Raw genomic sequence first — 45,683 nt, forward strand, 5'->3', positions numbered from 1 at the left:
ACGGCTCGATGCGATGGCCCGGCGCAATGACCAGAGCGTCGCAGCCGGCGTGCTGCTGGCGGGCGACGGCCTGAAGTCGACCGCCAAGGGCGCCCGCCTGAAGTTCGGCGGCGGCAAGCCGCGCGTGGTCGACGGCCCTTTCGCCGAAGCGAAGGAGCTGATCGCGGGCTTCTGGCTGATCCGTGCCCGGTCGATGGACGAAGCGATCGAATGGGCGAGTCGCTACCCCTACGCGCCGGCGCACCCCGTGGTCGAGATCCGCCCCGTGCGCGAGCCAGCGCGATAGGCGCTTCCGGATGAACGTCGCCGAGACGCATCGCGCGGTCAACGCGGTCTGGCGCATCGAGTCGGCGCGGATCATCGGCGCGCTGGCCCGGATGGTGCGCGATGTCGGCGTGGCCGAGGAACTGGCGCAGGACGCGCTGGTCGCGGCCCTCGAGCAATGGCCGCGCGAGGGCATCCCGGAGAATCCGGGCGCCTGGCTCACCGCCACGGCCAAGCGCCGCGCGATCGACCTGCTGCGCAAGCGCACGCTGCATGCGAACAAGGAAGGAGAAATCGGCCGCGAACTCGATGCCCGGCATGCGATCGCCGCCGCCGACTTCGCCGAAGCGGTGGACGCCGCGCTCGACGACGAGGTGGGCGACGACCTGCTGCGCCTGGTGTTCACCGCCTGCCACCCGGTGCTCTCGCCCGAGGCCCGGGTCGCCCTGACGCTGCGCCTGCTGGGCGGCCTGACCACCGACGAGATCGCACGCTCCTTCCTGGTGCCGGAAGCGACGATCGCTCAGCGCATCGTGCGCGCCAAGCGGACGCTGGCCGCCGCGCGGGTGCCCTTCGAGGCGCCGCGCGCGCACGAGCTGGCCGCCCGCCTCGCGTCCGTGCTCGAGGTCATCTACCTGGTGTTCAACGAGGGCTATTCGGCCACCGCCGGCGAAGACTGGATGCGTCCGGCGCTGTGCGATGAAGCGCTGCGGCTCGGGCGCATCCTGGCCGAGCTGGTCGCCGAGGAGCCGGAGGTCCACGGCCTGGTCGCGCTGATGGAGATCCAGGCCTCGCGCGCGGCCGCACGCATCGACGCCAACGGAGAGCCGGTGCTGCTGCTCGAGCAGAACCGCGCGCGCTGGGACCAGTTGCTGATCCGGCGCGGCCTCGCCGCACTGGAGCGAGCCGAGAAGCTGGGCGGCACCCTCGGTCCCTATGCCCTGCAGGCCGCCATCGCGGCCTGTCACGCACGCGCGCGCAGCGCGGCGCAGACCGACTGGACGCGCATCGCCGCGCTCTACGAGGCACTGGCCCAGCTCGCGCCCTCGCCGATCGTCGAACTGAACCGGGCCGTGGCGCTGTCGATGGCCTTCGGCCCGGCGGTGGGCCTCGAACTCGTCGATGCACTGCGCTCGGAGCCGCAGCTGCAGGGCTACCACCTGCTGCCGAGCGTGCGCGGCGACCTGCTCGCCAAGCTGGGCCGAAAGGGCGAGGCCCGCGAGGAGTTCAAGCGGGCCGCGGAACTCACGCGCAACGCACGCGAGCGCAAGCTGCTGCTGATGCGGGCGCTGGCCTGTTCCAGCGGCCCCGCGAGCGCCGGCTGACCGGCCAGCCGGCTATTTCTTCGCCACCGCGCCGGTCGCGAGCTGGACCCGCAGCTCCTTCAGCCTGGACTTCAGCCGGCGCTCGTTGACCGGTCCCATGCGCACCAGCATCTTCTGTCCGGCGGAGAGCGCCTCCAGTTTCGGGTCGACGAACTCGTAGCTGATCCAGGGATGCTGCGAGGCCATCTCGCCCTTCACTTCGGTGAGCTTCACCTGCACCGGTCCGGCGGGTTCGGGCGCCTGCAGCAGATGGTCGATCACGGCCACCAGCCGGTCGTTGAAATACTTGCCCGGGTAGCCCAGCTCCTCGTAGGCCTGCTGGAACAGCGGATAGAACCTGGCATAGAGCGCCACCGCCCGGGCCGTGTCCACCGACTCGGCGAACAGCACGAACGGCGTGTAGCGGCTGGCATTGTCCGCGCCGATGGTCTTCAGCTCGCCGGCGCCCTGCACCTCGAAGGACTTGGGCGCCCGTTGCGCCGGCCACATGCGCGCAGGCGCCTGCGCCCGCGGCAGGTTGTCGACGGTGGCGACGAAGCGGCGCACGAAGCCACCGGTCTCGAGGAAGGCGCCGACCGACTTCTTCCCGAGCAGCTCGTTGAGCGCCGCGGTGACGCGGCCGTCGGCGTCGTTGAGCGCGGGCAGCGCGGCCTCGGGCTCGGCCAGCGCGTCGACCGGATTCTGCGGGCCGACCGCCACCGGAGGGGGCGTGTCGGCCGGCGCGGCCGCTGGCGGTGGCGCGCTGGCGACGGGTGGTGCCGGCGGCGCCTCCTTCTGCAGCGACCAGCGCCACCAGCCGAAGGCGGCCGCGAGGATCACGGCAACGACAATCACCAGGGTCCACACCGAAGACTCGCGTGCTGGCCTGAATTCTGCTGGGTCCCGTTCGGGCATGGTGGAATCCTCTCTTTCAAATGCGGGCAATGCGTGGAGTCCATTGGAAACCACGCCGGTGCTTCCTGCCGTAACGCCCTGTGAGCGTCAAGGAATCCGAATGAACATCGACTTCTCCACCCTGACCGAGTACCAGCGCTACAAGCTCATGGCGAGCCTGATCGTGCCACGGCCGATCGCGCTGGTCACCACGCTCGGCGAGGACGGCATCGTCAATGCCGCGCCCTTCAGCATGTTCAACATGCTCGGCGAGGAACCGCCGATCGTGATGATCAGCGTCAACCGGCTGCAGGACGGCGTGCTCAAGGACACTGCGGCCAACATCGCACGCACCGGCGAGTTCGTGATCCACCTGGCCGACGAGGACATCGCCGAGCGGATGCACCGCTGCGGCGAGCGCCACCCGCCGCACGTGAGCGAGCTCGACGTGGTCGGCTTCACCACGCTGCCCAGCGAAGCGGTCAAGCCGCCGCGCATCGCCGAGGCCCCGGTCGCCTTCGAATGCACGCTCTGGGAGACGCTCGAAACCGAAAGCCGGCAGATCTTCATCGGCCAGGTGCGCTGGATGCACGCGCGCGACGAACTGATCGACACCGAGACCTGGCGCGTGCGCCTGCAGCACTACTTTCCGGTCGGCCGCTTCGGCGCGAGCTTCTACGTGAAGACGCGCGAGCGCTATGCCCTGGCGGCCCAGGACGAGGTGCGGAGCACGCAGATCGACGAGATGTAGCGCGGCTCAGGCCAGCTGGACGACGTGCGCCTGCTGCGCGTCGACACGTCCGCCATGCAGATCGGCGATGACCTGCTGCGCGGCTTCGAAGCCCTGGCTTTGCGCCAGCGCCATCCAGCGATTGCCCGGGCGGCTGAGTTCGGCGATGAAGCGGGCCTGCGCCTCGTTGAAGCGCCGGTTCACTTCCTGCGGCCCCCAGTCGGCATTGCGCTTGCGAATCTGCACCGGCGCGAAGTAGAGCAAGGGCTTGGGTCCCGGCAGCGGCGTTTCGGCGAGGAAGGCGGTCTTCTGCGCCGAGCCGGCGTAGCAGTCGTAGACCAGCGCCGCGCCGAAATGGCGATGGATGGTCGCGCGCAGCTCGTCGTCACCCGAGAAGTCGACGTACAGCGTCGGCACGTCGGCAGGCAGCACGCTCGCGCCGGCGTAGGGCAGCACCTGGTCGTAGCAGCGCAGGTTCTCGACGAAGCCACGGTTGCGCTCCGAGGTCAGCGCAATCAGGCTCAGGCCCTTGCGCTGGCCGAGGCAGAAGGCGGTGCCGTAGGCCGTCTTGCTCGAGGCACTGGAGACGACCACCTGGCTGGCACCGAAGAAGGCGTTGTCCTCCAGGAAGTCCGCCAGCATGAACGAGGTGATGAAGAGCGGACGCACCAGCATCTGGTAGTTCTCGAGGGCCTGCGCATAGCCGGCGTCGCGGCTGCAGCGCATGTACTGGTTGTAGGCCGAGACCAGTTCGCTGCGGTGCGGCACCCCGTCATAGAAGCCGCGCTCGGTCACGCGCACCGGCGTCATGCGCAGGTGGCTGGCGATCGGGAAGTAGCCGTAGAAGCGTTCGCCGACCTCGACGCCTTCGACGGTCGACGCAACCACATCGGCGAAGCCCCAGGCCGGCATGTGGCCCCAGTCCTCGTCGCCGGTCGGAAAGAAGGACCAGTACTTCATCATCGCGTCGCCGAAGGCCGCGTAAGTGATGTTGTTGGTGGTCAGGGCAAAGCGGTCGATGCGCATCAGCACCTCGCCGTCGGCCAGCGCGCCAGCGTCTTGCGCGCTGCGAAGGCGCGTGGTGCCCAGCGCGTCCTTGCGAGTCTCGAGACGGGTTAAAGTGAAAGCGTCGCTCATGTCTTGTCCCAGGTGATTCGGGGGTCGACCCCCTTGCCAAAAAATGTACCGCCGCCCATCCACCAGCGGGTTCGGAAAAACGACGGAGACCACTCCGGCTCGCTCCAAGCCGCTGAAACGCCCGACGCAGGCCCGCGCCAAGTTCACCGTGCAGGCCATCTACGACGCGTTTGTTCGGATTTGGAATGCCGAGGGCTGGGACGGCGTGACGACCCGCGCCGTGGCGCTCGAAACCGGCATCGCCGTCGGCACGCTGTATGACTACTTCCCGGACAAGGAAGCGCTGTTGTCGGGCTACGTGCGCCATTGCATCGAGGCCTTGCTGCGGCGGCTCGACACCGACGCCGTCGCGCCGCCGGCCGCGGAACTGCCCGCACGCGAGCGTCTGGGGCGGCTGGTGCGCATCACCTGCGACAGCGGACTCGAAGGACTGCCGGCCTTCGACCGCGGCATGCTGCTGCTGGTGCACCGCGTGGCCGAGCCCAAGCACCATCAACGCGTGTACGACGAACTGGCAATCCGGTGGCACCAGGCCTTCGCCGCCTGCACCGACCTGCCCCGGCCAGCGCGACCCGCGACGATCCAGGCCTTGCTGACCGCAGCCTGGGGCGGGCGGCGCTATCGCCTTCTCTTGCGGCCCGATCCGGCGGACGACGCCGGCTGGGTCGCCGAGATGGAGTCGCTCGTGCTGCACCGCGTCGCGCTGTCGGAGCCCGCGCACGGTTGACGAGTTCGTCGACGTGCGGGTGGTCGGTGCGGGCCTGTCCGGGCTCAGTGGGCGTGCCAGAGCGCCGCGAAGAAATGGCAGACACTGCCGGCCAGCACGAACAGGTGCCAGACGAAATGCGCGAAGCGCACCTTGGAGTCGAACAGGAAGACGACGGCGCCGGCCGTGTAGGCAAGGCCTCCGACGACCAGCCACATGAGGCCGGTGGCCGACATGCGTTCGTACAGCGGCACGGCCGCGATGACGGCCATCCAGCCCATCGCCACATACAAGCCGGTCGACCACAGCGGATGCCGCAGGCGATTGAACAGCTTGGCAGCAACGCCCAGCGCGGCGGCACACCAGACGGCGCCGAACAAGGCCCAGCCCGACGGGCCGCGCAAAATCCCGAGCAGGAACGGCATGTAGCTGCCGGCGATGAACAGATAGATCGCCGCGTGGTCCACCCGGTTGAGCCAGAGCTTCGCGCGCCCGACCGGCAGCGCGTGGTACAGGGTGGAGATCAGGTACATGAGGATCATCGTCCCCGCAAACAGGCTGGCGCCGACCACCGCTGCCGCGCTGCCTTGCCGCGAGGCGCTGTAGACCAGGATCGGCAGCGAGGCGATGGCAAGCATCAGCCCGAGGCCATGGCTCAGCGCGTTCATTAGTTCCTCTATGGGCGTCTGGTCGCGATCGGCTAGCGCTCGGGCGGGTCGTCTGCGGGAAAGCGAGGCGGATGCGTGGGTCATTCGGGTCCCTTCGATGGGTCCGATGTCGACCTGACGGACCCCGTGCTGATTTCAAGGCATGGAGCGCCGAATATGCCTGCAAGAAAAGCTCGGGCTTGGGCGAAGTCGCCGAGATTTCGGTGGGACGTTTCCGATTTCCGACAGACGCCGGAAGCAAAAGAAAGGCCAAAAAAAAAAGAGGCCGAAGCCTCTTTTTTCTGGGTGCGCATGGACTTCGCTGAAAAATCCAGGTCACCCCAATTGGAGCGGGAGAAGAGTCTCGAACTCTCGACCTCAACCTTGGCAAGGTTGCGCTCTACCAACTGAGCTACTCCCGCGAAGCCTTCGATTATAGAGCATTTTTTTCGACTTCTTCGCCGGCCGGCAAATGAATGAGTCCGGTGCGCAGATCGAACTCGAACACCTCGCCATAGCGCCCCCATTCGATCGCGGTCCGCAGCACCCGCTCGGCGGTCGCCCGGTCCAGGCTCTCCTCGAGCAGATCGAGGAACGGTTCCTGCGGCAACTCGCCCGCCGGCGCCTGCTCCAGGCTATGGCGGATGTGCGCCGCGAGCGGCACGTGCGCCAGCAGTTGCTGGCCCAGCAGCTGCTGGCGCAGCGTGTGCGCGCCGGCCACATAGTGGCGCCCCAGCTCCGACAGATGCAGGTCGGCGTCCGCCAGTTGGGCGAAGCCCAGCATCGACAGGGCCTGCGCCAGCGGCAGCAGTTCGTGGTCGGTGAGCTCGGCCTCCTCCGCGAGCTGCGGCAGGTCGGCGCGGCCGTCTTCCACCAGCATCTCGAGCAAGGCCTCCATGCGGCCGATGTCGGCATCGGGCAGGCGATCGCCCAGGTGCATGCGCACCGGCTCCTCGGGCGCACGGCCGGCCATCGGCGCGCCGGCGGTCATCAGCGCGTAGGCCTCGTCGATCAGCGCCCTCACCTCCAGGCTGTCGGCATCGCGCGGTCGCGCAAGCCGGATCGGCAGCTCGGCGCGCACACGCCCCGGGTCGGCCGCGAAGATCAGTACGCGGTCGGCCATCAGCACGGCCTCCTCGATGTTGTGCGAGACGATCAGCATCGCCTTGGTCGGCATCTCGCCGCTGCCCCAGAGTCGCAGGATGTCGTCGCGCAGGCGTTCGCCAGTGAGCACGTCCAGCGCCGAGAAAGCCTCGTCCATCAGCAGCACCTCGGGCTCGACCACCAGCGCGCGCGCGATGCCCACGCGCTGTCGCATGCCGCCCGACAGTTCGCGCGGCAAGGCACCCTCGAAACCCGCCAGGCCGATCAGCTCGATCGCGGCATTCGCGCGCCGGGCCCGCTCCGCCGGCGCAACGCCGCGCGCCTCCAGTCCCAGCTCGACGTTCTGCTGCACCGTGAGCCAGGGAAAGAGCGCGAAGGACTGGAACACCATCGCAATGCCGCGCGCCGGCCCATAGAGCGGCTGGCCGCGGTAGCGCACGCTGCCGGCGTCGACGCCGATCAGGCCCGCAAGGATGCGCAGCAGCGTCGACTTGCCCGAGCCCGACTGGCCCAGCAGCGCCACGATCTCGCCTTCGGCCAGGCGGAAGTCGACGCCTTCGAGCACCGAACGCGCGGCGCCGTCGGCCGAGCGAAAGGACTTGCCCACGCCCTTCAATTCAACGATGGCTTCGGCCATGGGCCCTCCTGGCAGGTTCGTCATCAAAAATGCATCCTGTTCTCGGCCAGTTCGTAGAGGCGGCGCCACACGAAGTGGTTCATGCCCATCACGAACACGCACATCACGCCGATGCCCAGCGCGATGCGCGGAAAGTCGCCGATGGCGGTCATGTGGGCGATGTAGCTGCCCAGCCCCGCGGCCTGCAGCGTGGTGTCGCCCCAGGTCACGTACTCGGCCACGATGCTCGCGTTCCAGGAGCCGCCGCTGGCCGTGATGGCCCCCGTGACGAAGCTCGGGAACACGGCCGGCAGCAGGTAGCGCCGCCAGCGCAGCCACCCGCCGAGCCCGAGGTTGCTCGCCGCGTAGCGCAGCTCGGTCGGCACGGTCGACGCGCCGGCGATCACGTTGAAGAGCAGGTACCACTGCGTGCCCAGCACCATCAGCGGCGCCAGCCAGATGTTCGGATTGAGCTGCCAGCGCACGATGAACAGCACCGCCACCGGGAACATCAGGTTGGCCGGAAACGCCGCCATGAACTGGGCCACGCCCTGCAGCCGCCCGGCCCAGCGCGGGTTCATGCCGATCCAGATGCCGATCGGCACCCAGACCAGCGCGGCCAGCGCGATCAGCACCACCACGCGGATCATCGTGTAGAGGCCCAGCACGAACACATGGCGGACCTCGGACCAGCCGACCTCGGTGTGGATGAAGCGCACCAGCCACACCACGGCGAGCAGGACCGCCGCCGCGAGCGCGGCGTCCCACGCGCGCGCCATGGCCGGGTTCGGCGAGCGTGGCCGGGCCTTGATCGAGGTGCCGTCATGGTCGCGCCGGAACAGCACCAGCGTGCGCTCGAGCAGCCGCGCCGCGCCGGTCATGGCCAGCTTGATGCGCTCGGTGCGGCGCAGCCAGGTGAGCAGCCAGGAGCGCGGCGCGTCCTCGCTGCTGCCCTCCTCGAAGCGGAACTTGTCGGCCCAGGCGATCAGGGGGCGGAAGAACAATTGGTCGTAGAGCGTGATGCCGATCAGCATGCCGCCGATGGCCCAGCCGATGGCGCCGAGGTCGCGCGCCTGGATCGCCATCGCGATGTAGGAGCCCACGCCGGGCAGCATGATGCTCTGGTTGGAGACCGAGATCGCCTCGGAGGCGACCACGAAGAACCAGCCGCCGGACATCGACATCATCATGTTCCACAGCAGCCCGGGCATCGCGAACGGCAGCTCGAGCCGCCAGAAGCGATGCCAGGCCGAGAGCTGGAACACCGAGGCTGCCTCGCGCAGCTCCGACGGCACGGTACGCAGCGACTGGTAGAGGCTGAACGCCATGTTCCAGGCCTGCGAGGTGAAGATGGCGAAGATCGCGGCGCACTCGACGCCGAGCAGGTTGCCCGGGAACAGCGCGATGAAGCCGGTCACCGTGATCGACAGGAAGCCCAGGATCGGGATCGACTGCAGGATGTCGAGCATCGGCACCAGCACCTTCTCGGCGGCGCGGTAGCGGGTCGCCAGCACCGCGAAGACGCAGCTGAACAGCAGCGACGCCGCGAGTGCCAGGAACATGCGCAGCGTGGTGCGCAGCAGGTAGTACGGCAGCATCCACGGATCGAGGCTGATCGGCAGCGGTTGCCCGAGCTCGTAGGGCCGCGCCATCTGGGCGCCGCCGAAGGCCAGCGCGAACAGCGCCGCCAGCACCAGCGGCAGCAGCGCCCAGTCCCAGCGATTGCCGCCGGACGCGACGGCCTGGCGCGGGAAGAAGCGTTTGTCGAGCATGGGCGGAGGCGATGGGTTCGATGCACGGACCCGGTCCGCGGCGCGGGCGCCATTGTGCCTTTCCAACCGGACGCTGGGCTGACTCACGCAGCCCCACGCGCCGTCTTCGCGTACTACAGTGGAAAGGCGTCCAGCCCGCGCTGCCCCTCGGCACCCTGCACCGGCGTGTGGGCCACGTTCATGATCCAGCAGACCATCGTGAAATAGCCCACCAGGGCGCTGAGCTCGACCACCGTCGCCTTGCCGAAGAGCGCCTCGGCCGCTGCATAGGTCGGCTCGCTGACGCCGTGGTGCTGCAGCAGTTCGAGCGCGAAGTCGAGCGCGAGCTGCTCATCCTGCGCCAACGGCTGGGCCCGACGTCCGAGCCGCAAGGCCTCGACGGCCTCGGCGCTGACTCCGGCCTTGACCGCCGCCGCCGCATGCAGGACCCATTCGAACTGGTTGCCGACGTGGCGCGCGACCGCGCAGGTCACCAGCTCGCGCACGCGGGCGTCCAGCGCACTGTCGAAGCGCAGGTACTCGCCGAGGCTGCCGATGCGCTCCATCAGCACCGGGCTCTGCAGCAGCGGCACGAAGGGGCCGAAGACGGCCTTGCGAGGCCCGTCGATCAGGGCCTGGGCGGCGGCGCGCTGCGCGTGCGTCATCGCGTCGGCGGCGGGCATCGGGAGGCGTTCGGCCCAGGGATCGGTATGGCCTTGCTGGAACATGATGGGTCTCTTTCGGTTAGTTCAGATCGGTTTTTACCAGCCACGCCGCGCTGACCAGCAAGGCCACCGCGCCGACGGCCAGCGCGACAAACAAGCCGCCGAAGCCCTGCGACGTCCCGCTCAGGGTCGAGGACAGCATCGGGCCGGCCATCTGGCCGATCGCGAAGGCGGCCGTCATGCGGCCGAGCGCGCGCGTCGGGTCGCCGACAGTGCGCGCCCTGGCCTCCTGCATGCCGGCCATGGTCGCGACCATGAAGGTGCCGCCCACCAGCACCGCGGCCGCCAGGACGGTGATCGCCGACAGATGCAGCAGCGGCAGCAGGCAGCCGGCGGCCATGAGCACGTGGCTGCCGGCCAGCACCCGCCGCCGCGACACGCGGCCCAGCGCCATGCTCGCGAACCACGTGGACGCGGCGGCCGCAGCGCCGAACACCGGCCAGGCGGCGCCGAACACCGAAGGGTCGTCGACCACGGCGCGCGCGAGCACCGGAAGGAAGGTGGCCGGCAGGATGTAGCCGAAGCCGAGGGCGCCGTAGCAGATCACGAGGCCCCATGGGGTGCCCGCGGCGCCTGGCGACGCGGCTGCGGCCGTCGATACCGGCAACGCAATCGCGCCGGGTGCAGCCTCGCGCGGCATCAGCAGCGCGACGACGAACAGGCCCGCCAATGCGAGCGCACCCAACTGCAGCCAGAGCCCGTCGGCCGCGACGCCGCCAGCGCCGGCGCGCCAGCAATGGAGGCCCGCGATCGCGATGCCCACGCCGACGCCCGCATAGAGAAGGCCCGCCCCGGACGGCCGCTCGAAGCGGGCGAGCCAGGCCAGGCACCAGACGCTGGTGCTCACCAGCGCCCAGGCGCTGGCCGCGCCGGCGACGAAGCGCAGCACCAGCCAGATCGGCAACGACGCCGTCAGGCCCATGGCGGCCGTCGACAGGACGATCGCCGCGAGCGCCACGAGCCCGATTCGCTGCGGCGTCAACGGGATGCGCACGGTCGTCAGTGCGCCGAGCAGATAGCCCGCATAGTTGGCCGCTGCGAGCCAGCCGCCGGCCGCCACATCGACGCTGCCGGCGCGGATCATCAGGGGCAGCATCGGCGTGAAGGCAAAGCGCCCGATGCCCATCGCGACGGCCAATGCCAGCAGCCCCGCGATGCAGGTGGCGACAAAGGAGGGCCGGGCGACGGCGATGGAAGGGTTCGACATGAGCCCCGATTGGACGCAGAATTCGCCAACGCCACAAATGAATTATTCAGAACATTCATTCTTCAAATGAGAACCATCGATCTCGACTCCCTGGAGATCTTCCGCACCGTCGTTGCCGAGGGCGGCGTGATCCGTGCGGCCGACAAGCTCCATCGCGTGCAGTCGAATGTCACGACCCGCATCCAGCAGCTCGAAGGCCGGCTGGGCCAGAAGCTGTTCCATCGCCAGGGCCGCACGCTTGCGCTCGCGCCCGCGGGCGCCAAGCTGTTGCCCTACGCCGAGCGCCTGCTGCGCCTGGCCGACGAAGCCGAGAGCGAGCTGCGCAGCGCAATGCCCGTCGGAACCTTCAGGCTCGGCTCGCTCGAAAGCACGGCCGGCAGCCGGCTCGCGCCGCTACTGTCGCGCTTCCACAAGCTCTATCCCGGCGTCGTGGTCGAGCTGGTCACGGGAACGACGGGCGCATTGCTGAAGCGGGTGAATGCCTTCGAGGTCGAGGCCGCGTTCGTGTCCCAGCCCTTCTCGGCACCGGGGCTCGAAACGATGGCGGTCTTCGAGGAAGAACTGGTGCTGGTCACGGCGCGCAGCGTGGCCTCGGTCTCCGGGCCCGGCGATCTGGCCGACGCCACGCTGATCGCGTTCGCCCAGGGCTGCTCCTATCGGCGGCTGCTCGAGCAATGGCTCGGCAAGGGCGGCGCGGCGCCCGTGCGTTCGCTGGAGTTCTCTTCCTACCAGGCGATGATCGCCTGCGTGGCCGCGGGCACGGGCTTCGCCATCGTGCCGGTGTCGGTGCTCAAGGCGCTGCGCGCGACCGCCGATGTTCGCCAGCACGCGCTGCCGGAGCGCATCCGCAGCAATCGCACGCATCTCGTGTGGCACGGCACGCCGTCGGTGGCGCTGGCGCGGCTGATCGAGATGTTGGGCAAGCCCTGACGGACGGTCGCGACCTCAACCCGCGAAAGCCCCTGCATCGTAGGCGGCGCAGAACACCTTCCAGTCGCCGTCGACCTCGGCCGCGCAATGGCGCGCGACCTCCATGAGCTGGCGGCGCCATTTGCGGCCCTGTGCGAAATCGATCAGCTCGTCGGCGTTGGCCGAACCGCTGCGCCCGCTGCTGCGCAACTGCGCCCATGCCAGGCACTGCGCCATCACGGTCACCAGGTGTTCCAGTCGCGCCTGCGGATGCCGGATGCCTGTGCCGGCGAGCGTCACCCGGTCTTCGCTGGGCTGCAGGGCGCGCAGCACGTAGGGGATCCCGCCCATGTGCACCGGATGCAGGAAGGCCATCGCGATCGCCTGCATCCGCCGCTGCACCGTCACCACGCGCTGCGCCTCGTCGGTCCAGGCCGGCTGCTTCAGGGGCACGCGCGGCAACGGCGATGCGGGCAGGGCCTGCTTCAGGTCGAGCAGGTAGTTGCCGTCGGGCGAGCCCTTGCCGTGCACCAGGACGATGTAGCGATCCACGCCCAGGCTGCCGTTGCCGGCGATCCGGCGCGCCACGTCCAGCACCTCGAAGAAGCGCGGCACCGGCTGCTGCGCGGCGAAGTCGGCAACGAAGGTCTTCACCGCTGCATGCTGCTCCGGTGCGGCGGCCAGGGCCTTGCGACCGTCGATGCGGATCCGGCGGCGACGGCCTTGCAGCACGGTGCGGGTGTCGAGAAAGGTGGGCCGGCTGCGCTGACGCACCGCCTGCAGCAGGTCGCTGACCGGCGGCATGGCGGTCTCGCGCTCGACCCATCGCGGCTTGCCGTCGACCAGCGTGCGTGCATAGACGTCCAGGAACAAGTCGCACAGGTGCGGCGGCACGGCCGGGTCGCGATGCAGCGAGCTGCCCGCGACGAGGATGCTGGTCAGGCCGCGCACCGGGTCCCAGGTGAGCGGCGCCAGCAGCGCCTCGTCGAAGTCGTTGAGGTCGAAGTACACCTGCCGGTTGTCGCCCTTGTAGCTGCCGAAGTTCTCCAGGTGCAGGTCGCCGCAGGCCCAGGCGGCCGGCGCCTTGCGCATCACCGGCGCCAGCGGCAGCCGGGCATAGAAAAGATGGCAGGTGGCCCGCAGGAACACGAAAGGATCGCTGCGCATCCTGCGGTACTTGAGCGCCAACCGTTCGGGCTCGCGGTCCGCATTGAAGTTGCGAATCTGCTTGACGATGTTCATCGAGCACCTCGGCTGCACCGAGGCCGGTGCACATCGGCAATATCCTAAGCGCACCGGTCGACCGGCAGGGCGCGCGGGTCAGCGTCCGGTCAGACCAGGCCCAGTTCCTTCGCCGCCACGCCCCCGAACACCCGATCGAGCTGGGCCGCCGTGAGCCCGTACATGCGCGCGAACATGCCGCCGAACACCGCGCGGTATTCGTTGAGCACCGGGTAGTCGCGGTTCTGGAAAAGACGCGCTTGCGAGACCTCCACCTGCTCCCCGACGATGCGCCCGCCGGCCTGCGCGGCCAGTCCGCCGCCGAGCACCCAGTAGACGGTGCCGTGCCCATGGTCGGTGCCGCGGCTGCCGTTCTCGCGGAAGGTGCGGCCGAACTCGCTGATGACCACCACCACGGTGTCGCGCCAGGCGTCGTCGCCCATTTCGGTGGCGAAGCCCGCCAAGCCGCGGCCCAGTTCCTCGAGCCGGTTCGCGAGGTAGCCGGTGGCACCGCCCTGCCCCACGTGCGTGTCCCAGCCGCCGACGTCGACGAAGCCCAGGTCGAAGCGCTCGCGCATCAGTCGCGCCATGCGGCGGGCGACGAGTTCGAAGCCCCTGGCGGTCATCGCGTTGCGGCTCGCGGCGTCCAGCTCGGCCTGCACAGCGCGCCGCACCTCGTCGCGCACTTCGAAGCCTTCTCTCACCGGCTGCGCGAGCGCGGTGTTGCGGTACATCGCCTGGATCACCTGGCTCTGGCGCTCGTCGATGCCCTGCCGGGCGACGGCAGCCAGCGCCATGTTGGCGGCCTTGGCGTCGCCGCGCAGCGAGAGCGGCAACCGGTCGGTGAAGGCGATCGGCGCCACATCGGCCAGCGGACCGGCGCCGAGCACGAGGGCCAGCCGATTGAGGAAGCCCGAGCGGTAGTCGCGGCGCTGGTCGAGCGCCTGGCCCAGTTCGATCGAATCCTGGGTCTCGAAGTGGCTGCGCGTGAGGTCGTCGGTGCCCGCGAACGGGATGAAGGCGAGCTGCTTTCTTTGGACCATCGGCATCAGGCTCGCGGCCAACGCCGGATGCAGGGACCAGTGGGCGTCGAGGGCCAGCGCGCCGTTGGGCTCGCCAGGCCGTGCGATGGCGATGTTGGGGCGCGCGGCGTAATAGAAGTCGCTCGCGGTCGGCACCAGCACACTGGCGCAGTCGTAGGCACCGCGCAGAAACACCACCAGCAGTTTCGCGCTGCCGGCCGCCGGCGCGGCGAGCAGCCGGCCGGCCGCGCCGGCGAGCGGCGCGGCAGCCAGCAGTCTGACGAGGTCACGGCGTTGCATGGACGGTCCTTCTTCAACGGTGCATGAGTTCGGGCGAAGCCAGCAGGAAGGTGTTCCAGTCCTGCGGCGACCTGGCCTGGGCCAATGCGTCGCGCGTGTCGACGCCGAAACCCGGCAGGCTCGCGCGCACGGTGCGCGAATCGGCCAGCTGCGGAAACGCGGGTTGCTCCAGCGCGGCGCGGTCGTCGGTCCGGAGCAGCACCGCGCCGTTGGCGCCGATGGCGCGCGCGATCTCGAAGCGTGTGCTCATCTGGCCCGCGCTGGCCCAGGCATCCTGCGTCAGCGGATAGCCGTCGGGCGTCTCGTGGCCATAGAGCGGCTCGCCCATGCGATTCATCCAGCCGAGCATCGGATTCACATTGCCGACCACGCGAGCGTCGTAGGCCAGCCGCACGCTGGCGATCACGTAGTGCACCGGGTCACGGAACTTGTGGCCGAGCGAGGCCGCGAACTCGGGCGATTCGAACATCGTCTGCAGCGTCGCGGCGATATCGCCGTCGGTGCGGCCGAAGGTGTCGGCCATGCGCGCCACCAGCGCCGGCGACGGTTCGTCGGCGACGAAATAGACCGCCAGCTTGCCCGAGATGAAGCGCGCCGCCGCGGGCGAACGCGCCAGCCGGTCGAGGGCCTCGTCGACCTCGGCCAGGCCGTGCTGCGTCATGGGCCGCCCCAGGAGGGTCTTGGCACCGTAGTCGTGCCGGTTCGGATTGAATTCGAACAGGCCCTGCTGCACGTAGTCGCCGCGCAAGGCCGGCCGGACGGCGAGCGGCGGCGCATCGGGCGCGCGCACCCGGATGCCGACGCCGGTCAGCACCCGGGCGAGCTCCTGAACGTCGCCCTGCGAATAGCCGCTGCCGACGCCCAGCGTGTGGAGCTCCATCAGCTCCCGCGCATAGTTCTCGTTGATGCGGTTGGCCGCGTTCCGGGCATTGTCCAGGTAGCTCAGCATCGCAGGGTGGTGCAGCGTGGCGCCGAGCAAGTCACGGAACTTGCCGAGCGCATGCGGCCGGATCGCCGTCTCCTCATAGTCGCCCACCAGCGCGCGCAGGTTGTTCTTGCGCGCATCGACGTTGAAGTGGTTGACCCAGAACCAGGTCATCTGCTCCTGCAACTGGTTCGGCGAATAGAGCGCACGCAGCACGAAGCGCTGGCGCGCCTCCTGTGCAAGCTGCGTGAGCTGCTGCTGGTAGGCCTTTCGCGCTTCCTTCTTCTGTTCTTCGTCGGCCAGGGCATCGGCGGCGCGCCGCTGCGCATCGAGCGTCACGACCAGCTGCTCGACCGGCGTCCGGGAGATCGCCATGGCGTCGATCCGAGCCTGCGCCTCGGCCGGCAGCACCGCCGGCTGCGGGTGCAGCTGCGTTTGCAGCCATGCGGGCAAGCCTTCGCGCGCCAGCTGCTGGGCGCTGCTTGCATTGGCGCCCCAGCTCACGCGCTCCAGCCAGCGCAGCTGCGTGGCTTCATCGAGGGCAGACACCTTGGGCGGCGGCCTCCAGCCGCCCGGTGCCGCGCACGAGCCCAGCAACAAGACGCCCGACAGCAGGAGCGCGGATGCGGCGGCGGATCGGGCGGATCGGTGGGTCGTCATCCAGGCTCCTTGCCTTCGAGTGGGTGGGGCTGCTCCACTCAATCGCCCGGCCCGCCCGGCGGTTGACGTACTTTACTTCCGCCTCAAGCGAGGGAGGTCGCGGCCGGCGCCGCACCGGCGATCTGCCGCAGCGCGCGCTCGAAGACCTCCACCGGCTGGCCGCCCGAGATCAGGTGCTTGTTGTCGATGATGATGGCCGGCACCGAATGGATGCCCGCATCGGTGTACAAGCGCTCGCGTTCGCGGGTTTCGGCCGCGTACTCGTCGCTCGCCAGGATGGCGCGCGCGCGCTGCGCATCGAGTCCGGATTCGGCGGCCAGGCGCACCAGCACGTCGGGGTCCGACGGGTTCTCGCCGTCGGTGTGGCAGGCCTTGAGCAGCGCCTTCTTGAGCGCCGCCTGCTTCGCCAGGTCTTCAAGCTCGGCCCAGTGCAGCAGCCGGTGCGCATCGAAGGTGTTGTAGACGCGCGAGCGCCCCCCTTCGCTGAAGGCGAATCCCACCGCCGCGCCGCGGGCGCGGATCGCGGCGCGGCCTTGCGCCTGCTGCTCGCGGGTCGAGCCGTACTTCTGGTTCAGGTGCTCGAACGCGTCCTGGCCTTCAGGCGGCATCTGCGGATTGAGCTCGAAGGGCTGGAAGTGCAGCTCGGCCGTGACGTCGGGCGCCACGTTCTTCAGGGCGGCTTCGAGGGCGCCGAGGCCGACGGCGCACCAGGGGCAGGAGACGTCTGAAACGAAATCGATCTTGAGCCGGGAGGTCATGGTGGAGGGTCCGAGGGATGAAGCAGCACCGGATGATGGGGTCGGCGGGGCATCTTTCAACCGCACCGCCCCCAATTCCCCCACTTCCGTTGCAGTCGTCAGAGGCTGCGCCAGAAATCGAGCAGCAACTGCGTGAATTCCACCGGCCGCTCGACCGCGCTCAGATGCGCCGCGTCGATGGTCGCCAGGCGCGCGCCCGGAATGGCCGCCACCATCGCCTCGGACATCAAAGGCGGCGTGGCCTCGTCGCGGCTGCCCGCGATCACCAGCGTGGGTACCGCGATGCGGCGGTTGCTGTCGCGGAAGTCGATGCCCGCCACGGCGTCGCAGCTCGCGATGTAGCCGGCCGCGTCGGTGCGCACCAGCGTCTCCTGCAACTGCCGCGCCGCAACGGCGCCCTCGGGCGTGGAAACGAATTCGGGCGTCAGCCAGCGCGCCATCGCACCCGGCGCGATCGCCGCCACGCCCTCCGCCTGCACGGTCTGCACGCGGGCCCGCCACGGTGCGGCATCGGGATAGTGGGCGGCCGAGTTGGCGATCACCAGCGTTTTCAGGAGCTCCGGCCGCCTCGACGCCAGCGCCTGCGCGGTCATGCCGCCCATCGAAATGCCGACGAAATGCACCGGCTCGCCCTCCGCCTCGCGCTCGATCAGCGCGGCCGCATCGTCGGCCAGGACCTGCAGCGTGAGCGGCCCGGCGACCACTTCGGAGCTGCCGTGGTTGCGGTGGTCGTAGCGCAGCACCGTGTGGGCACGGGCAAGCAGCGAGGCGACGCCGTCCCACATGTGCAGGTCGCAGCCCAGCGCATGGCTCAGCACGACGATCGGGCCACCGCCCTCGCGAACGACATTCAAACGGGTCATGGTGTTTCCTTTCCTGGATGGGACGGCGGCAGGCGCGGCAGCCAGACGAACGCGATCAGCACCAGCGCGACGCCGGCCAACGCCATCGGCAGCACCATCGGCCAGGCACCGTGGCTGAATTCGGGGTCGACGAAGCCGGCCGCGATCTGCCCGAGGGTGAACGCAGCCGCCATCATCGCAAAACCCGACCACGACACCGCCCGCCCGGCCAGATGTGGCAGGTCGCCGACCGCCCCGGCCTGGCCGCAAGGCTGGTGGATGCCATGGCCGACGCAATAGATGGCATGGCCCAGCAGCAGCGGCCAGGCCGACATCGGCGCCAGCCAGCAACCCAGCGCCTGCACCAGCGGCCCGGCCAGGCTCAGCTGGGAGCCGAGTTGCACCGCGCGCACCGCACCCCTGCGCTTCAGCAGGCGGCGGCACAGCGTGGTGCTGAAGATGTAGACCAGCGAGCCGCCGGCCGGAATCCAGCCGTACATGGCCGGCGAGAGCCCGAGATAGCTGATGTAGACCATCGGCGACAGCAGCAGGAAGCAGAACAGCCCGCCGTAGGTGGCCGCGGCCAGGGAAGCCCAGGCCCTGAAACTGCGGCTCGCGAAGACCTCGCGCAGGCTGCCTGCAGGTGCCGCCGGGTCGGTCGCGCGCACCCGGGTTTCATCGAAGCCGCGCAGGCACAGCAGCCACAGCACCAGCGCATAGGCCGCCATGCCGGCCAGCACCCAGCGCCAGCCCGCCGACTGCACCGTGTAGGCGCCCAGCACGGGTGCGAGCAACCCGACCACGCCGAGCCCGGTCAGGCCGCGCGCCATGACGTGGGGGCCCTCGTGCGCCGGAAAGAGATCGCGCACCGCGGCCCGGGCACAGACCAGGATGGCGGCCATCGAGAATCCCTGCAGCGCCCGGCAGGCCACCAGCATCGGAATGCCGGTCGAGAGCGCGCAGCCCAGGGCCGCCAGCGCATAGCACGCGAGACCGGTGAGCAGCACCGGCCGGCGCCCGAAACGGTCCGACAGCGGACCGCACGGCAATTGCCCGAAGCCGAAGGCGAGCACGAAGACCGTGAGGCTGGCGCTGGCCGACCCCAGTTCGCGCGCGATGGCGGGCAGCGCCGGAAGATAGCTGTCGGTGGCGACCGGCTGCGCGGCCAGCAGCAAGGGCAGCAGCAGCACGAAGGAGATGCCGCGGCGCGCGGCAACCCCGCTCACTGGAGCGCGCCCGGGTTGGTGAGGAATCCTTCGAAGAGGCTCATGAGGAGGGTTCGATCAGTAGGCCAGCGTCGCCACGGCCCGCAGGTCCTCCGGCGTGGCGGTGCCGAAACCGAAGAATTCCAGATAGGCCGGGATCATCTCGAACAACATGTCGGTGCCGACCTGCACCGCGCAGCCCTTGTCGCGCACCGCGCGCAGCAGCGGCGTGTATTCGCTCTTCATCACCACCTCGCCGACGAAGGTGGACGGCGCGATGCGCTCGACGTCGAAGGGCAGCGGATCGCCCTCCTTCATGCCGAGCGGCGTCGCATTGACCACCAGGTCGCGGCCGGCCGGGTCGTTGGAGCCGGTGGTCACGGCAAGCCGGGGATAGTGCGCGCGCAAGCGCCCCGCGAGCGCCTCCGACGATGCGGCGTGGCTGTCGTAGAGCGCGATCTCGGCCACGCCGGCCGCCGCCAGCGAGGCCGCGATCGCGGAACCGACGCCGCCGCTGCCCGACACCAGCACCCGCGCACCTTCGAGCGCGCGGCCCTTGCGCTGCACGCCGCGCACGAAGCCGGCGCCGTCGAACTGGTCGCCCAGCAGCGTGCCGTCGGGGCGCTTGAGGATCGCATTGCAGGCGCCGGCGATCTTCGCGGTCGGCGTCGCCTCGTCGACCAGCGACAGGGTCGTGATCTTGTGCGGCATCGTGACCAGGGCGCCGCGGATGTTCGTCAGCTTGAACAGCGAGGCCAGCACGCCCGCGTAGCCCTCGGCCTGGACGCCCATCGGCATCACGACGGCGTCGATGCCCTGCTGGTCGAACCAGGGGTTGTAGATCATCGGGGCCTTGAAGCTCTCGGTCGGGTAGCCCAGGTGGGCGATCAGGATGGTCTTGCCGGAAATCATGGGGGAGTCGTCCTTGGAAAGGCCGGCTGGGTGCCGGCCACATGCGATTCGCTGATCCAGCGCGCGCTCTTCATCGCGCGCTGGCCGACCACCATCGGGTCGGAATTGACGTAGTCGTCGTTGAACACCTCGAAGGTGTAGTGGCCGCGGTAGCCCTTGTCCTCGAGCAGTTGCACGAGGTCGCGCACGTCGTGCAGGCCCTCTCCCGGGAACAGGCGCTGGTGGCGCGCCAGCTCGATCATGTCGGCCTGGCGGTCGCTGTACTCGAAGAAGTAGTCGGCCAGCTGCACGAGGAATATCTTCTCGATCGGGACCTCGGCGAGCTGCGCCAGGGTCTCGCCGGTGTCGTCGCCATGCACCGACATGTGGAAGAAGTCGAGGTTGAGGCCGACGTTCTCGCGGTCGCAGCGGCGCACGATGTCCCAGGCCTGGTGCCAGCGGTTCACATGGCGCCCCCAGGAGAGCGCCTCGTAGCAGATGCGGATGCCCATCGGCGTGGCCAGCGTGGCGAGTGTGCGCAGGTCTTCGGCGGCGCGCTCGGGGTCGTCGATCGCGAGCGGCGAAGTGGTCGAGCAGCACAGCAGGAGGTCGCTGCCGACCAGCGCCATCTGGCGCAGTTGCTCGCGCGCCATCTCGAGCCGGTGCGGGCGCATGGCGTCGGGCGCGCATTCGAAATCGCGCAGCGGCTGGAAGTCGGTGACCTTGAGGCCGCTGTGCTTCACCAGCTGCGCCGCCTTCTCGACGCCGGCCGGATGGTTGATCAGGTCGCGCGCCCACAGCTCCACGCCCGCGAAGCCGGCCGCCTTCATGCACTCGAGCTTGTGGCCGAGCTCGCCGCCCATGGTGACGGTGTTGAAGCCGAAGCGGTCGAGGGCGATGGCCATGGGGATCCCGAGGGGTGAGGAAAGGAAGGCCCGGCGCTCAGGCCACGTTCGCGGACTGGTAGCGCAAGGGGTTGCGGATCTCGCCGGCCATCGCCGCGGGATAGATCAGCTCGCGCAGGAAGTCGGCGTCCTCGCGCAGCCCGTCGGCCGCATCGCGGTGGCCGAAGAAATCGAGGTAGTGCGGCATCTGCTGCACCAGCATCTCGAAGCCGGCCTGCGCATGGAGTCCCCGCGCGCGCGCGGCGCGCACCAGCGGCGTGGGCTGGTTGCGCAGCAGGATGTCGAACAGCGCCGCGTGCGGCTCCATGCGGGCCACGTCGACCGGCAGCGCATCGTCGGGCTTCAGCCCGAGCGAGGTGGCGTTGATCACCAGGTCGTAGCCGGCCGGGTCGCTGCTGTCGACCGCCACCGTGGTGGCGTCGAAGAAGGCGTCGAGCTGGGCCGCGACGCCGGCCGCCTTGCCGGCCACGATGTCATGGAAGGCAATGTGTTCGGCACCGTTGACCGTGCCGCCTTCGGCCAGCGCGACGCCGATCGCCGCCGCGCTGACGCCGGCGCCGAGGATCAGCACCCGCTTGCCGCGGAACGGGATGTTGCAGCGGTCGAGCGCGCCCAGCAGGCCCTCGCCGTCGAACAGGTCGCCCTCGAGCTCGCCGTTGTCGATGCGGCGCACCACGTTCACCGACCCGGCCACGCGGCCGAACAGGCCGCAGCCGTCGAGCAGGTCGACCAGCAGCGGCTTGTGCGGCGGCGCGATCGCCATGCCGCGCACGTTCTTCGCGAGGAAGGCGGCCTTGACGAACACCGCGAGGTCGCGCTTGGCCACCTGCACCGGCACCATCACGGCATCGATGCCGAAACGCTCGAACACCGCGTTGAACATGCGCGGCAGGCGCACGTTCGTGACCGGGTCTCCGGGGAGCAGGTAGACGGAGGTGCTGCCGACGATGGAAGGGAACATGGCTCTGGATCCTCGCTTCGGATGACTCGACTATCGCGCGATTCCGCCGAAGTGTCATCGCTGTGGAGAGGCACTTAGGCCGGCGCCGGGCCGCCCCAAGGCGGCCTGCGGCCCCCTCGGGGGGCAGCGACCCACACGCAGTGGGGGAGCGTGGGGGCACTCAAGCCGCCGCCCTCGCGATCTTCGCATCCGCCAGCGTCTTGGCGCGCATCCGCTCGTAGTCCGGCTTCGGCACCGGCACCGCATCGGGATTGCCCAGGTCGTTCATGTGGACCCGATAGGTCTCCCGTGCGCTCAGCACCGCCAGCGCCGAGATGATCGTGATGCCGAAGGTCAGCGCGCCGATGGTCAGCGGGATGTTGGTCGAGCCGGGAGGCGCCACGGCGACGAACAGCGCGGGCAGCAGCGCCGTGATGGTGGTGCCGATGTTCTGCGAGATCGCCATCGCCGAGCAGCGCGTGCGGGTCGGGAACAGCTCCGGGTAGAAGCTCGGGAAGACCGCGTTGTAGCCCTGGTAGACGATGCCCCACATCAGCAGCGACATGCCGATCGCCAGCGGCACGTTGTGGATGCTGATCGCGTAGAGGTAACCGAAGGACAGCAGCCCGGCGCCGAGCGCGCCGATCACGATCGGCGGCTTGCGCCCGACCTTGTCCGACAGGTTGCCGACGAAGGGAATCACGACCACGGCCAGGATGTTGCCGAGCACCGGAATCCACAGGTAGACGTCCTTCTGGAAGCCGATGCCGTAGGCCGGCTGCACCGCGTAGGCAGCGCCGAACACCGTGGCCACCACCGGGATCACGTTCATGAGCGCCGCGCAGACCACGCGCAGCATGTCGCGCCAGCTGTTGGTGAAGGCCTGGATGATCGGCGCCTTCGGCAGCGCCTGCTGCTGGTCGACCTGGGCGAAGGCCGGCGTCTCGTCGACCTCGCGGCGGATGATGTAGCCGGCGACGATCACGATGAAGCTCAGCAGGAACGGGATGCGCCAGCCCCACGACAGGAAGGCTTCCTCCGGCATGAAGTGCGCGAGCGGGAGAAACACCGCGGCGGCCATGATCTGGCCGGCCTGCACGCCCTGCAGGCTGAAGCTCGCGAAGAAGCCGCGGCGCCCGAAGGGCGCGTGCTCGAGGATCATCGAGCTGGCCCCGGCGATCTCGCCGGCCACCGCGAAGCCCTGGATCAGGCGCAGCACCACCAGCAGCGCCGGCGCCCACAGGCCGACCTGCGCGTAGGTCGGCAGCAGACCGACCGCAATGGTCGAGAAGCCCATCAGGAACATGCAAAGCAGCAGCACGTGCTTGCGCCCGCGGGTGTCGCCCCAGTGGCCGAGCACGAAGGCGCCGATCGGCCGCGCCACGTAGCCCACGCCGTAGGTCGCGAGCGAGGCGATGATCGCGATCCGCGGATTGCCCGAGGGGAAGAAGATCTGCGGGAAGATCAGCGACGCCGCCGTGGCGTAGATGAAGAAGTCGTAGTACTCCAGCGCCGAACCGATCCAGCCGCTGGCCGCGGCCTTTCTCGACTGGTGCCTGCCTTGCGGCTCGTGGTCCTTGGGATTGCTCATTTGTCTCTCCTGTGGGTAGGGTTCAGTAGTGGTGGATGTGCATGCCGCCGTCGACCGGAAGCGCGGCGCCGGTGGTGAATGGCAGGTCGCCCGAGGCCAGCGTGGCCACGGCCCGTCCGACGTCCTGCGGCTGGCCCCAGCGATTGATCGGCGTGAAGCCCTCGGCGAGCAGCCCGTCGAAGCGCGCCTGCGCCACCCGGGTCATCGCGGTCCGGATCAGGCCCGGGCGGACCTCGTACACCGCGATGCCGTGCGGCGCGAGGCGCAGCGCGAACAGCTGGTTCATCATCGACACCGCCGCCTTCGACATCGCGTACTCGCCGCGCTCGGGCGCCGCGATGGCCGCGTTCGACGACGAGACGAAGACCACGGATCGCTGGCTTTCCCCGAGGGCGATGCCGTCGGCCAGCATCCGGCGGCAGACCGCCTGCGTCAGGAAGAAGGCGGCGCGCGTGTTGACCGCGAAGTTGAGGTCGTAGCTCTCGGGCGTGACGTCGAGCAGGTCGCCCCGGGACTTGACCGACACGCCGGCGTTGTTGACCAGGCAGTCGACGCGGCCGAAGGCGGCATGGATCGCGTGCACCAGCGCGGGGTGGCCGGCCAGGTCGGCGAGATCGCCTTCGACGAAGGCCAGCCGGGCCGGCGGCGCCACCTGCGTGCCCAGGGCGTCCTTCGCGGCCGCGCCGATCGCCAGGTCGCAGACCACCACGTCGAAGCCCCGTTCGGCCAGGGCCGCGACGATGCCGCCGCCGATACCCCCGGCGCCACCGGTCACGACCGCCACGCGGCGGGGCTCCGGATCTTTCGTTTTCATGCCGTGTCTCCTGAAGTCGCGCGGCCTTTGTCGACCGCAGATGGCGACTGTGATCCGGCTCAGGGTTCTCCACAACGCCGCCGAGGCAGGTCGCGAGCGATCATTGATCGCATCCGTTTATTCATCGCACGAAAACCGGGTTTTCCCCAGCCATGACGCCTGACGCCGAGCCTGTTCCGATCGACCGCAAGCTCCTCATCGAAGGCCTCGGAAAGGGCCTGCGCGTGATCGAGGCCTTTGCGGACGACCGCCCTCGCCTGACGGCCACCGAGGCCGGTGAACGCGCCGCGCTGACGCGCACGGCGGCGCGGCGCTACCTGCTGAGCCTGGTGCACTACGGCTATGCCGCCACCGACGGCAAGTACTACTGGCTGCTGCCGCGCGTGCTGCGGCTCGGCCAGGCCTTCATGGAGGGCGCGCGGGTGCCGCGCATCGCCCAGCCCTTCATCCAGCGGGCCTCGATGCAGTGCGGCGAGACGCTGAACGTCGGCACGCTGGACGGGCACGAGGTGGTGTACCTGTCGCGCAGCAATTCGCCGCGGGTGGTGTCGATCGGCTTCCATCCCGGCGCGCGGGTGCCGGCGCACGTCGTGTCGCAGGGCCTGGCGATCCTCTCGACCTACGACGATGCCCGGCTGGACGCCTGGCTCGCGGCACACGACTTCGCGAGCTTCACCGGCTTCACGGTGGTCGATCCGGCCGAGTTCCGCGACAACGTGCTGACGGCGCGCCGGCTGGGCTACTGGCAAGCCGACCAGTACCTCAACTTCGGCCTCTGCGGCCTCGCCCTGCCGCTGAAGGACCGCAAGGGCCAGTGCCAGTACGCGTTGAGCGTGACGGTCCAGCGCCAGGTGTACCCGGGAGAACAGATGACCGAGAAGCTGCTGCCGGTGCTGCGCGAAGTGGCCGAGTCGCTGCGGCCGATCATCTAGGAAACACCCCCGCCGCGCCTGCGGCGCCGCCCCCTCAAACTCACTCCTCGACGAAGGCTTCCTCGCGCTTGGCCTTGACCGCCGGCAGCAGCACCACGACCAGCAGCATCGCCGCCGCCAGCAGCAGCCCGGCCGACAACGGCCGGGTGATCAGCACGCTCCAGTCGCCGCGCGACAGCAGCAGCGTGCGGCGCAGGTTCTCTTCCATCATCGGCCCCAGGATGAAGCCCAGCAACAGCGGCGCCGGCTCGCACTTGAGCTTGAGGAAGCCGTAGCCGACGATGCCGAAGATCGCCACCATCCAGACATCGAAGGTGTTGTTGTTCTCGGAGTAGACCCCGACGGCGCAGAACAGCACGATGGCCGGGAACAGCCACTTGTAGGGGATCGTGAGCAACTTGATCCAGATGCCGATCAGGGGCAGGTTCAGCACGATCAGCATCAGGTTGCCGATCCACATGGAGGCGATCAGGCCCCAGAACAGTTCCGGGTTGCTGGTCATGACCTGCGGGCCGGGCTGGATGTTGTGGATCGTCATCGCGCCGACCATCAGCGCCATCACGGCGTTGGGCGGGATGCCCAGCGTCAGCAGCGGGATGAAGGAGGTTTGCGCGCCGGCGTTGTTGGCCGACTCCGGGCCCGCGACGCCGCGGATGTTGCCCTTGCCGAAGGGCACCTCGCCGGGCTTGAGCTTGATCTTCTTCTCGATCGTGTAGGCCGCGAAGGCCGACAGCAGCGCGCCGCCGCCGGGCAGGATGCCGAGCGCCGAACCGAGCGCGGTGCCGCGCAGCACCGCCGGGGTCATGTCCTTGAAGTCCTGCCGGGTCGGCATCAGGCCCTTGACCTTGGCCGTGAACACCTCCCGTTCGTCGTCCGGGATCGCCAGGTTGCCGATGATTTCGCCGTAACCGAAGACGCCCATCGCGATCGCGATGAAGCCGATGCCGTCGGTGAGTTCGGGGATGTCGAAGCTGAAGCGCGCCACGCCCGAGTTCACGTCGGTGCCGACCAGGCCGAGCGCCAGGCCGAACAGGATCATCGTGATCGCCTTGAGCAGCGAGCCCGAGGCCAGCACCACGGCGCCGATCAGGCCCAGGATCATCAGCGAGAAGTACTCGGCCGGGCCGAACTTGAAGGCCAGCTCGGTCAGCGGCGGCGCGAAGGCCGCCAGGATCAGCGTGCCGACGCAGCCGGCGAAGAACGAACCCAGGCCGGCCGCGGCCAGCGCAGGCCCCGCCCGCCCCCTGCGCGCCATCTGGTAGCCGTCGATCACGGTCACCACCGAGGACGATTCGCCCGGCAGGTTGACCAGGATGGCGGTGGTGGAGCCGCCGTACTGGGCGCCGTAGTAGATGCCGGCCAGCATGATGAGCGCGGAGACCGGCGGCAGCGCGTAGGTCGCCGGCAGCAGCATCGCGATGGTGGCGACCGGGCCGATGCCCGGCAGCACGCCGATCAAGGTTCCGAGCAGGCAGCCGACAAAGGCATAGATCAGGTTCTGGGCCGTGAAGGCGACGCCGAAGCCGAGCGAGAGATTGGTGATCAGGTCCATGGAGTTTTTTTTGTTCTCAGGCGATGAAGGTCGGCCAGACCGGGAACTGCAGCTTGAGCGCGACCACGAAAGCGAAGTAGCTGCCCGCCGCAAGAATGGTGGCCAGGAGAGTGACCGCCCTGAAATTGAACTGGCTGCCGGCCAGGCTGGCGATGAAGGTCAGCACATAGATCGCGACGATCAGGCCCATCGGCGGCAGGCCGATGCCCGGCAGGCCGCCGAGCAGCACGCCGAACACCAGGTTGGCGCCGATGATGAAGGCCAGCGGCCGCCAGGCGATGCGGCCGATCGGTTCGCCGTCCTCGGTCTCGACGCTGAGCGACTTGAGGACGATCAGCGCCCCCATGATGGCGATCAGGATGCCGACGATCAGCGGAAAGTAGCCGGGCCCCATGCGCGCGCCAGTGCCGACGTTGTAGGTGGTCGCGCCCCACGCGAAGGCCACGCCGAAGGCGCAAAAGATCGCGCCCGCGAAGAAGTCCCTCTGGCTCTTGATGTTCAAAACTCTGTCTCCTCGATGGTGTCGTTCGACCGCCATCGTAGGAAGGCCAAGGCCTCTTGCGCGTGACCGGAACATTGCCGTTCGGCAATGTTCGGTGCGGCGCCCGGCAGCCCGGCGCCGGCCTTCAGCGCGCGGGCAGTTCGACCTGCACGATCAGCCCGGGATTCGCATCGGCGAAGCGGACGCTGCCGCCGTGCAGGGCCGCCACGGCGCGTACGCTCGCCAGGCCCAGCCCGTGGCCGGGAAGGCGGGTGTCCAGGCGAACGAAACGGATGCCGATCCGCTCGAGGTCGGCTGGCGCGATGCCGGGCCCGTCGTCCTGCACGACCAGCACGGCACGGTCGCCGACGCGGCATGTGCCGATGCGGATGAGCGCACCGGCGCCGGCGTACTTGAAGGCGTTGTCGAGCAGGTTGCCGGCCACGCCGACCAGCAGGTCGGCATCGCCCAGCACGCGGACCGGCTCCAGGGGCTCGCGCCGAAGAACCAGGCCCTGCGCCTGCGCCGCGGCGTCATACAGCTCGACCACCTCCTCGACCAGCACGTCGAGCGCGATCGCCTCGAAGTGCCGCCGCCGCGCGCCGGCCTCGGCCTCGGCGATCTGCAGCAGCTTCTGCGCCATCACCGCCAGCCCTTCGAGCTCGCCGATGGCGTCGGCGATCGCCTGCTCCTGCGCGCTCGATCCGTCCTGCTGCGCCTTGCGCAGCCGCAACAGAACCCGGGTCAGCGGCGTGCGCAGGTTGTGCGCCATGGTGTCCGAGACATGGCGAACACCGTCCATCAGCGATTCGATGCGGTCCAGCATGCCGTTGATCTCGTGGCTCAGCAATTCGAACTCGTCGTCGGTTCCCGAGAGCGCCACCCGCTCGTGCAGATCCCCGCCCGCAATGCGTGCCGCAGTGCGCCGGACCTCGCCGACGCTGCGCTCCAGCTGTTCCCGAAAGACGAAGACGCCTCCGATCACCAGCAGCATGGCGACGAGGCCCGCGGCCGCGCTGGCATTCCCCACCATCGATTCGACGGCCTGCTGGTCGCGCAGATCGTGGCCGACCACCAGCAGGCCGCCATCCGGAAACCGATGCGTGACGATGCGGGCTGTGATGGTCTCGCCGTCGCGTTCGACCCGCCGCTGGGCGCCGGCGCCCGGCGGCGCGGCCGGCACCTTGTCGAGGTTGCCGACGATCACGCGGCCGTCGCTGTCGGTCAGCAGGTAGACCTCGCTGTCGGCGTCGTGCCGGTCCGACAGCGCACGGCCCACTTCGGCCGCGACCGCCTCGCTGCCGCCTTCGTCGAAGCGCAGCGCCAACTGCTGCACCACGAGCGAAATCTGCCGCTCCATGCGGGCGTGCATCACCCCGACGGTCTGCAGGTAGACGACGCCGAGGGCGACGAGCATGGTCACGGCCACCAGGAAGCCGAAGAAAGACGCGAGCCTGAAGCCGACCGAGCGCCAGAGGCGGCGCAGCCTCCCCCTCATTCTTCCGGGTCCGGTGCCATGCGGTAGCCGATGCCGCGCACCGTGTGGATCAGGCTCGCAGCGGCATCGACGTCGAGCTTGCTGCGCAAGCGGCTGACCTGGACGTCGATGACGTTGGTCTGCGGATCGAACTGATAGTCCCACACGGCCTCGAGCAGCATCGTGCGCGTGAGGACCTGTCCCGGATGCATCATCAGGTAGGCGAGCAACCGGAACTCGCGCGGCTGCAGCGCAATGGGCCTGCCGCCGCGCTCGACGCGTCGCCGCGCCAGGTCCAGCGTCAGGTCCGCCATGCGCAGCGTCCGGACCTCGGGCCCCGGGCGGGTGCGCCGGACCAGGGCCTCGGCGCGCGCGACCAGCTCCGAGAAGGCAAAGGGCTTGCCGAGGTAGTCGTCGCCCCCCGCCTTGAGACCGCGCACCCGCTCGTCGAGGGCGCTCAACGCGCTGAGCACCAGCACCGGGGTCTTCTTTCCGAGCGCGCGCAGCGTCGACAGGATCGACAGTCCGTCCACTTCATTCGGCAGCATGCGATCGAGAATCACCACGTCCCATGCCTCGCGGGTCAGGCGGCCCAACGCGTCGGCGCCATCGGAAGAGATCACCGCCACATGGCCGAGCGCGCGAAAGCCGTTCGCGATATAGCGTGCGCTGTCGGCGTCGTCCTCGACGATGAGGCAGCGCCACATCATGGTGTTGTTCAATCGTTCCTCCCTCTAGGCCGGGTCGAAGCCGGCAAGAAAATCCTCGATCGAGACGATGTCGAACGAGGCCGAGCCGGCCAGTACGAGCAGGTCGCGATCGCCTGTCAGGCCGAAGCCTCCAGCCGCTGCGCCTGCCACGCGCAGGCGCTCGCGATCGCAGCCACCACGGTCGCCACGCCGAACATCGCCACATAGCCGAAGTGCTGCGCGATCGCACCACCGGCGAGCACGCCGAGCACACCGCCGAGGCCATAGCCCGTGACGGTGAAGAGCGCCTGCCCGCGGCCGCGCAGCCGCCCCGGAAAATGGCGCGACACCATCGCGATGCAGGTGGTGTGATGGGCCGCGAACGACAGCGCGTGCAGCGCCTGCGCGACGACCAGGGCCCAGACCCACTGGCCGCAGCCGGCCGTGATGCCCATGCGCAGCACGGCCGCGATGCCGCACAAGAGGAGCCAGCGCGGCATCGACAGCAGGCCGAGCAGCCGCCCCTGCAGGAAGAACCAGACGATCTCGGCCACCACCGACAGCGCCCACAGGAGACCGATCGTGCCCTTGCCGTAGCCCAGCGAGTCGAGGTACAGCGAGAGGAAGCCGTAGACCGCGAAATGCGCCATCACCTGGAAGAACAGCGAGACGAAGAACCAGCGCACCGCGGGATTGCGCAGCACCGGGCCGACCGGTTCCCTGGCCTGCGCATGGTGCGCGACCGGTTCGCGCACGTCGGGCAGCCGCAGGGTCGCGATCAGCACGATCGCCAGCGTGCCGCCGGCCCAGGCCGGAAAGTGCCGCATGCCGAAGCGCTCGAACCATTCGCCGGCAAAGAACACGGTGACCAGGAAGCCCGCCGAGCCCCACAGCCGGATGCGGCCGTAGCGGCCCCAGTCGCCGGCCACCAGATGCGCCATGGCCGCCTCGGTCAGCGACATCATCGAACTGGTGTGCGTGAACATCACGAGCAGCACCAGCATCAGCCACCAGGGCCCGCCGTTCCACCAGAGGCCGAACGAGGAGACCAGCGCCACCGCGGCGCTGAAGCGCAGCAGCTTCACGCGCTGGCCCGTGTGGTCGCTCAGCGCACCCCACGCATAGGGCGCGAAAACGCGCGTGACCGATTGCACCGACGTCAGCAGGCTGATGACGAAGATCGGCAGCCCGAGTTCCTTGAGCCACAGCGGCAGGTACGGGTTGAAGAAGCCGATGTGGGCGAAGTAGCTCGCCGACAGCGCCGCGAAGGCCAGCAGGTGGCCGCGGCCCCCCGCGGCGGGCGGCGCGGACACTAGAGGAAGGACGCTTGCGGCGACGGATGGTCCTGGCCGCTGGACGGCGGGCCCTCGGGCGCGTTGACGTCGCCGCACTGCGCGCGGTGGCGCAGCGCGTGCTCCATCACGACCAGTGCCAGCATTGCCTCGGCGATCGGCGTGGCCCGGATGCCGACGCAGGGGTCGTGCCGGCCCTTGGTGACGACCTCGACCGGCTGGTTATTGACGTCGATGGATTGGCGCGGGCTGATGATCGAGCTGGTCGGCTTGATCGCGATGCTCACCTCGAGGTCCTGCCCGGTGCTGATGCCGCCCAGCACGCCGCCCGCGTTGTTGCTCTCGAAGCCCTCCGGCGTGATCGAGTCGCCGTGCGTGGTGCCGCGCTGCGTGACGCTGGCGAAGCCGGCGCCGATCTCGACGCCCTTGACCGCGTTGATGCCCATCATGGCCCAGGCGATGTCGGCATCCATCTTGTCGAACAGCGGCTCGCCGAGGCCCACCGGCACCTTCGAGGCCGTGACGCGGATGCGGGCGCCGCAGGAGTCTCCGGCCTTGCGCAGCGCATCCATGTAGGCCTCAATCTGCGACACGTCAGCCACCGGCGCGAAGAAGGGATTGTTCGGCACATGCTCCCAGCTCTCGAAGGGAATCACGATGTCGCCGATCTGCGCCATGCAGCCGCGGAACCGGGTGCCGTACTTCTCGAACAGCCACTTCTTGGCCACCGCGCCGGCCGCGACCATGGGCGCGGTCAGGCGGGCCGAGGAGCGGCCACCGCCGCGCGGGTCGCGGATGCCGTATTTCTTCCAGTAGGTGAAGTCGGCGTGGCCGGGACGGAACTGCTGCGCGATCTGGCCGTAGTCCTTGCTGCGCTGGTCGGTGTTCTGGATCAGGAGCGCGATCGGCGTGCCGGTGGTCCTGCCTTCGTACACGCCGCTGAGGATCTGGACCGCATCGGGCTCGTTGCGCTGCGTCACGTGGCGGCTGGTGCCCGGGCGGCGCCGGTCGAGGTCGCCCTGGATGTCGGCCTCGCTGAGCGCCATGCCGGGCGGGCAACCGTCGATGACGCAGCCAATTGCGGGGCCATGGGATTCACCGAAGTTGGTGACCGCGAAAAGGGTGCCGAAGGTGTTGCCGCTCATGCCGGGGATTATCCCAACAAACTCGCCTCCCCCTGCGCCGACGCCGTCAGCGCCCTGTGCCGAGCAACGCCTCCAGCTTCACCATCTCAGAATTTCTCGCAACGGGACAACCACATGGCGGCCTCCTGCATGGGCTCGGGAGAGAGCGCGCAACGCACGATGCGGCCCTCCTTCGTGCGCGACACCAGGCCGGCGTTCTCGAGCACCCGCAGGTGCTTCATGAAGCCGGTCAGCGACATCCCGTGCGGCCGCGCCAACTCGCTCACCGTGAGGTCCTGCCCCTCGCCGAGCCGTTCGAGCACCGAGCGGCGCGTCGCATCCGAAAGCGCGGCAAATATGGCGTCGAGGGTATCGGCATCAGAGTGAACCATATGGTTTAGTTTCAAGTCGCCGCGCGGCCTTGTCAAGCCGCGCGCAGGAACGGTTTATGCCTGTTGCAGCGCAGCATCACTCTTCGAAGGAGCGCACATGCCGGACCGTACCGACACGACGTTTTCCCACGTGAAGCCTGGCGACACCGAGTACGTCTCGGGCGGCTTGCGCGACTTTTTCCTGTACCGCGACCTCGGCATCGCGCAGGCCACGAACGGCAAGGTGATCGCGCACCTGGTCAAGGCCAACATGGCACCGGAAACGGGCACCGGGTGGCACCGGCACGAGGCGGACTTCCAGATCGTGATCATGGTGAAGGGATGGGCCCGCTTCATGTACGAGGACCAGGAGACGCTGGTGGAGGCCGGCGACGTGGTGCACCAGCGCCCGGGCATCCGGCACTACCTGTTCGACTATTCGCCCGACATGGAATACCTGGAAATCGTGTCGCCGGCCGATTTCAGGAGCGTCGACGTCGAGCCGGCCTGCGAGGTCCCGCAGCCAACGCCTTGGGCATAGGCTCGCCCCCAGGTTGGGCTCACTGCGTGTAGCCCGCCCACCCCCTGCCGGGGGCAACACCCGCGGACTGGCAGAGCCAGATCCGCGGTGTTTCACCAACGGGCCTGGCTGCGCCGGCCGAATCGAATCTGCATCTAATTTCGGCTGAGCGCAGCGCGCCTGTTCGGGGGCCGCGGCGGAACCGGCTTTGCCGGGCCGCAGCGCGGCGCGCCGGTTGGGGGTGGGCGGCTACACGAAGTGAGCCGACCTGGGGGAGCGAGCCATATTTCAGTCTTTCTTGAAGCTTCAGCAAATTCGGTCGAGAATCGGCCGATGCCCACTGCTTCCCTGCCACCCCTGAACCGCCAGTTCGTCGCCCACTTCGGCGAGATGGGCAGCAAATGGGGGATCAATCGCACGGTCGGCCAGATCTATGCGCTGATCTTTCTTTCCGAGCGCGCGCTCAACGCCGACGAGATCGCCGAGCTGCTGGAGTTCTCGCGCTCCAACGTGAGCACCGGCCTGAAGGAGCTGCAGGCCTGGCGGCTGGTGCGGCTGCGCCATCATCCGGGCGACCGGCGCGAGTATTTCGAGGCGCCGGCCGACGTCTGGGAAATCTTCCGGGTGCTGGCCGAGGAGCGGCGCCGGCGCGAGATCGAGCCGACGCTGTCGATGCTGCGCATGGCGTTGCTCGAGGAACCCGAGAGCGAGGCCGAGCGCCACGCCCAGCAGCGCATGCGCGAGATGCACGACCTGATCGACCGGCTCATGACCTGGTTCGACGACGTGCAGCGCCTGGCGCCCGAGACCGCGATGCAACTGATGGGCATGGGCGCGACCGTGACCAAGGTGCTCGGCCTCAAGGACCGCCTGACCGGCGCCGCCAAGGCCCGCCCCGCCTCAAAGGAATAGCGGCCGGCGCAGCCCGGCCCGTTGGTGAAACACCGCGGAACCGGCTTGGCCGGGCCGCTGGTGTTGCCCCCGGCAGGGGGCTGAGGAGCCGCGGCTCCAAGCCTGCCTGCGCAGGCTTGGACGGCTCCGAAGGGCCGCTGCCTCTGGCAGCGACTCGAGGCGCCCGGACACGAAGTGCCGGGCAACCTGGGGGCGAGCTAAGGCTTATCCAGCTTGTCGTGCCGGATGGCCTCGTCGTCCATCAATTCGTACCACATCGCGTTCAGCACCGCGAAGGTCGCGGCGAGCGGCAGTCCCAGGATCCAGGCGAAGTACCACATGGTCGGATTCCCTTGTTTCGTTGATCAGTAGGCGTGGCCGCGGTCTTCGCGGATCGCCTCGGCGTCCACCTTGCCGCGCAGCACGGCGTAGACCCAGCTCGTGTAGGCCACGATGATCGGAATGAAGATGCCGGTCACCACCAGCATGATGAACAGCGTCAGGTGGCTCGAGGAGGAATCGAACACCGTGAGACTGGCGCGCGGATCGATCGACGACGGCAGGATGAACGGGAACATCGAGACGCCCACGCTCAGGATGATGCAGGCGATGGACAGTGCGCTCGCCAGCAGCGCCAGCAACTCGCGCCGCAGTTGCAGGCCGACCAGCGCCAGCAGCGCGCCGCCCAGGCCCAGCGCCGGCACGACATAGAGCCACGGACGCGCCGCGTAGTTGGTGAACCACGCGCTCGAATGGACCTCGACCGTCTTGAGCATCGGGTTCGATGGCCCGTCCGCGGGCAGCGCGCTGGTGACGCGGAAACCATCGACGAAGTACCACAGCAGCACGCCGGCCAGCGCGAACAGCACCACGGTCGCGACCGCCGCCACGCTGCCGTAGCGGCGCGCACGCTCGGCCACGGCGCCCTCGGTCTTGAGCACCAGCCAGGCGCCACCGTGCATCACGAGCATCGCGACCGAGACCAGCCCGCACACCAGCGCGAACGGATTCAGCAGGCCGAAGAAGGAGCCGTCGTAGAAGATGTGCATGTCGCGGTCGAAGCGGAACGGCACGCCGCGCAGCACGTTGCCCATCGCGACGCCGAAGATCAGCGCCGGCACGAAGCCGCCGATGAAGAGCGCCAGGTCCCAGCGCGCGCGCCAGCGCGGGTCGTCGCGCTTGCTGCGGAACTTGAAGGCCACCGGCCGCATGATCAGCGCCACCAGGATCGCGAACATGGCCAGGTAGAAGCCCGAGAAGGACACCGCATAGAGCTGGGGCCAGGCCGCGAAGATCGCACCGCCGCCGAGGATCAGCCAGACCTGGTTGCCCTCCCAGACCGGGCCGATGCTGTTGATGATGACGCGGCGCTCGAGCTCTTCGCGGCCGGCGAAAGGCAGCAGCATGCCGACGCCGAGGTCGAAGCCGTCGGTGACCGCGAAGCCGATCAGCAGCACGCCGAGCAGCAGCCACCAGATGAGGCGCAGGACTTCGTAGGAAAGAAGAGTGTGCAGGATCATGTTCGTTGCTCCAGGTTCAATCGCCGGCGGCCAGGGAGCCGGGCGGCAGCTTGGCCGCTTCGGCGCGGTAGGCGGAAGGCGATGGCAGGGTGTGCTCCTGCGGCCCCTTGCGGATCGCCTTGAGCATCAGCTTCATCTCGATCAGGAACAGCACGGTGTAGATCGCCACGAAGCCGAAGATCGTGATCAGCAGCGTCGTCGCGCCGATGTTCGACACCGCCACCGCCGTCGGCAGCACGCCTTCGATCACCCAGGGCTGGCGGCCGAGCTCGGCCACGATCCAGCCCATCTCGGCCGCGACCCAGGGCAGCGGGATGGCGAACACCGCGACCTTCAGCAGCCACGGATGGGCGTCCAGCCGGCGGCGGGCCGACAGCACGAAGAAGGTGGCGGTCAGCAGGATGAAGAACATGCCGAGCCCGACCATGATGCGGAACGCCCAATAAAGCGAGAACACCGGCGGCACCAGGTCCCACGAGGCCTTGGAGATCTGCTCGGGCGTGGCCTGCCGCGGATCGTCGACATAGCGCTTGAGCAGCAGCGCGTAGCCCATGAAGTTGCCGTGCTCCTCGAAGGTCGCCCGCGCCGCCGGCGGCACCTCGGCATCGCTCTTGGCCAGCCGGATGGTCTGCAGCGCGTCGTAGGCCTTGATGCCGTCGCGGATGTGGCCCTCGGCGCGCGCGACCAGGTCCTCGATGCCCGGCACCTCCTTGGTCAGCGAGCGCGTGCCGATCAGCCCCAGCAGCATCGGGATGTGGACCGCGAAGTGGGTCTCGCGGGTGCGCTGGTCGGGAAAGCCGAAGGCGGTGAAGGCGGCCGGCGCCGGCTCGGTCTTCCACATCGCCTCGATCGAGGCGACCTTCATCTTCTGGTGTTCGGTCGAGAGATAGCCGCTCTCGTCGCCCAGCACCACCACGGACAGCGCCGCCGCCAGGCCGAAGGAGGCGGCCACGGTCATCGAGCGCTTGGCGAGTTCGAGGTGCCGGCCCTTCAGCACATACCAGGCCGAGACGCCGAGCACGAAGATGGCCGCCACCGTGTAGCCGGCCGACACCGTGTGCACGAACTTGGCCTGGGCCACGGGGTTGGTCAGCACCGCGGCGAAGTCGGTCACCTCCATGCGCATGGTCTGCGGATTGAAGGCTGCGCCGACCGGGTTCTGCATCCAGCCGTTGGCGATCAGGATCCACAGCGCCGAGAAGTTGGAACCGATCGCCACCAACCAGGTGACGATCAGGTGCGCCACCTTGGAGAGCTTGTCCCAGCCGAAGAAGAACAGGCCGACGAAACTGGCTTCGAGGAAGAAGGCCATCAGGCCCTCGATGGCCAGCGGCGCGCCGAAGACGTCGCCCACGTAATGGCTGTAGTAGCTCCAGTTCATGCCGAACTGGAACTCCATCACGATGCCGGTGGCCACGCCCATCGCGAAGTTGATGCCGAACAGCACGCCCCAGAATTTCGTCATGTCGCGCCAGATGGTGCGGCCGGTCATCACGAAAACCGTCTCCATGATCGCGAGGATCACGGCCAGGCCGATGGTGAGCGGCACGAACAGGAAGTGATACAGCGCCGTGAGGGCGAACTGCAATCGGGAGAGGGCGACGATGTCGAGGTCCATGGGGGGGGTTCCTTTCGTGTTCTTCGTTTCTCAGTCCGGCCGCAGCGCCTTCAGTGCCGCATCGAATGCCGGCGAGCCGCGCCGCAGGTCGGCCGTGATCCGGCCGTCCTGCATCGAGATCAGGCGGTCCGCCAGCGCCGCCTCGCGCCGCAGGTGCGTCGCGATCAGCAGCGTGCGGCCCGCGGCCTGGGCATCGAGGCGCCGCAGCACGTCGGTCGCGGCCGCAGTGTCCAACGCTTCGGTCGGTTCGTCCAGCAGCCAGAGCGGGACGTCGCGCAGCAGCAGGCGCGCCAGCGCCAGCCGCCGCGACTGCCCGCCCGAGAGGCCGAGGCCGCCCTCGCCGAGCGCGGTGTCGAGGCCTGCAGCCATGGTCCGCACTTCCCGGGACAGGCCGGCGGCCTGCAATGCGGCCCACAGCCGGTCGTCCTCGGCCGCTGGGTCGGCCAGGCGGAGGTTGTCGCGCAGGCTGTCCTGGAACAGCTCCGTGCGCTGGGTCAGCAGGCAATGCGGTGCGCTGCGCACCTCGCCGGACGCGGCCGCGAGTTCGCCTGCGACCACCGCCATCAAGGTGGACTTCCCGGCGCCGCTGGGCCCGACCAGCGCGACGCGCTCGCCGGCGGCCAGATCCAGTGAAATGTCGTGCAGCACTGCAACGCGGCTGCCGGGATGCACCACGCTCACCCGCGCCAGGCGAAGCGCCAGTCCCATCTCGGACGGCGCGACCGGCGCCGTGGCGGCCGGCGGGCCATCGGCCATGCGGGGCGCCAGCCGCCGCGCCGCCAGCCAGGCACGGCCGGCCTCGAGCGCGCCGCGGCGCAAGCCGGCGAAGGGCTCGATCGCGGTGAGGGCCACCAGCAGCGCCAGCGCCGCGGCCGGCGCGCCGATCGCGCCCTCGCCCACCAGCGCGCCCGCCGCCAGCAGCACGCCGACCAGGGTCAGCGTGCCGGCCATGCCGTAGGCCATGCCGGCCCGGGCTTCGAGTCGGTTGAGCGCATGGTCCGCCCGCGCCAGATGGCGATCGGCGACCGCCAGGGCTTCGCGCTGCGCATCGATCCGGCCGGCCATGACGAGCTCGGTCTGGCCGGCCACCAGATCGGCGACGCGGGCCCGCAGGGCTTCGATCGCATGTGCGCGCCGCACCGCCGCCGGCCGCGCGCGCGCCGCCACGGCGAGCGCGATGCCCCAGCCCGCGACGATCAGCCAGAGCGCCAGCGCGGCGCCCATCCAGACGTTCATGACCCCCAGCACGACGCCGGCCAGCAGCGCCGCGCCCAGCGCCGCCCCGGCCGGGACCAGCAGCCGCAGGTAGAAGGACTCGAGGGCGTCGATGTCGGCGGTCAGGCGGAACAGCAGCCGGGCCGGCCGGGCCAGCAGCCGGCGTGCGGCCTCGGGCCGGGCCCAGCCGCGGAACAGTCGCTCGCGCAGCGCGGCCAGCACCGCGAAGGTGGCGTCGTGCGTGACCAGCCGCTCGGCATAGCGCGAGCCGGTGCGGCCCAGCGCCAGCAGGCGAATGCCGGCCGACGGCATGAAGACATCAAAACGCAGCGCGGTCGCGGCCTGCAGGCCGGCCAGCGCGGTGGCGGTGATGAACCAGCCCGACAGGCCCAGCAGCGCCATGCCCATCAGCACGGTCAGTGCCGCCAACGCCGCGCCCAGGGCCAGACGGCGCGGCTGCGCAGCCACGAAAGCCTTCAGCACCGGCCGAACGTCGCGCAGGAGCCTCATAGGGCGACCTCCGCGCTCCGCGCTGCGGTATTCGCCTTGGGAGCGGCCCGGCGGCTCATGCAGCCTCCCTCGCGGGCAGCTCGTCGAGCCGGATCACGCGGCCCATGCGCGCGGCCAGTACCGGGTCGTGGGTGGCGGCGATCAGGGTCTTGCCGCGCGCCAAGTGCATCAGGGCATCGGCGACGCGCTCCGCGGTCTCGCTGTCGAGATGGGCGGTCGGCTCGTCGACCAGCAGCAGGTCGGCCTCGGGATGCGCCGCCACGCGCGCCAGCGCCAGCCGCACCGCCTCGCCGCCCGACAGGCCGCTGCCGCCCTCCCCCAGCGCGATACCCGGACGGGCCTGGGCGACGCCGTCGAGCGCGGCAAAGCGCATCGCGGCCTCCACCTGCGCCGCCGGCACGCCCGCGCGCCCGAGCGCCACGTTGGCCTGCACCGAAGCACCGAAGACGTGGGGCTTCTGGCCCATCCAGGCCATGCGCCCGCGCAGCGCGGCCACGGTGTCGTCGGCAAGCGGCACATCGTCGATCAGGATCTCGCCGCGCTGCGCCGGCACCAGGCCGGCAATCAGGCTCAGCAAGGCGGTCTTGCCCGAGCCGCTGGGGCCCATCAGCGCCACGTGCTCGCCCGCGGCCACGCGCAACTCGTAGTTCTCGAAAAAGGCATCCTCGCCGGCATGCGAGAAGCAGAGGCCGCGCACCCGGACCGAGGGCGCCCCATCCCTGGGCCCTGGCGCCGAATCCGGCCGACCTGACGCCGCGGACGCCCCGGGCAGCGCGACGCCGCCGTGGGCCAGCCGGTCCAGCGACGCCAGCGCGGCCTCGCCGGCGGCGCGGTCGTGCCAGACCGCCGACAGCTCCCGCAGCGGCTCGAAGAAGGCCGGCGCCAGCAGCAGGATGAACAGGCCCTCGCCCAGGCTCAGCGAGCGGCCCCAGGTGCCGAACTCGAAAGTGCCCAGCAGATGGAAGCCGACGTACGCCGCCACCATCGCGACGCCCAGCGCCGAGAACAGCTCCAGCACCGCCGACGACAGGAAGGCGATGCGCAGCACCGCCATCGTGCGGCTGCGCAGGGACTGCGCCGCTTCGCCCAGACGCCGCGCAGTGGCATCGACGGCGCCGAGCGAACGCAGGGTCGCCAGGCCGCGCAGGCGATCGAGCAGGAAGCCGTTCATGCCGCCCATCTCGATCATCTGCGCCTCGCTCGCGGCCTTGGCGCGCCAGCCCACGATGGCCATGAAGACCGGGATCAGGGGGGCCGCGACCAGCAGCACCACGGCCGCCACCCAGGACAGGACGGCCACGACCGCCACGATGACCAGCGGCACCACCATCGCCCGCCAGCGCGCCGGGCCGTAGCGCACCAGGTAGGGCACCACCGCCTCGGCCTGTTCCGCGATCACGCTGGCGGCCAGGCCGGAGGCCGGACGCGCGCTGTCCAGCGGCGAGCGCGCCGCCAGCGCGGCCGCGACCTGGGCCCGCAAGCCGGACAGGCGCACGCGCGCCTGCGCATACACGCGGCGCACCCCCCAGGCCTCGGCAGCCGCGCGCGCCAGGCCCAGCAGCAGGATGCCGGCCGCCGGCAGCAGCATGGCCGAGAGACCCTCGCCGGCCCCGAGCCGCTGGACCGCCCAGGCGAGCAAGGCGGCCTGCGGCAACCACAGCAGCGCGGCGGCGCCCTGGACCAGGCTGGCGAGCGAGCGGGTGGACGAGTTCACGTATTAAATTACTGTAATTTCAGGATTTACTGAAAACTCGTCGATCATACGGGATGCGGGCCGGCGCTGCCGGGCCGAGGCTCGTTAAGCTACCAGAAGCCCATGAATATCTGCGTCATTAACCCCAACTACTACCGAAGCAGCGGCGTGACGATGGCGATACGCCGCATCCACGAGGCCGTTCAGCCCTACGGCATCGAGAACCACTTCGTCAGCTGCCGCTACGGCGACGAAGAAGAGGACGTGTCGTGGATGGCAACCGATCGCCTCGAGCACCTGGCCTTGATGTCGGGCCACCCGCGGGTCTTCTGGCGCAGCGTCAAGCGCCTGAAGGACCTGCTGGACGCCTGGGACATCGATCTCATCCACGTGCACCACCGGCGGCTGTCGATGGTGCTGACGGCACTGCGGCCGCTGCTGCGGCGGCCGGTGCTCTATTCCGGCAATCTCACGTACGGCTTCTCCGCCCCGTTCTGGTTGCTGAGCCCGCGCCGCGCGATCGCGGTCACGCATTCGGTCAGGGACAACATCCTCGCCACCACGCGCACGCGGAACATCGAGATCCTGGGCAATCCGACCCCTTTCCCTCGGCAATGTCCCGCCATCGACCTGGACGCGGTGCGCCGGCGCGCCATCTGCGTGGCGCGATTCGTCCCGGTCAAAGGCCATGCGACGCTGATCGAGGCCTGGGCGCTGCTGCGCGACCGGGGCATCGATGCCGAACTGGTGCTGGTCGGCGAAGGCCCGTTGCGCCAAAGCCTCGAGCAGAAATGCCAGGCCCTGGGGCTCGGCGACCGGGTCGTCTTTCGCGGCTATGTGGCCGACGTCCGAAGCGAATATGCGCAATCGCTGTTCGCGATCCTCGTGAGTTCAATCGAGGGCCAGGGCATCGTCACCATCGAAGCGGCGGCCGCGGGGCGCGCCTCGCTGCTCACCGACGTGGACGGATCGCGCGACTGCCTGCCGACGGAGCGGAAGCTGCCGAACGCCTTGCCTTTCGGAGATGCCGGCGCCCTGGCCGAGGCGCTGGCGATCTGGTTCGCCGATCCGGCGGCGGTGGCCGAAGAAGGCCGGGCCTTCTTCGACTTCCACCAGGGGCTCAATTCATCGAAAGTGCTCGGCCGCCAGTACGCCGCGGCCTACGAACGTTCGGTGGGCTAGCTGGCCCCCACGCTCCCCCACTTCGTGTGGGTCGCTGCCCCCCGAGGGGGCCGCAGGCCGCCTTGGGGCGGCCCGGCGCCGGCCTAGCGAGACACAAGCAAGCCGCAGACCAGCAGGCCCGCGAACAGGCCCAGCACCGCGCGCCAGGTGGCGGGCCGCGACTCGACCCAGCGATACAGCAGCGACGCCGCCGCGATCGACAGCACGAAGGTCGCCAGCAGGCCCAGCAGATCGATCCACGGCGTCGCCGGCAGCAACTGGCTCACCACCGCGCTCACCAGCAGCAGCACCGGGAAGTGGATCAGGAACAGCGAATAGGAGATGCGGCCGAGCCGCACCAGCGGTGCACCGTAGCGCGGCCAGGCGGCGGGCGCGAGGCCGTCGCGGTGCTGCACCACGGCCACCGCCAGCGCCGTCACCAGCGCGATCGCGATGCGGCTGCGCCAGTCGAGCGCGAGCGCCGCGGCACCGATCAGCGCCAGCAGCAGCACGGCATAGCGCCAGGTGCTGTCGCGGGTGGCGCGCCCGATCCAGAACACCAGCATGCCCAGGCCGTAGGAGCCGAAGAAGTAGATCGCGGTGGCGTCGAGTTCCTGCTGCCGGTTGAACACTGCCAGCGAAGCCACCACCAGCGCCAGCACCAGCCCCGCCACCAGCCATCGTGAGCGTTCGGGCCCCAGCGACCAGCGCCGCTGCAGCACTTCCGACAGGCCGATCGCCGCCAGCGCGAGCACGAAGAGCTGGAAGTCGATGGCCACGTACCAGACGCCGGTCGACAGGGCATCGAAGCCCAGCAGGTCCTGCAGCAGCAGCCCGTGCGCCAGCAGCTGCGCCAGCCCCGGCGCGGCCGGCACCGTGTCGCCGGCCAGCCAGGGCCGGACCAGCGCGGCGACCAGCACGCTGAAGCTCAGCGCGACCAGGTAGGGCATGACCAGACGGCCATAGCGCTGGCCCACCCGGGCCAGCGGCCGGTCGACCCGCAGCACGCCATCGGGCGCCAGGCTGCCGGCCGCCAGGAAGCCGGCCAGCACCAGGAACACCTGCACCGCCAGCCGGCCGTCCTGGGCCAGCCATTCGAACAGCGCCGGCGCCAGCGACGATGCGCCCTCCTGCAGCGGGCCGTAGCGCGCCAGGTGATGGCCGACGATCAGGGCGCAGGCGATGCCCTTGACCGCATCGAGCAGCGGCATGCGGCTCGATGCTGCAGGCTCTCTCGTCACGTTCTTCGGCGATCCCATACCAGGGATACCGCGGAACCGGCTTGGTATCGCCCCCCTCGAGGGGCTGAGGTCCGCGGCTCCGAGCCTGCCTGCGCAGGCTTGGACGGAACCGAAGAGCCGCTGCCTCTGGCAGCGACTCGGAGGCGCCGCAGGCGCATCGGGGGGCATTTCACAGGGCGAGGCGGCGCCGCGCTTCCAGGTACTCGCGCTTGAGCTTCTCGACGAAGGCCGCGGCGGTCGCCACCTCGGTGACCGCGCCGATGCCCTGGCCCGAACCCCAGATGTCCTTCCAGGCCTTGGCCTTGCTGCCCTCGCCGCCGCCGAAGTTCATGGTCTTCAGGTCGCCTTCGGGCAGGTTGGCCGGATCCATGCCGGCGGCCACGATGCTGGGCGCGAGGTAGTTGCCGTGCACGCCGGTGAAGAGGTTCGAATAGACGATGTCGTCGGAGGTGCCGTCGACGATCGCCTGCTTGTACTCGGCGCTCGCGCGCGCTTCCTCGGTGGCGATGAAGGCGGTGCCGATGTAGGCGAAGTCGGCGCCCATGGCCTGCGCGGCCAGCACCGCGTCGCCGGTGGCGATCGAGCCCGACAGCGCGACCGGGCCGTCGAACCACTGGCGGATTTCCTGGATCAGCGCGAACGGGCTCTTCACGCCCGCATGGCCGCCGGCGCCGGCCGCCACCGCGATGAGGCCGTCGGCGCCCTTCTCGATCGCCTTCTTCGCGAAGTTGTTGTTGATGATGTCGTGCAGCGTCACGCCGCCGTAGCTGTGGACCGCGTCGTTGACGTCGGTGCGCGCGCCCAGCGAGGTGATGACGATCGGCACCTTGTACTTCACGACCATCGCCATGTCGTGCTCGAGGCGGTCATTGCTCTTGTGCACGATCTGGTTGATGGCGAACGGCGCGGCGGGCTTGTCCGGGTTGGCCTTGTTGTAGGCGGCCAGTTCCTCGGTGATCTCGATCAGCCATTCCTCGAGCTGCGCCGCGGGACGCGCATTGAGCGCGGGCATCGAGCCCACCACGCCGGCCTTGCACTGGGCGATCACGAGCTTGGGGTTGCTGATGATGAACAGCGGCGAGCCGATGATGGGCAGCGGAAGGTTGGCGAGCACGGGCGGCAGCTTGGACATGGGGTCTCCGGAAATGTTGGACGAACTAGGAAAAAGCGGCCCGCGAAGCGAGGCCCCTTCGGAAAGCACCGCGGAACCGGCTCCGCCGGGCCGCAGGTGTTGCCCCCGGTGAAGGGGTGGGCGGCCGCGCGAAGTGGGCCAACCTGGGGCAGAGCAACATCTCTAGAAGGATTCGAGCGCGAGCGCCGTGACGCTGTCGGCGCCGTCGACGATGCTGTCGCGGATGCCCGGCGCCTTGTTCAGGATGTGCTCCGCATAGAAGCGGGCCGTCGCGATCTTGGCTTTCATGAAGCCGACGTCGGTGCCCGCCTTGGCGAGGTCCTCGGCGACCAGCAGCGAGCGCGCCAGCTGCCAGCCGGCCACCACGTTGCCCGCGAGCATCAGGTAGGGCACGCTGCCCGCGAACACCGCATTGGGCGCCGCCTTGGTCTGGCCGGCGACGAAGCCGACCACGTCGACGAAAGCTTCGCGTGCGGCCTTGAGCCGCTTCGCCACGGCCTGCGCATCGGCGCTGCCGCGCTTCGCGAGCTCGGTTTCGGTCTTCTCGATCTGCGCGGCGATCGCCTTGGCAGTCTGGCCCCCGTCGCGCGCGGTCTTGCGGCCCACGAGGTCGTTGGCCTGGATCGCGGTGGTGCCTTCGTAGATGGTCAGGATCTTGGCGTCGCGCAGGTACTGCGCCGCGCCGGTCTCCTCGATGAAGCCCATGCCCCCATGCACCTGCACGCCCAGCGAGGCCACCTCGAGGCTCATCTCGGTGCTGAAGCCCTTGACCAGCGGCACCATGTATTCATAGAAGGCCTGGTTCTGCTTGCGCGTCTCGGCATCGGGATGATGGTGCGTCGCGTCGTAGGCGGCCGCGGCCACCGAGGCCATCGCGCGGCAGCCTTCGGTGTAGGCGCGCATCGTCATCAGCATGCGCTTGACGTCCGGGTGATGGATGATCGGCGCGCTGGCGTTGATCGAGCCGTCGACCGGACGGCTCTGCACGCGGTCCTTGGCGTAGGTCACCGCGTGCTGGTAGGCGCGTTCGGCGATCGCGATGCCCTGCATGCCCACCGCGTAGCGGGCCGAGTTCATCATGATGAACATGTACTCGAGGCCGCGGTTTTCCTGGCCCACGAGATAGCCGATGGCACCGCCGTGGTCGCCATACTGCAGCACGGCCGTCGGCGAGGCCTTGATGCCCAGCTTGTGCTCGATGCTGACGCAGTGCACGTCGTTGCGAGCGCCCAGGGACCCATCCTTGTTCACCAGGAACTTGGGGCAAACGAACAGGCTGATGCCCTTCACGCCCTCGGGCGCGCCGCTGACGCGGGCGAGCACGAGGTGGACGATGTTCTCGGCCATGTCGTGCTCACCGTAGGTGATGAAGATCTTGGTGCCGAACACCTTGTAGCTGCCGTCGGGCTGCGGCTCGGCGCGGCTGCGCACCATCGCGAGATCGCTGCCGGCCTGCGGCTCGGTCAGGTTCATGGTGCCGGTCCACTGGCCGCTCACCAGCTTCTCGAGGTAGGTTGCCTTGAGCTCGTCGGAGCCGGCCGTCAGCAAGGCTTCCGTGGCGCCATCGGTCAACAGCGGGCACAGCGCGAAGCTCATGTTGGCCGAATTGAGCATCTCGCCGCAAGCCGCGCCGATGGTCTTGGGCAGACCCTGGCCGCCGAAGTCCGTCGGATGCTGCAGGCCCTGCCAGCCACCCGCCACGTACTGCGCGAAGGCTTCCTTGAAGCCCGGCGTGGTCGTCACCTCGCCGTCCTTGAACGACGAAGGATTGCGGTCGCCCGCCACGTTCAGCGGCGCGATCACGTCCTGGTTGAAGCGGGCGCATTCCTCGAGCACCGCCTGGGCAGTCTCGAGGCCCGCGTCCTCCAGCCCCGGCATCTGCGACACCTGCGCGATGTTCGCGAGATGCTCGATGTCGAACAGCATGTCCTTGAGGGGAGCGATGTAACTCATGGTTGTCTCCTGCGGCCTGCTGGCCGAATACGTACCGATGTGAAAAAGGGCACCGCGAACGATGCCCTTTGGCTCACATGTCTTGAAGGATCAGAGCGCCTTGACCAGTTCCGGCACGGCCGTGAACAGGTCGGCCACGAGGCCGTAGTCGGCCACCGAGAAGATCGGCGCCTCCTCGTCCTTGTTGATCGCCACGATCACCTTGGAGTCCTTCATGCCCGCCAGATGCTGGATCGCGCCCGA

Annotated in this window: 43 protein-coding genes, 1 tRNA gene and 1 pseudogene (1 of these 45 running past the window's edge); 9 read left to right on the forward strand and 36 right to left on the reverse strand. The window is 69.3% G+C overall.

The features are described 5' to 3' along the window. Nucleotides 1-286, forward strand: the 3' portion of a protein-coding gene (locus AB4Z46_RS05640) for a YciI family protein (RefSeq protein ID WP_442282489.1). The gene continues 413 nt to the left of window position 1, outside the view; 286 of the gene's 699 nt are visible here — the last part of the coding sequence; its start codon lies off the left edge, out of view; the stop codon is at nt 284-286. 10 nt (nt 287-296) lie between these two features. After that, nucleotides 297-1,589: an RNA polymerase sigma factor gene (locus tag AB4Z46_RS05645; protein WP_442282490.1), complete on the forward strand. Its 1,293-nt coding sequence runs from the start codon at nt 297-299 to the stop codon at nt 1,587-1,589. A 12-nt stretch (nt 1,590-1,601) separates the two neighbouring features. On the opposite strand, the gene AB4Z46_RS05650 is transcribed toward AB4Z46_RS05645, so the two are convergent. Then, complete coding sequence (locus AB4Z46_RS05650; protein WP_442282491.1) at nt 1,602-2,483, reverse strand: DUF3014 domain-containing protein; 882 nt, start codon at nt 2,481-2,483, stop codon at nt 1,602-1,604. A gap of 100 nt (nt 2,484-2,583) precedes the next feature. Between AB4Z46_RS05650 and AB4Z46_RS05655 the strand changes: the two genes are divergently transcribed. Continuing rightward, on the forward strand, nt 2,584-3,213 hold the full coding sequence (locus AB4Z46_RS05655; RefSeq protein ID WP_442282492.1) for a flavin reductase family protein: 630 nt from the start codon (nt 2,584-2,586) through the stop codon (nt 3,211-3,213). A 6-nt stretch (nt 3,214-3,219) separates the two neighbouring features. On the opposite strand, the gene AB4Z46_RS05660 is transcribed toward AB4Z46_RS05655, so the two are convergent. Then, nucleotides 3,220-4,329 carry a DUF2855 family protein gene (locus tag AB4Z46_RS05660; protein ID WP_442282493.1) on the reverse strand — a complete coding sequence of 370 codons (1,110 nt, stop codon included), beginning with the start codon at nt 4,327-4,329 and terminating at the stop codon, nt 3,220-3,222. A gap of 43 nt (nt 4,330-4,372) precedes the next feature. On the opposite strand from AB4Z46_RS05660, the gene AB4Z46_RS05665 reads away from it, so the two are divergent. Further along, a complete protein-coding gene (locus AB4Z46_RS05665) occupies nt 4,373-5,056 on the forward strand; it encodes a TetR/AcrR family transcriptional regulator (protein ID WP_442282494.1) in 684 nt (227 codons plus the stop codon). 44 nt (nt 5,057-5,100) lie between these two features. On the opposite strand, the gene trhA is transcribed toward AB4Z46_RS05665, so the two are convergent. From trhA to AB4Z46_RS05695, 6 genes are all read right to left on the reverse strand, one after another. Further along, on the reverse strand, nt 5,101-5,703 hold the full coding sequence (gene trhA, locus AB4Z46_RS05670; RefSeq protein ID WP_442282495.1) for a PAQR family membrane homeostasis protein TrhA: 603 nt from the start codon (nt 5,701-5,703) through the stop codon (nt 5,101-5,103). 325 nt (nt 5,704-6,028) lie between these two features. Next, nucleotides 6,029-6,104, reverse strand: a tRNA-Gly gene (locus AB4Z46_RS05675). An 11-nt stretch (nt 6,105-6,115) separates the two neighbouring features. After that, the gene (locus AB4Z46_RS05680) at nt 6,116-7,423 is read right to left on the reverse strand and encodes an ABC transporter ATP-binding protein (protein WP_442282496.1); all 1,308 of its coding nucleotides are present in this window, start codon (nt 7,421-7,423) and stop codon (nt 6,116-6,118) included. Nucleotides 7,424-7,446: 23 nt separating this feature from the next. Then, on the reverse strand, nt 7,447-9,174 hold the full coding sequence (locus AB4Z46_RS05685; RefSeq protein WP_442282497.1) for an ABC transporter permease: 1,728 nt from the start codon (nt 9,172-9,174) through the stop codon (nt 7,447-7,449). Between the two features lie 113 nt (nt 9,175-9,287). Next, nucleotides 9,288-9,881, reverse strand: coding sequence for a carboxymuconolactone decarboxylase family protein (locus tag AB4Z46_RS05690; RefSeq protein WP_442282498.1), 594 nt, complete (start codon nt 9,879-9,881; stop codon nt 9,288-9,290). Nucleotides 9,882-9,897: 16 nt separating this feature from the next. Further along, nucleotides 9,898-11,085, reverse strand: coding sequence for a YbfB/YjiJ family MFS transporter (locus AB4Z46_RS05695; protein ID WP_442282499.1), 1,188 nt, complete (start codon nt 11,083-11,085; stop codon nt 9,898-9,900). A gap of 66 nt (nt 11,086-11,151) precedes the next feature. On the opposite strand from AB4Z46_RS05695, the gene AB4Z46_RS05700 reads away from it, so the two are divergent. Continuing rightward, entirely contained in the window at nt 11,152-12,015 is an 864-nt protein-coding gene (locus tag AB4Z46_RS05700) for a LysR substrate-binding domain-containing protein (RefSeq protein WP_442282500.1), read from the forward strand. Between the two features lie 15 nt (nt 12,016-12,030). On the opposite strand, the gene AB4Z46_RS05705 is transcribed toward AB4Z46_RS05700, so the two are convergent. The 11 genes from AB4Z46_RS05705 to AB4Z46_RS05755 form a co-directional block, all read right to left on the reverse strand. After that, nucleotides 12,031-13,236: a DUF2252 domain-containing protein gene (locus AB4Z46_RS05705; RefSeq protein ID WP_442282501.1), complete on the reverse strand. Its 1,206-nt coding sequence runs from the start codon at nt 13,234-13,236 to the stop codon at nt 12,031-12,033. A gap of 89 nt (nt 13,237-13,325) precedes the next feature. After that, nucleotides 13,326-14,537 carry a DUF1501 domain-containing protein gene (locus AB4Z46_RS05710; protein WP_442282502.1) on the reverse strand — a complete coding sequence of 404 codons (1,212 nt, stop codon included), beginning with the start codon at nt 14,535-14,537 and terminating at the stop codon, nt 13,326-13,328. 13 nt (nt 14,538-14,550) lie between these two features. Further along, nucleotides 14,551-16,122 (reverse strand): DUF1800 domain-containing protein, encoded by a 1,572-nt coding sequence (locus AB4Z46_RS05715; RefSeq protein ID WP_442282503.1) that lies wholly within the window; start codon nt 16,120-16,122, stop codon nt 14,551-14,553. 83 nt (nt 16,123-16,205) lie between these two features. Beyond that, nucleotides 16,206-16,880 carry a DsbA family oxidoreductase gene (locus AB4Z46_RS05720; RefSeq protein ID WP_442282504.1) on the reverse strand — a complete coding sequence of 225 codons (675 nt, stop codon included), beginning with the start codon at nt 16,878-16,880 and terminating at the stop codon, nt 16,206-16,208. A gap of 98 nt (nt 16,881-16,978) precedes the next feature. Beyond that, a complete protein-coding gene (locus AB4Z46_RS05725) occupies nt 16,979-17,743 on the reverse strand; it encodes an alpha/beta fold hydrolase (protein WP_442282505.1) in 765 nt (254 codons plus the stop codon). Beyond that, nucleotides 17,740-18,948, reverse strand: coding sequence for a multidrug effflux MFS transporter (locus tag AB4Z46_RS05730; RefSeq protein WP_442282506.1), 1,209 nt, complete (start codon nt 18,946-18,948; stop codon nt 17,740-17,742). Before AB4Z46_RS05730 ends, AB4Z46_RS05725 begins: the two co-directional genes overlap by 4 nt. A 57-nt stretch (nt 18,949-19,005) precedes the next feature. Continuing rightward, nucleotides 19,006-19,839, reverse strand: coding sequence for a shikimate dehydrogenase family protein (locus AB4Z46_RS05735; protein WP_442282507.1), 834 nt, complete (start codon nt 19,837-19,839; stop codon nt 19,006-19,008). After that, on the reverse strand, nt 19,836-20,723 hold the full coding sequence (locus tag AB4Z46_RS05740; RefSeq protein ID WP_442282508.1) for a sugar phosphate isomerase/epimerase family protein: 888 nt from the start codon (nt 20,721-20,723) through the stop codon (nt 19,836-19,838). Before AB4Z46_RS05740 ends, AB4Z46_RS05735 begins: the two co-directional genes overlap by 4 nt. Nucleotides 20,724-20,760: 37 nt before the next feature. After that, a complete protein-coding gene (locus tag AB4Z46_RS05745; protein WP_442282509.1) occupies nt 20,761-21,684 on the reverse strand; it encodes a shikimate dehydrogenase family protein in 924 nt (307 codons plus the stop codon). A gap of 160 nt (nt 21,685-21,844) precedes the next feature. After that, nucleotides 21,845-23,254 (reverse strand): MFS transporter, encoded by a 1,410-nt coding sequence (locus AB4Z46_RS05750; protein WP_442282510.1) that lies wholly within the window; start codon nt 23,252-23,254, stop codon nt 21,845-21,847. Nucleotides 23,255-23,276: 22 nt separating this feature from the next. Beyond that, nucleotides 23,277-24,068 carry a 3-ketoacyl-ACP reductase gene (locus AB4Z46_RS05755; protein ID WP_442282511.1) on the reverse strand — a complete coding sequence of 264 codons (792 nt, stop codon included), beginning with the start codon at nt 24,066-24,068 and terminating at the stop codon, nt 23,277-23,279. Between the two features lie 152 nt (nt 24,069-24,220). Between AB4Z46_RS05755 and AB4Z46_RS05760 the strand changes: the two genes are divergently transcribed. Then, nucleotides 24,221-25,000, forward strand: coding sequence for an IclR family transcriptional regulator domain-containing protein (locus AB4Z46_RS05760; RefSeq protein ID WP_442282512.1), 780 nt, complete (start codon nt 24,221-24,223; stop codon nt 24,998-25,000). Nucleotides 25,001-25,040: 40 nt separating this feature from the next. Here AB4Z46_RS05760 and AB4Z46_RS05765 read toward each other — a convergent pair whose 3' ends face one another. The 8 genes from AB4Z46_RS05765 to AB4Z46_RS05800 form a co-directional block, all read right to left on the reverse strand. Further along, the gene (locus AB4Z46_RS05765) at nt 25,041-26,552 is read right to left on the reverse strand and encodes a tripartite tricarboxylate transporter permease (protein WP_442282513.1); all 1,512 of its coding nucleotides are present in this window, start codon (nt 26,550-26,552) and stop codon (nt 25,041-25,043) included. Between the two features lie 16 nt (nt 26,553-26,568). Beyond that, nucleotides 26,569-27,054, reverse strand: coding sequence for a tripartite tricarboxylate transporter TctB family protein (locus AB4Z46_RS05770; RefSeq protein WP_442282514.1), 486 nt, complete (start codon nt 27,052-27,054; stop codon nt 26,569-26,571). Between the two features lie 124 nt (nt 27,055-27,178). Then, the gene (locus AB4Z46_RS05775; protein WP_442282515.1) at nt 27,179-28,531 is read right to left on the reverse strand and encodes a sensor histidine kinase; all 1,353 of its coding nucleotides are present in this window, start codon (nt 28,529-28,531) and stop codon (nt 27,179-27,181) included. Then, nucleotides 28,528-29,217: a response regulator transcription factor gene (locus AB4Z46_RS05780; RefSeq protein WP_442282544.1), complete on the reverse strand. Its 690-nt coding sequence runs from the start codon at nt 29,215-29,217 to the stop codon at nt 28,528-28,530. The genes AB4Z46_RS05775 and AB4Z46_RS05780 overlap by 4 nt, the downstream gene beginning before the upstream one ends. A 27-nt stretch (nt 29,218-29,244) precedes the next feature. After that, on the reverse strand, nt 29,245-29,370 hold the full coding sequence (locus tag AB4Z46_RS05785) for a hypothetical protein (protein WP_442282516.1): 126 nt from the start codon (nt 29,368-29,370) through the stop codon (nt 29,245-29,247). Continuing rightward, on the reverse strand, nt 29,337-30,512 hold the full coding sequence (locus tag AB4Z46_RS05790; protein ID WP_442282517.1) for an MFS transporter: 1,176 nt from the start codon (nt 30,510-30,512) through the stop codon (nt 29,337-29,339). Before AB4Z46_RS05790 ends, AB4Z46_RS05785 begins: the two co-directional genes overlap by 34 nt. Further along, on the reverse strand, nt 30,512-31,636 hold the full coding sequence (gene aroC, locus AB4Z46_RS05795; RefSeq protein ID WP_442282518.1) for a chorismate synthase: 1,125 nt from the start codon (nt 31,634-31,636) through the stop codon (nt 30,512-30,514). Before aroC ends, AB4Z46_RS05790 begins: the two co-directional genes overlap by 1 nt. A gap of 86 nt (nt 31,637-31,722) precedes the next feature. Beyond that, a complete protein-coding gene (locus AB4Z46_RS05800; protein WP_442282519.1) occupies nt 31,723-32,007 on the reverse strand; it encodes an ArsR/SmtB family transcription factor in 285 nt (94 codons plus the stop codon). A 97-nt stretch (nt 32,008-32,104) separates the two neighbouring features. Here AB4Z46_RS05800 and AB4Z46_RS05805 point away from each other — a divergent pair, with 97 nt between their 5' ends. Both AB4Z46_RS05805 and AB4Z46_RS05810 read left to right on the forward strand, forming a co-directional pair. Continuing rightward, on the forward strand, nt 32,105-32,527 hold the full coding sequence (locus AB4Z46_RS05805) for a cupin domain-containing protein (RefSeq protein WP_442282520.1): 423 nt from the start codon (nt 32,105-32,107) through the stop codon (nt 32,525-32,527). Between the two features lie 312 nt (nt 32,528-32,839). Next, complete coding sequence (locus AB4Z46_RS05810; RefSeq protein WP_442282521.1) at nt 32,840-33,418, forward strand: GbsR/MarR family transcriptional regulator; 579 nt, start codon at nt 32,840-32,842, stop codon at nt 33,416-33,418. Between the two features lie 197 nt (nt 33,419-33,615). Here AB4Z46_RS05810 and cydX read toward each other — a convergent pair whose 3' ends face one another. Genes cydX through cydD form a run of 5 tightly spaced genes read right to left on the reverse strand, consistent with a single transcriptional unit; the run spans nt 33,616 to nt 39,974 of the window. Continuing rightward, nucleotides 33,616-33,738: a cytochrome bd-I oxidase subunit CydX gene (gene cydX, locus AB4Z46_RS05815; protein WP_286367183.1), complete on the reverse strand. Its 123-nt coding sequence runs from the start codon at nt 33,736-33,738 to the stop codon at nt 33,616-33,618. Between the two features lie 24 nt (nt 33,739-33,762). Further along, entirely contained in the window at nt 33,763-34,917 is a 1,155-nt protein-coding gene (gene cydB / locus AB4Z46_RS05820; RefSeq protein ID WP_442282522.1) for a cytochrome d ubiquinol oxidase subunit II, read from the reverse strand. 16 nt (nt 34,918-34,933) lie between these two features. Beyond that, entirely contained in the window at nt 34,934-36,535 is a 1,602-nt protein-coding gene (locus AB4Z46_RS05825) for a cytochrome ubiquinol oxidase subunit I (RefSeq protein WP_442282523.1), read from the reverse strand. A 30-nt stretch (nt 36,536-36,565) separates the two neighbouring features. After that, the gene (locus AB4Z46_RS05830; protein ID WP_442282524.1) at nt 36,566-38,260 is read right to left on the reverse strand and encodes an amino acid ABC transporter ATP-binding/permease protein; all 1,695 of its coding nucleotides are present in this window, start codon (nt 38,258-38,260) and stop codon (nt 36,566-36,568) included. A 55-nt stretch (nt 38,261-38,315) separates the two neighbouring features. Beyond that, nucleotides 38,316-39,974 (reverse strand): thiol reductant ABC exporter subunit CydD, encoded by a 1,659-nt coding sequence (cydD, locus tag AB4Z46_RS05835; RefSeq protein ID WP_442282525.1) that lies wholly within the window; start codon nt 39,972-39,974, stop codon nt 38,316-38,318. A gap of 102 nt (nt 39,975-40,076) precedes the next feature. Here cydD and AB4Z46_RS05840 point away from each other — a divergent pair, with 102 nt between their 5' ends. Beyond that, on the forward strand, nt 40,077-41,135 hold the full coding sequence (locus AB4Z46_RS05840; RefSeq protein WP_442282526.1) for a glycosyltransferase family 4 protein: 1,059 nt from the start codon (nt 40,077-40,079) through the stop codon (nt 41,133-41,135). An 83-nt stretch (nt 41,136-41,218) separates the two neighbouring features. Here AB4Z46_RS05840 and AB4Z46_RS05845 read toward each other — a convergent pair whose 3' ends face one another. The 4 genes and pseudogenes from AB4Z46_RS05845 to AB4Z46_RS05860 all read right to left on the reverse strand — a co-directional run. Then, nucleotides 41,219-42,325, reverse strand: a complete 1,107-nt coding sequence (locus tag AB4Z46_RS05845) for an acyltransferase family protein (RefSeq protein WP_442282527.1) — start codon at nt 42,323-42,325, stop codon at nt 41,219-41,221. 199 nt (nt 42,326-42,524) lie between these two features. Continuing rightward, nucleotides 42,525-43,487, reverse strand: coding sequence for an NAD(P)H-dependent flavin oxidoreductase (locus tag AB4Z46_RS05850; RefSeq protein ID WP_442282528.1), 963 nt, complete (start codon nt 43,485-43,487; stop codon nt 42,525-42,527). A gap of 162 nt (nt 43,488-43,649) precedes the next feature. Further along, nucleotides 43,650-45,440: an acyl-CoA dehydrogenase gene (locus AB4Z46_RS05855; RefSeq protein WP_442282529.1), complete on the reverse strand. Its 1,791-nt coding sequence runs from the start codon at nt 45,438-45,440 to the stop codon at nt 43,650-43,652. Nucleotides 45,441-45,530: 90 nt separating this feature from the next. After that, nucleotides 45,531-45,683: pseudogene (locus tag AB4Z46_RS05860) on the reverse strand (electron transfer flavoprotein subunit alpha/FixB family protein); the annotation flags it as partial.

Source organism: Variovorax sp. M-6, from assembly GCF_052114385.1.
GTDB lineage: Bacteria > Pseudomonadota > Gammaproteobacteria > Burkholderiales > Burkholderiaceae_C > Variovorax.

Coding starts and splice junctions, on each gene's coding strand:
- AB4Z46_RS05725 (WP_442282505.1), bottom strand. CDS start 17,743: ATGACCCGTTTGAATGTCGTTCGCGAGGGCGGTGGCCCGATCGTCGTG.
- AB4Z46_RS05695 (WP_442282499.1), bottom strand. CDS start 11,085: ATGTCGAACCCTTCCATCGCCGTCGCCCGGCCCTCCTTTGTCGCCACC.
- cydX (WP_286367183.1), bottom strand. CDS start 33,738: ATGTGGTACTTCGCCTGGATCCTGGGACTGCCGCTCGCCGCGACCTTC.
- AB4Z46_RS05660 (WP_442282493.1), bottom strand. CDS start 4,329: ATGAGCGACGCTTTCACTTTAACCCGTCTCGAGACTCGCAAGGACGCG.
- AB4Z46_RS05735 (WP_442282507.1), bottom strand. CDS start 19,839: ATGATTTCCGGCAAGACCATCCTGATCGCCCACCTGGGCTACCCGACC.
- AB4Z46_RS05825 (WP_442282523.1), bottom strand. CDS start 36,535: ATGGACCTCGACATCGTCGCCCTCTCCCGATTGCAGTTCGCCCTCACG.
- AB4Z46_RS05855 (WP_442282529.1), bottom strand. CDS start 45,440: ATGAGTTACATCGCTCCCCTCAAGGACATGCTGTTCGACATCGAGCAT.
- AB4Z46_RS05755 (WP_442282511.1), bottom strand. CDS start 24,068: ATGAAAACGAAAGATCCGGAGCCCCGCCGCGTGGCGGTCGTGACCGGT.
- cydB (WP_442282522.1), bottom strand. CDS start 34,917: ATGATCCTGCACACTCTTCTTTCCTACGAAGTCCTGCGCCTCATCTGG.
- AB4Z46_RS05690 (WP_442282498.1), bottom strand. CDS start 9,881: ATGTTCCAGCAAGGCCATACCGATCCCTGGGCCGAACGCCTCCCGATG.
- AB4Z46_RS05805 (WP_442282520.1), top strand. CDS start 32,105: ATGCCGGACCGTACCGACACGACGTTTTCCCACGTGAAGCCTGGCGAC.
- AB4Z46_RS05720 (WP_442282504.1), bottom strand. CDS start 16,880: ATGACCTCCCGGCTCAAGATCGATTTCGTTTCAGACGTCTCCTGCCCC.
- AB4Z46_RS05765 (WP_442282513.1), bottom strand. CDS start 26,552: ATGGACCTGATCACCAATCTCTCGCTCGGCTTCGGCGTCGCCTTCACG.
- AB4Z46_RS05710 (WP_442282502.1), bottom strand. CDS start 14,537: ATGCAACGCCGTGACCTCGTCAGACTGCTGGCTGCCGCGCCGCTCGCC.
- AB4Z46_RS05830 (WP_442282524.1), bottom strand. CDS start 38,260: ATGAGGCTCCTGCGCGACGTTCGGCCGGTGCTGAAGGCTTTCGTGGCT.
- AB4Z46_RS05780 (WP_442282544.1), bottom strand. CDS start 29,217: ATGTGGCGCTGCCTCATCGTCGAGGACGACGCCGACAGCGCACGCTAT.
- AB4Z46_RS05760 (WP_442282512.1), top strand. CDS start 24,221: ATGACGCCTGACGCCGAGCCTGTTCCGATCGACCGCAAGCTCCTCATC.
- AB4Z46_RS05650 (WP_442282491.1), bottom strand. CDS start 2,483: ATGCCCGAACGGGACCCAGCAGAATTCAGGCCAGCACGCGAGTCTTCG.
- AB4Z46_RS05740 (WP_442282508.1), bottom strand. CDS start 20,723: ATGGCCATCGCCCTCGACCGCTTCGGCTTCAACACCGTCACCATGGGC.
- AB4Z46_RS05715 (WP_442282503.1), bottom strand. CDS start 16,122: ATGACGACCCACCGATCCGCCCGATCCGCCGCCGCATCCGCGCTCCTG.
- aroC (WP_442282518.1), bottom strand. CDS start 31,636: ATGAGCGGCAACACCTTCGGCACCCTTTTCGCGGTCACCAACTTCGGT.
- AB4Z46_RS05700 (WP_442282500.1), top strand. CDS start 11,152: ATGAGAACCATCGATCTCGACTCCCTGGAGATCTTCCGCACCGTCGTT.
- AB4Z46_RS05850 (WP_442282528.1), bottom strand. CDS start 43,487: ATGTCCAAGCTGCCGCCCGTGCTCGCCAACCTTCCGCTGCCCATCATC.
- AB4Z46_RS05655 (WP_442282492.1), top strand. CDS start 2,584: ATGAACATCGACTTCTCCACCCTGACCGAGTACCAGCGCTACAAGCTC.
- AB4Z46_RS05845 (WP_442282527.1), bottom strand. CDS start 42,325: ATGCCGCTGCTCGATGCGGTCAAGGGCATCGCCTGCGCCCTGATCGTC.
- AB4Z46_RS05745 (WP_442282509.1), bottom strand. CDS start 21,684: ATGTTCCCTTCCATCGTCGGCAGCACCTCCGTCTACCTGCTCCCCGGA.
- trhA (WP_442282495.1), bottom strand. CDS start 5,703: ATGAACGCGCTGAGCCATGGCCTCGGGCTGATGCTTGCCATCGCCTCG.
- AB4Z46_RS05685 (WP_442282497.1), bottom strand. CDS start 9,174: ATGCTCGACAAACGCTTCTTCCCGCGCCAGGCCGTCGCGTCCGGCGGC.
- AB4Z46_RS05680 (WP_442282496.1), bottom strand. CDS start 7,423: ATGGCCGAAGCCATCGTTGAATTGAAGGGCGTGGGCAAGTCCTTTCGC.
- AB4Z46_RS05705 (WP_442282501.1), bottom strand. CDS start 13,236: ATGAACATCGTCAAGCAGATTCGCAACTTCAATGCGGACCGCGAGCCC.
- AB4Z46_RS05750 (WP_442282510.1), bottom strand. CDS start 23,254: ATGAGCAATCCCAAGGACCACGAGCCGCAAGGCAGGCACCAGTCGAGA.
- AB4Z46_RS05800 (WP_442282519.1), bottom strand. CDS start 32,007: ATGGTTCACTCTGATGCCGATACCCTCGACGCCATATTTGCCGCGCTT.
- AB4Z46_RS05645 (WP_442282490.1), top strand. CDS start 297: ATGAACGTCGCCGAGACGCATCGCGCGGTCAACGCGGTCTGGCGCATC.
- AB4Z46_RS05840 (WP_442282526.1), top strand. CDS start 40,077: ATGAATATCTGCGTCATTAACCCCAACTACTACCGAAGCAGCGGCGTG.
- AB4Z46_RS05810 (WP_442282521.1), top strand. CDS start 32,840: ATGCCCACTGCTTCCCTGCCACCCCTGAACCGCCAGTTCGTCGCCCAC.
- AB4Z46_RS05775 (WP_442282515.1), bottom strand. CDS start 28,531: ATGAGGGGGAGGCTGCGCCGCCTCTGGCGCTCGGTCGGCTTCAGGCTC.
- AB4Z46_RS05665 (WP_442282494.1), top strand. CDS start 4,373: ATGTACCGCCGCCCATCCACCAGCGGGTTCGGAAAAACGACGGAGACC.